This is a genomic window from Pseudomonas sp. B21-048, assembly GCF_024748615.1.
GTDB lineage: Bacteria > Pseudomonadota > Gammaproteobacteria > Pseudomonadales > Pseudomonadaceae > Aquipseudomonas.
This window is the reverse complement of record NZ_CP087168.1, coordinates 3035081-3091986: the sequence shown is the minus strand read 5'-3', so window position 1 is coordinate 3091986 and position 56906 is coordinate 3035081. Positions and strand designations below refer to the sequence as shown.

Sequence of the window (56906 nt, the reverse complement as noted above, 5' to 3'; positions counted from 1 at the left end):
TGGGCTTCCCAGGCGAAGCGAAAGTTGATAAATTGCCGCCCGTTCTTGCAGAGGCTCGGACAAATCAGAAAGAGAGTGCCGGGCACTCGCAGCAACAGATACAGGGGCGTCGCCAAGCGGTAAGGCAGCAGGTTTTGATCCTGCCATGCGTTGGTTCGAATCCAGCCGCCCCTGCCATTTTCCTTATACTCATCCAAGTATGGCTCCGCCGGCAGGTAGTGCGGGAGTCCTGGATGATTGTCTTTACAGAAAACGCCAACGCCGATCCGGCGTTTTTTTATGCCTGCAAATCCCTCTTGGTCACACTTTTAACATTCAGCCGCTTTGCGAGCGCAGCGCCGTAGCGGCGCGCTCGCCAGTCACTCAGTGGGGCGCGCGAGGGATGGTCTTGAGCAGGTCTTCAGGGCTGATGTGGCCGACGACCGGCTGCACGCTGCCCGGTTGCGGCAGGTCAAGGATGTGCCCCTTCATTTTGCCGATCACGTGCATCTCGCAAGGCTTGCAGTCGAACTTCAGCGTCAGCACCTCATCGCCATGCACCAGTTGCATCGGAGCGACCTTGGTGCGCACGCCGGTGACGCCCTTGGCCTGCTTGGGGCAGAGGTTGAAGGAGAAACGCAGGCAGTGCTTGGTGATCATCACCGGCACCTCGCCGGTCTCCTCGTGAGCCTCATAGGCCGCGTCGATCAGCTTGACGCCGTGACGGTGATAGAAGCCGCGGGCTTTCTCGTTGTAGACGTTGGCCAAAAACGACAGGTGCGACTCCGGGTACACCGGAGGGGGCTCGGTCTCGGCCTTGCGACCACCCCGTGGGTGGGCTTTGATGCGCGCCGCGGTCAGCGCTTCGATGACTTCGCGGCGCAAGGCCTTGAGCTGCGAGTTCGGGATGAAATACGCCTGCGGTGCATCCAGTTCGATAGCCGTGGCGTGGTATTGAGTGGTGCCCAGTTGGCCGAGCAGGTCGTGCAGTTGCTCCAGAGCCTGTTCCGGTTTGTTGGCGAGGCCGAATGGACCGTCCAGGGCGACACTGGCGCTGACACCTTCCTCGCTGGTGGCGGTCAGCTCCAGGCGATCCTCACGCAGGCGAGCGACCCAGGCAAGACCCACCCGGCGCTCGGCGGAGGTCTTGACCAGGGCCTGCTGCCAGTTGTGGTCGAGGTTGCGGCTCAATGGGTGATTCGGTCGCAGCTGGTGCAACCCCTTCGGCATCTCATTGGGCTCCACACGATAGCGGTAGCGCTTTTCCCCGTCCTCTTCGAACTCGCCCTTCGGCTCGGCGATGTTGGTGCGCCAGCCCACCACTTCACGCTTGACCAGCACATTGAGGCCATCGCCGTTGGACAGCGGTTCGTGGGTGACCACCAGCAGATCGCGCTTGCCGACTTTCTCCACCACGCCCACCGGCAGGCCGGTGAAGGTGGGTGTGTCGAAGGCGCCGATGTCGATCTTGCGGTCGCTGACGAAGTAATCGGTGCTGCCGCGGTGGAAGGTCTTGTCCGGGTCGGGCAGGAAGAAGTGCGCGGTGCGGCCGCTGGATGCGCGGGCCAGGTCCGGGCGGTCTTCGAGAACGTCGTCCAGGCGCTGGCGATACCAGGCGGTGATGTTCTTCACATAGCCCATGTCTTTGTAGCGACCCTCGATCTTGAACGAGCGCACGCCGGCTTCAACCAGATCGCGGATGTTGGCGCTCTGGTTGTTGTCCTTCATCGACAGCAAGTGTTTTTCGTAAGCGATCACACCGCCTTTTTCGTCCTTGAGGGTATATGGCAGGCGGCAAGCCTGGGAGCAGTCGCCACGGTTGGCGCTACGGCCGGTCTGCGCGTGGGAGATGTTGCACTGGCCGGAGAACGCCACGCACAGTGCGCCGTGGATGAAGAACTCGATCGCCGCATCGGTTTCGTCGGCGATGGCGCGGATCTCCTGGAGATTCAGCTCGCGGGCCAGTACCAATTGGGAGAAGCCGGCCTGATCGAGAAACTTCGCCCGCGCCAGGGTGCGGATGTCGGTCTGGGTGCTGGCGTGCAGCTCGATCGGCGGGATGTCCAACTCCATCACGCCCAGGTCCTGGACGATCAGCGCGTCGACGCCGGCATCGTACAACTGGTGGATCAGCTTGCGGGCCGGCTCCAGCTCGTTGTCGTGCAGGATCGTGTTGATGGTGGTGAACACCCGGGCGTGGTAGCGACGGGCGAATTCGACCAATTGGGCGATATCGCTCACCTCGTTGCAGGCGTTGTGGCGTGCGCCGAAGCTCGGGCCCCCGATGTACACGGCGTCGGCGCCATGCAGGATGGCCTCGCGGGCGATGGCCACGTCGCGGGCGGGGCTGAGCAATTCCAGGTGATGTTTGGGTAGGGACATGTTTTTTTAGTCTGGCTTGTCACGGTCAAGGTGCGCATTGTAGCGGCGAAACGTTTGACCGGCACCCGTATGCTGCCCGATAGCCTGCGAGGCCGCCGGATGAAGCTGTGTTTAGCCTCTGCCAGGCATGTCGATGTCATGTTGATGCACTCGTCGATACAGCGTTGCCCGGGAGATGCCCAAAGCCTTGGCTGCGGCGGTGGGCTTCCAGCGATGACGCACGAGGGCATCGATGAGTGCCTGGCGTTCCGGACTGGCGCAGCGTTCCACGGTGTCGGCTGAAGCCGGATCACTGAGTCGATGGCCGAGCAGTTGCTCAGGCAAGTCACTCAACAGAATCAAATGGGTCTCGCACACCGCGCAGGCGTAACGCAGCACGTGCCGCAGTTCGCGCACATTTCCCGGCCAGCGATAGCCGAGCAGGCATTCCAGTGCGGCGCTTCCCAGTTGCACCGCTATCCCACAGGCCGACGATTCTTCTTCGAGTATCCGGTTGATCAAGGCCAGTCGATCGCTGCGCTCGCGCAACGGCGGCAACTGGAATCGCGCTCCTCTGAGGCGAAAGTACAGGTCCTCGCGAAACTCGCCAGAGGTCACCCGTGCTTCCAGATCGCGGTGGCTCGCGCAGACGACCTGAATGTCTATCGCTTTGCTTCGTGACGCTCCCAGGGGCGCCACTTCGCCCTCGGCTAAAACCCGCAACAGACGGGTTTGCAGGGGCAGAGGCATATCGCCGATTTCATCGAGAAACAGGGTGCCGCCATCGGCCTGTTCCAGCAGACCTTGCATGCCTTTGCTCGAAGCGCCGGTGAAGGCGCCGGGCACATAACCGAACAGCTCGCTTTCGATCAGGTTTTCGGGAATCGCTGCGCAGTTCACCGCGATAAAAGGCCGCTCACGGCGCAGACTGGCCTGGTGCAACTGGCGGGCGAAGACTTCCTTGCCAGAACCGGTTTCGCCCTGGATCAGCACCGGTAAATTGCGGTCTTTGACGCGCACCGCAAGGCGCAGACTTTCTTCCAGTCGCGGGTCGAGTTCGGCGGATGACAGTACCCGGCGCGCAGGGTTGCGTTTTACCCGCCGTGGCGCGTTGAGTCGTCCATGCAAGGCATGGCGGGCACCCTGGCAGTGAAGCAGGCAAAGCGATTCGTCCCTGGCCCGATGTAATAACTGCTGATCGAACACTTGGCCGATGTGTTCCGGCAGCTGACCAAAGCTTTGCAACAGCCACTGCCGCGCCGCGGGGTTTAGCGCCTGCAGTCGTCCGTCATCGTCCCAGGCGAGCAGGTAATCGGGTTGGCTGTCGACGTAGCCCGGGCTGTTGTGGGCCCGCAACACCCAGTAGCCCTGGGCACTGCTCATGAAAAACGCCTGTTCTATTTCCCGCGCGCTCTGCACCACCATCTGCCGGATCAGGTGTTGCGAACGGCGGTCGTCCGGAGAGCGCACCGCAGACACATCAAGTACCCCGAGCAGTTCGCCCCGAGGGTCGAAGACTGGAGCAGCAGAGCAGGTGAGTCCGATAAAAGCGGCGCGGAAGTGATCTCGCTTATGCACCGTGACCGGTGTCCGTGCGGTCAGCACCGCGGCCACGCCACAGGTGCCTTCCTCGCCTTCTGACCAGCAGGTGCCCAGATACAGGCCGGCTTTGCGGCAGTCATTACGGATCGAGGTTTCCACGCGGTAGTCGATGGTCTGGCCCTGGGCATCGGTAAGCAACACGCAGTAGTCAGCATCGCGCACGCGACCGTGGAGGCGGGCGACTTCTTCGCTGGCAATGCGCAGGAACAGTTCGGAGCGTTCTTGACACTCCTGCAGCACGTTCTGCGAAAGGATCCGTGGCCCTTGCAGTGAGCCGGGGTCCAGGTGGTGTTGCTCCATGGAACGGCGCCAGGAGTCCAATATCAAGTCCGACACAGGCAGTTGCGGCAGGTGCGCTGCGTTCTTCAAAACACGGCTGACGCAATCCACGTGCGCCTTCGAGTGTGCGGAAAGCATTTAAGGTCTCCGGTTCAATCTTCTTTTATTTGTGCGGCTATTAAGCGCCGTTCATGGACGGTCGACAAGCATCGGTTCACTCACGGCGAAGGTGAGACGCAACGTCTCAAGGTCTCACCACAAACCCGTGCAGGCTGACATGGGACGTCTCAATCGAGCGTGATCCCAACCCTCATGGACTCAGGTAAAGACCGCTCTGGAACAGGCCTCCTGGCGCTTTTTTGCGAATCTGGCACTGGCCTTGCTCTAGCTCCTGCAACCAGTGCGACTGGCAACCCGATAATAAAAAGAGGTGCCCTATGTTCTCCTGCCGAGGCCTTTTCCTTGTTCTACCTGTGGGGGTGACATGAGTCGCTTGCCCCTGACCGTCGGCATCATTGCCAACCCGGCGTCCGGCCGGGACGTACGACGCCTGACGGCGAATGCCGGGTTGTTTTCCAGCACCGACAAGGTCTCGGTGATCCAACGGCTGCTGGCGGCTTTTGGCGCCACCGGTGTCGAGCGGGTGCTGATGCCCACCGACATGACCGGCATTGCCGCTGCGGTGTTGAAGAACAGTCATGGCCGCCAGGCGCGTGACAGCCACTGGCCAACCCTGGAGTTCCTGGACCTTACCTTGCGCCAGAGCGTGGCGGACACTCGTCAGGCTGCGCGCTGGATGGCTGAGCGCGGCGTATCGTTGATCGCCGTGCTCGGCGGTGACGGCACCCACAAGGCGGTGGCCGCTGAAGTCGGCGACATTCCACTGCTGACCCTGTCGACGGGGACCAACAATGCCTTCCCGGAACTGCGTGAAGCCACCAGCGCCGGGTTGGCCGGCGGGCTATTCGCCAGCGGGCGGATTCCACCCGAAATCGCTTTGCGCCGCAATAAACGCCTGCTGGTGCGGATTCCGAGCCGCGACCTGTGCGAAGTGGCATTGGTGGACGTGGCGGTGTCCTCGTTGCCCTTTATCGGCGCCCGTGCAATCAGCCGTGGGATCGATCTGGCGGAGGTGTTTGTGACCTTCGCCGAGCCTCAGTCCATTGGCATCTCGGCCCTCTGTGGCTTGTGGTTTCCGGTGTCGCGCCAAGCCCCCAACGGCGCCTGGATGCGCCTTGATCCGCACTCTTGCGAAGCCTTGCTGGTGCCACTGGCGCCCGGCCTGTTGCAAGGCTGCGGCGTGCTCGCCGCCGCCAGCCTTGAACCCGGCGTTGCCCATCGCCTGTGCCTGGCCAGCGGCACCCTGGCGCTGGATGGCGAGCGTGAAATCGAATTCAACGCCCATGACTTACCCACCGTGACCCTCGATGCCGGCGGTCCGCTGAGCATCGATGTCAATGCAACGCTGGCCTATGCAGCGCAAGAGCGGCTGCTGGCCATCGGCCGTGAACACCCGCAACACCCTTTGAACCTTGCACTTTGAAACTTGAGCCTCAAGACACCCTGGAGAATAAAAATGTCGACACCGCTGACCGCTGATCAATTGCTGCATGCCTATCGGGTGATGCGCACCATCCGTGTTTTTGAAGAGCGCTTGCACGTGGAGTTCGCCACCGGCGAGATTCCCGGTTTCGTCCATCTTTATGCCGGCGAAGAAGCCTCGGCCGCCGGTGTCATGGCTCACTTGGGGGATGATGATTGCATCGCATCCAACCACCGAGGCCACGGTCATTGCATCGCCAAGGGTGTTGATGTGTACGGGATGATGGCCGAGATCTACGGCAAGAAAACCGGGGTCTGTCAGGGCAAGGGCGGCTCCATGCACATCGCCGATTTCGAGAAGGGCATGCTCGGCGCCAACGGCATCGTCGGAGCCGGCGCACCGTTGGTTGTGGGCGCGGCACTGGCCGCCAGGCTCAAAGGTACGGACAGCGTCGCAGTGGTGTTCTTCGGCGACGGCGGCTCCAATGAAGGTGCGGTGTTCGAAGCGATGAACATGGCTTCGGTGTGGAACCTGCCGTGCCTGTTCATTGCCGAGAACAATGGTTATGCCGAGGCCACGGCCTCTAACTGGTCTGTGGCGTGCGATCACATTGCCGACCGCGCGGCCGGCTTCGGCATGCCTGGGGTCACCGTCGACGGCTTCGATTTTTTTGCCGTTCACGAAGCCGCCGGTGCAGCAGTGGAGCGGGCCCGCGCCGGTGAAGGTCCGTCGCTGATCGAAGTCAAGTTGACTCGCTACTACGGTCACTTCGAGGGTGACGCCCAGACCTATCGGGCACCGGACGAGGTCAAGTATTTCCGCGAGCACAACGACTGCCTGATGCAGTTTCGCGAACGCACCACCCGGACCGGCTTGATCGATGTCAGCCAGTTGGACCAGATCGATAGCGAAGTGGACCTGCTGATCGAAGATGCCGTGCGCAAGGCCAAGTCCGACCCCAAGCCGAGCGCGGCCGATCTGCTCACCGACGTCTACGTTTCCTATCCCTGAACGCCCCCTATAACAAGAATCGAGACCTTCATCATGGCGAGAAAAATCAGTTATCAGCAGGCAATCAACGAAGCCCTGGCCCAGGAAATGCGCCGCGATCCCAGCGTGTTCATCATGGGCGAAGACGTCGCCGGCGGCGCCGGTGCTCCCGGTGAAAACGACGCCTGGGGCGGGGTGCTGGGCGTGACCAAGGGCCTCTATCATCAATTCCCCGGGCGCGTACTGGACACGCCGCTGTCGGAGTTGGGCTATGTCGGTGCCGCGGTCGGCGCAGCGACCTGCGGTGTACGCCCGGTGTGTGAATTGATGTTTGTGGACTTTGCCGGTTGCTGTCTGGACCAGATCCTCAATCAGGCGGCCAAGTTTCGCTACATGTTCGGTGGCAAGGCCTCCACGCCGTTGGTGATTCGTACCATGGTCGGCGCGGGCCTGCGGGCAGCCGCCCAACACTCGCAAATGCTCACATCGCTGTGGACCCACATCCCCGGGCTGAAAGTCGTCTGCCCGTCGTCACCTTATGACGCCAAGGGCCTGTTGATCCAGGCTATCCGCGACAACGACCCGGTGATTTTCTGCGAACACAAACTGCTCTACAGCCTGCAGGGCGAGGTACCGGAAGAGCTCTATACCATCCCTTTCGGTGAAGCTAACTTCCTGCGCGATGGCAAGGACGTGACCCTGGTCTCCTATGGACGCACGGTCAACACGGCGATGGACGCCGCCCGCAGCCTGGCAGGGCGAGGCATTGACTGCGAGGTCATCGACCTGCGCACCACCAGTCCGTTGGACGAGGACAGTATTCTCGAAAGCGTGGAAAAGACCGGACGCCTGGTGGTGATCGACGAAGCCAACCCGCGCTGTTCCATGGCCACCGACATTTCGGCGCTGGTGGCGCAAAAAGCCTTCGCCTCGCTCAAAGCGCCCATCGAGATGGTGACTGCGCCGCACACGCCGGTGCCATTCTCCGACGCCCTGGAAGACCTCTATATCCCTGACGCGGCGAAAATCGAAAACGCCGTGCTCAAGTTGATCGAGTGGAGCAAGCGTTCATGAGCCAGATCCATACCCTGACCATGCCCAAATGGGGCTTGTCCATGACCGAAGGCCGGGTCGATGTCTGGCTCAAGGAGGAGGGCCAGGCGATCGCCAAGGGCGATGAGGTGCTCGATGTAGAAACCGACAAAATTTCCAGCAGCGTCGAGGCGCCGTTTTCCGGTGTGCTGCGTCGGCAGATCGCGCGCCAGGATGAAACCCTTGCGGTCGGTGCGTTGCTCGGCATCGTGGTCGACGGCGAAGCCAGTGAGGCCGAAATCGACGCGGTGGTCGAGCAGTTCCAGGCCGCATTCGTGCCAGGTGACGGAGTCGAGGAAGACAGCGGGCCGAAGCCGCAGAAGGTCGAACTGGACGGGCGGCTGATCCGTTACTTCGAGCGTGGCGAAGGCGGAGTGCCGCTGGTGCTGGTGCACGGGTTTGGCGGTGACCTGAACAATTGGATGTTCAATCATGAAGCGTTGGCCGCCGAGCGCCGAGTGATTGCTCTGGATCTGCCGGGCCATGGCGAGTCGACCAAACAGCTGCAGCACGGAAATCTGGATGAGCTGAGCGGAGTGCTATTGGCTCTGCTCGATCATCTGAATGTTCCCGTGGCGCATCTGGTGGGGCATTCCATGGGCGGGGCGGTGTCGCTGAACACCGCGCGTCTGGCACCTCATCGGGTGCGTTCCCTGAGCCTGATCGGCAGCGCCGGCCTGGGCGCGGAAATCAATGGCGATTACCTGCAAGGTTTTGTCGAGGCTGCGAGCCGCAATGCCCTCAAACCACAGCTGGTGCAGCTGTTCTCCGATCCCGAACTGGTCAATCGGCAGATGCTCGAAGACATGCTCAAGTACAAGCGCCTGGAAGGGGTGGACGCGGCCCTGCGCCAGCTGGTTTCGGGTTTGTTCAAAGAAGGACGGCAACAGTTCGATCTGCGCGGCGTGGTGCAAGAAGGCCGGCGGCCGGTGTTGCTGATCTGGGGCAGTGACGACGCGATCATTCCTGCGGCCCACAGCGTTGGCCTGCCTGCTCAGGTCGAAATCCTGCCGGGCCAGGCGCACATGGTGCAGATGGAAGCGGCCGAGCAGGTCAATCGGCTGATTCTGGACTTTGTGCAACAACACTAATGCTCCCTTGGCGACCATTTGCGGGTCGCCAAGGCCATCGACTTCAAGGAGATTCCAACATGAGCCTTCTAATTAACCCGGCCCGCAGCATGCGTGCCGCTGTCTGGCATGGCCGTCACGATATCCGTGTCGAAGACGTTCCATTGCCCGTGTCGCCACCCGCGGGCTGGGTCCAGATTCGCGTGCAATGGTGCGGTATTTGCGGCTCCGACCTGCATGAATACGTGGCCGGGCCAGTGTTCATCCCGGTGGATGCACCGCACCCGCTGACCGGAATCAAAGGGCAGTGCATTCTCGGTCATGAGTTCTGTGGCGAGATCGTCGAAATCGGCGCCGGTGTTCAGGGGTTCAGTGTTGGCGAGCCGGTGGCAGCGGATGCCTGTCAGCACTGTGGTACTTGTTATTACTGCACCCATGGGTTGTACAACATTTGTGAAAACCTGGCCTTCACCGGCCTGATGAACAATGGTGCGTTCGCCGAGTTGGTCAACGTGCCGGCCAACCTGCTTTACAAGTTGCCGGCCAACTTTCCCGCCGAAGCCGGGGCGCTGATCGAACCGCTGGCAGTGGGCATGCACGCGGTGAAAAAGGCCGGGAGTTTGCTGGGGAAAAATGTGGTGGTGGTTGGCGCGGGAACCATCGGCCTGTGCACCATCATGTGCGCCAAGGCTGCTGGCGCGGCCCAGGTCATCGCCCTGGAAATGTCAGGCGCGCGCAAGGCGAAGGCTCTGGAGGTGGGGGCGAGCCATGTGCTCGACCCCAATGAATGTGACGCTCTGGCAGAGGTGCGACGGCTGACCGGCGGGCTTGGGGCGGATGTCAGCTTCGAATGCATCGGCAACAAACACACGGCCAAGCTCGCGATCGACCTCATCCGCAAGGCCGGTACGTGTGTGCTGGTGGGTATTTTCGAGGAGCCCAGCGAGTTCAACTTCTTCGAGCTGGTCGCCACCGAAAAACAGGTGCTGGGTGCACTTGCCTACAACGGTGAGTTCGCCGATGTGATCGCCTTTATTGCCGACGGCCGACTGGACATCGCCCCGCTGGTCACCGGGCGCATTCAGCTCGAACAGATTGTCGGGCAGGGCTTTGAGGAATTGGTTAACAACAAGGAACATAACGTGAAAATCATCGTGTCACCCGCTCGAGTCTGAAGCACTTGCGGGAGAACGATGGATAAACGATCGTCATAAAAAAGGACCTCTGAATAGAGGTCCTTTTTGGGTTGCGCTGAAGCGGCCTGCTTCAGCACCACCATTCTTAGTTTTTCACCGTCTCCTCAAGAGAAAAACGTCCCAGTGGGTTTTGCTGGAAGTTTTCTACGTTCTTGCGCGAAATATTGATGTACGGGCTGTAGTACAGGTCGATCCAGTTGACGTCCTGTTTGGCGACTTTCTGTAAATCGACGTACATCTGTTCACGCTTGATCGGGTCCGCTTCGATTCGGGCAGCCGACACCAGGTTCTTGACCTTGTCGTTCTTGTAGCGGGTCATGTAGTTCATGTTGGTGTCGTGGCCCAGAACGAACGTGGTCTTCTGGTCCGGGTCGAGGATGTCGTTGGTCCAGTACATCACGGACAGGTCGTAGTCACCGTCGACCAGCATCTGCCAGCTCTGGGTCGGGTCGACCTTTTGCAGGTTCGCGGTCACACCGACCGCCGCCAGCTGCTGCTGAACCAGCACGGCAATCTGCTCATCGGCTTCGTTGCCGGCGTTGACCACGTAATTCAGCTTCATGCCCGCTGCGCCGGCATCGATCAGCATCTGCTTGGCTTTGACCGGGTCGAATGGACGCTTCAGGTTGTCCGCGTAGTGGTATAGCGAGCCCTTGGGAATGTAGGAGTAAGCCTCCTGACCCTTGCCGAAGGTGACGGTATCAACCACCGACTTCTTGTTGATAGCCATGTCCAACGCCTGACGGACTTCAGGCTTGCTCAGCAGACCGTGCTCATGGTTGATCAGCAGGTGATCTTCCCGAGTGGAAGGGTCGGAATGGATGGTCAGGTTGGGATCCTTGCGCAGCGCATCGACTCGCGAAAACGGTACGAAGATCGCTGAGTCCAGCTCGCCTGCCTGCACCTTGAGCATCCGGGTATTGTCATCGGGGATGGAAATCCACTCCACGCCATCCAGGCTGACCTTATCGGCTTGCCAGAAATTCGGGTTCTTCTCCAGTTTCACACGATCGCCGCGCAGCCACTCTTTGACAAAAAATGCCCCTGAGACGACAGGATCCTGGGCATAGGCGTCTTCACCCATGCGGGTCATGGCCTTCTGCGAGAGAACCGACACGGTCGGCGAGGCTAATTGCGAGAGGAACGGTACTGACGGGGTGGTCAGGGTGACCACCAGGGTGCGCGGATCGGCCGCTTTCGCCGTGTCGATCAGCTTGTAGGCATCGCTCCACAGCGAGGCCTTGTTATCGCGAGTGCGCAACAGGCTGAATGCCGCGTCATCGGCCGTGATCGGCGAGCCGTCGGAGAATTTCGCCGAGCGCATTTTGAAGGTGTAGGTCAGACCATCGTCGGAGACTTTCCAGCTTTCAGCCAGGCCGGGTTCCATCTTGCTGCCGGCCTTGTCGACGCGGATCAGCGTGTCGTAGACATTGGCAAACACCCAGGTATCGCGGTTTTGCGCGCTCTTGATCGGGTCGAACGTGGTGCTTTCTTCGCGGCAACCGATGGTGAGTACGCCGGCCGCTTGTGCAATGCCGCTGGCAAGGGTGCAAGCGGTCAATGTGGCTGCGGCGAGCAATTTCAAATGCCTGGATCGCATGGTCAAACTCCTTCTTGATGGGTGCAGTGTGTTTTAAAACAGTGGCTCCTCGAGCACGCAGTCGTAACGGCGAGCGTCGAGTTGACGGGTAGGGGGCGCCACCTGGCTACACGTGGTACGGACGTAGCGACAGCGCGGGTGAAAAGCGCAGCCGGATGGCAGTTGCAAAGGGCTGGGCGGTTCACCGGGCAAAGGGTCGGTGGGTAGCGCCCGGGTTGGGTCGATTTCTGGAATCGACTGGATCAGTGCGGCGGTATAAGGATGTCGCGGGGAGCGGAATACGTCCTCCACGGGGCCTTCTTCGACGATCTTGCCCAGGTACATCACCGCCACCCGATCACAGAGCCGGCGAACGATCGCCAGATCATGGGCGATGAACACAATCGCCAGGTTCATGCGCTGGCGCAGCTCCAGCAACAGGTTGATGATCTGCCCCTGGATGGACACATCCAGCGCGGCCACGCATTCATCGGCAACGATCAGGCGCGGCTCCACGGCCAGCGCGCGGGCGATCCCCACGCGCTGGCATTGGCCGCCACTCAAGGCGTGCGGTTTGCGGGCGGCCAATTCGGGGCGCAGACCCACCAGGGTCAGCAATTCATCGACTCGGGCGGCTATCAGTGGCTCTGGCACTTTGCGTTGGACCCGGAGCACTTCCGCCAGAGTCTGGCCGATGCTCAGGCGTGGGTTGAGGGCGGCGTATGGGTCCTGGAAAACCATCGCCGTTTCCTGACGCAGCCTCTGGATATCGATCTTCCCGGCGTGGGCCATGTCGACGCCCTCGAACAGCACCTGTCCAGCGTAAATCTCGTTGAGGTGCAGGATCGCCCGCCCCAAGCTGCTTTTGCCACTGCCCGACTCGCCAACCAGCCCCAGCGTTTCTCCGGCCGAGAGGGTCAGCGAAACGCCGTTGACCGCCGTCAACCATTGCCGGTTCATGCCCAGCAGACCTGTGCCCGGCGCCGCAAACCGCACCTGCAGATCCTTGACCTTGAGCAGGGTCATGAGTGGTCTCCGACGGCCAAAGGGTAATGGCAAGCAATGCGGTGCCCATGGCTGACGGGCTGCAAACTCGGCATCAGTGATGTACATGGGCTGCCGGTTTGCTGGCAGCGTGGATTGAAGCGACAACCCTGGGGCAGGGCATCGAGCAGGGGCGGTTGCCCGGCGATGGTTTTGAGCAAGGCGTGACCGTGACTGGTGGCTGGCTGACAGTCGATCAATCCGGCGGTGTAAGGGTGGCGTGGATGGGCGAGCACCTCGTGTTTGTTGCCGTGCTCACACAAGCGTCCGGCGTACATCACGGCAATCGAGTCGCAGGTCTGGGCCACGACCCCCAGGTCATGGGTGATCATGATGATCGACAGGCCACGCTGGTCGCGAAGATCCAACAGCAGGCGCAGGATCTGCGCTTGCACCGTGACGTCGAGGGCGGTGGTCGGTTCGTCGGCGATCAGCACGTTCGGGTTGCAACCCAGGGCCACGGCGATCATCGCTCGCTGGCGCATGCCGCCGGAAAATTCGTGAGGGTAACTGTCAACGCGCCGCTGCGGATCGGGAATGCCCACTTGCCGCAGTACGTCGATGGCCTGGGCGCGGGCTTCACGCTGGCTGGCGCCCTGATGCAGACGAATACCTTCGCCAATCTGCTCGCCGATGCGCATCAACGGGTCGAGATGACTGCTGGGGTTCTGGAAGATCATCCCCAATTGGCGCCCACGCATGCGACGCATGCCGGCCTCGTCCAGGTGCAACAGATTTTCCCCGGCCAGCTGCACGTTTTTGCCTTCGACTCGCAGGTTCGGCGAAGGCAGCAGCCTCATTAAACCGCGACAAGCCAGGGTTTTGCCGGAACCGCTTTCCCCCACCAGTCCGAGCACCTCACCCTCGGCCAGGTCAAAGGACAGGCGATCCACCAGGGTCACCTCGTGCTCACCTTTGCTGGCGATGACGCTGAGCGCTTCGACCTTCAGCACGGGCGTACTCATGAGCGTTCACCCAAGCGTTCGGCGACAGCGTCGGCCAGCAGGCTGAAGCCCATGGCCAGGGTGACGATCGCCAATCCCGGAAAGGTGCAGATCCACCAGGCGGAAGTGATGAAACTCTGGCCTTCGGCGACCATCGTGCCCCACTCGGCGGTCGGTGGTTGCACCCCGAGGCCGAGGTAACTGACCGCCGCGCCGTTGAGCAGTACCAGCACCGCATCAGACATGGAAAACACGATCGAGCCGAACATCGCGTTCGGCAGTAGGTGCCGAAACAGAATGCGCCCATGACCGAAGCCGAGGCTTTTGGCGGCCAGGGCAAAATCGCTTTCCTTGAGTATCAGGATCTGTGAGCGGATCAAACGTGCATAGGACACCCAACCCACCAGTGCCATGGCGATATAGAAACTCATCAGGCCGGGGCCGAGGATTGCCATGATCGCCAGCATCAACACCAGAAACGGGAAGGCCAGGATGATATCGATCAGGCGCATGCAGAACGTATCGAAACGCCCGCCGATGTAGCCGGACAAGGCCCCGACACAGGTGCCGATCAGGAACGGGAAAATCACCCCGATCACTGCCAGCTGCAAGTCGATGCGGGCTGACCAGATCACTCGAGACAAGACGTCGCGGCCGAAATTATCGGTGCCGAACGGGTGGGCCAGATGGGGCGCCAGCAGGCGAATATCAGTGTTCTGGGCGACGGGATCGAAGGGCGCGATCCAGGGCGCGAAAATCGCCAGCACCAGCCAACCGAGCAGGATGGCCAGACCCAATCCCATGGCCAATCGAGGGTTGCGCACACCCAGACGCAGGTTCAGTCGGGGGGCTGCCGTTGCCTGATTGCTCATCGGATGTTCACGCGAGGATCGATGGCTACCGTGATCACATCGGCGAGAAAGTTGACCGCCACGGTGGCGCAGGCCAGCACCATCGCCACGCCCTGGACCACCATGTAGTCACGGGTGAAGATGCCCCGGACCAATAACTGGCCGATCCCGGGAATGGCGAACAGACTTTCGATGACCACGGTGCCGCTGATCAGCCAGCCAATGTTCACCGCCAGCAGGTTGACGGCGGGTACGAGCGAGTTGGGCAGCACATGACGACGAAACACCGCGCCTTCAGACAGACCGCGAGCCCGGGCTGCCGTGACATGGTCGGCTTGCAACTCCATCAGCATGCTTGCCCGCAGATTGCGTACCAGCACCGCCGATAACGCCAGGGCAATGGTCAGGCAAGGCAGGACCATGTGGTGCAGTTTGTCCAGCCAGGTGCGGCCATAGCCGGAAACCGGGAACCAGCCCAGCTGCACGCTGAATAGCAGGATCAACATGATCCCCAGCCAGAACGCCGGCATGCCGAGCCCGGCGGTGGTGAACAGGCGGATCAGGTTGTCGCCCCAGCCGCCCTTGTTACGAGCCGCAACGGTGGCCAGCGGCACCGCGATCAACATGGCCAGCAACACGCTGCCAAGCACCAGAAACAGCGTGGGTTCGATGCGTGTGCTGATCAGCTTCAAGGCGTCGACCTTGTACAGCAATGACTGGCCGAGATCGCCCTTGAACAGGTTTTTCAGGAAGTAGAAGTACTGCATCCACAGCGGCTGATCGAGACCAAACTGAGCGCGAATCCTGATCAGCCCCTCCGGCGTACTGCGCGAGCCGAGCAGGGCGCGCGCCGGGTCACCGGGAATCGAGCGCACCAGCACAAACGTGATCAGACTGATGCCGAACAGCACCGGTAGCAGTTGCAGGGGCCGTGACAGGATGAAACGGTAACGCGACAGATTCATCGACTAACCTCGGTGCTGCCGGAGGAAATCCAGCAACACCGGAAAGTAGGCGTGAGGTTCTTCGTAGAAGGGCATATGGCTGCTGTTGGGGAACACATGCAGTGCGGCATTCTTGAGCGCCATTTTCATGCGCATGGCACAAGCCGGCGTCAGTTCGTCATGCTGGCCGGTGGTGATCAGCACCGGCATGGTGAAGTCGGCCATTTCCTTTAGACGGTTCCAGTTTTTCAGGTTGCCGACATAGAGAAACTCATTCGGCCCCTGCATGGTGGTGTAGGGCCCCATGTTCCAGTCGTCCAGAGAACGCGTGACCGGCGCCGGCCACTCATCCAGACGGCAGACATGGCGGTAGTTGAGAAGGGTGATCGCCGCTTGGTATTGCGGATGATCGAGGGTGCCCATGGCTTCATGACGTTGCATCATCGCCACGGTTTCGCTGCCCAGCGCACCACGTAGACGCTCCAGTTCCTGCGACAGGTGCGGGATATCGCCTACCGTGTTTTCCAGAATCAGGGTTTTGAGGGCGTGAGGGTGGTAAATGGCGTATTCGATCGCCAGCCAACCGCCCCAGGAGTGCCCCATCAGGTGAACTCGGCCCAGGTCGAGCGCCTGACGAACGGTTTCCACCTCGGCGACATAACGGGTGATGTCCCAGAGAGACGGGTCTTCGGGCCTGGCCGAGGCGCCAGTGCCGAGTTGGTCGAAGGCGACCACTCGCAACCCCTTTTCCTTGAGCCAGCCATGGGCGTCACGCAGATAATCGCAGGGAAGGCCCGGGCCGCCATTGAGGCACAGCAGGACTTCATCGCCCTCGCCAAAGCTGTAAACCACCAGATTATGGCCGTCGACTTCGACGTTATAGTGCTGATCCGGTTCGATTTCACGCCACATCGCACGCTCCCTTTATGATGCTGGCCGGTTCGGATGCTGAACAAATGCTCAACCTTACCGAGTAAGTCCTGCGCCCAAAAGCTAGTATTTGTTATAGGTTTTGGTCTGGCAGTCCCTCGCCGAGGCGTGGCATTCTACGTGCTGAATTTCAGGATTGAAATTAATTAGGAGTGCAATGGATGCAAAGCAAGCTATCGGACCTCAATCCCCGTCTGTTGTCGGGCAAGAGCCTGGATGAGCAGATGGACAATGCCTTGCTATTGGCCGAGGAGCTGGGCTTTGATGCGTTGGTGTACGACTACAGCCCGGTGCCGCTGGACCATGAAGGCAAATTGATCACGCCCTCGGTGCTCAAATTGCGCAACACTCCCGCCGATTGGCATACGCGTTGGTGCGCAGAAGGTTATTACCAGATCGACCCTGTCCAGCAGGTCGCACTCAATTGTGTTTCACCCTTTGTCTGGTCTTACAAACCCGGGACGGGCACCGTGCTGGAGCCGGTCATCAGTCAGTGCCATGCGCCCGTGGTGAATTATCTGGAAGACACGCAGATGACCTGTGGGGTGTCAGTCCCGATTCATCTGCCCCGAGGCGGTTTTGCCTCCCTGACCGGACTGCGTACCGGCAGCAGCCTCAGTGTCCTGCGCGATGCCCGGCGGACCCTGGCGGATTTCAGCCTGATTTCCCATGCCTTTCAGGAAGCGGCCTATCCGTTGCTTGGCAAAGAGGCTCACACGCCCCCCATCCACCTGACCAAGCGTGAACGCGAGTGTCTGAAATGGGCGGCTGAGGGCCTGACCGCCGCCGAGATTGCCAGCCAACTGAATCGGTCATTGGCCACCATCAGCCTCCATCTGACTTCGGCCATGCATAAACTCGGGGCCAAGAATCGGGTTCAGGCCGTGGTTCGGGCCACTCACTATCGATTGCTCGATAGCTGAAACAGGGCAAAAACCTATCGGTTTCTCTAGTTATCTCGAGAATCTAATCCCGCTATTGTGTGCCGTACGATTTTTCAGGAGCGGCACAAAAAATGGAATCTATCGGGATACGTGAAGGCTTCGCCCCTTTTGGTCCTTATCAGACCTGGTACCGCGTCACGGGTCACTTCGACGGTAAAAGCACGCCGCTGGTGATTCTGCACGGCGGTCCGGGCTGCACGCACGACTACGTGGACGCTTTCAAGGACATCGCCGCCAGTGGGTATCCAGTGGTTCATTACGATCAACTGGGCAACGGTCGCTCGACCCACCTACCTGAAAAAGCCCCTTCGTTCTGGAGCGTACAGCTGTTTCTCGATGAGCTGGACAACCTGCTGGATCATCTCGGCATGCGCGACAATTACGCACTCCTGGGGCAATCCTGGGGCGGTATGCTCGCCAGTGAGCACGCGGTAAGGCAACCTGCGGGGCTGCGGGCTTTGATTGTCGCCAATTCCCCTGCGGACATGCGCGTCTGGGTCGAGGAAGCCAACCGTTTACGTCAATTATTGCCTGATGGCGTACATGAAACATTGCTTGAGCACGAACGGGCCGGGAATTTTCAAGCGCCCGCCTATCAGGAGGCTTCGAGGGTTTTTTACGACAATCATGTGTGTCGCGTCCTGCCGTGGCCCGATGAGGTGGCGCGTACGTTTGCTCACGTCGACGCCGACCCCACCGTTTACCACGCCATGAGCGGGCCGACGGAGTTTCATGTGATAGGCAGCCTGAAAGACTGGACCATTGTCGACCGCTTGCGGCACATCAACGTGCCGGCACTGGTGATCTCCGGTCGCTACGATGAAGCAACACCGGCGGTGGTCAAACCCTATCTGGAACAGATCCCTAATGCGCGTTGGGCGTTGTTCGAGAACTCCAGCCATATGCCTCATGTCGAGGAGCGGGTGGGCTGTATGGGGACGGTGGTGAGCTTCCTGGATGAGTGCCTGGAGGAGAGGGCGATGGTTGCTGATCTCCAGCGTGAAGCGCTGCCGCTCTGACCCGCGTCGTTATCGCGGCCGATTTCTGCCTGAGCCCTGTTCGGCCTGCCGACCATTGCATGATCGGCACACACGCCGGATGTGAAACGGCCGAGGGTTGCGGGACGGGACCCAGTTGAAACCCTCGACAGTTGCACCGTCCTTGGGCTGCATTGCAATGGGCGCGACCCAAGGGACGGGTGTCTGATGGCAAGCCGGAACGACAGCTTTAGAACAGCAAACCCATCAAGGATGCTTTGACGGCGGCTTCGGTTTTGTTCGATGCCTGGAGTTTGCGCATGGAATTGACCACATGAAATTTCACGGTTCGCGTGTCGATATTCAAAATAATGCTGATTTCGACATACGTTTTTCCCATGGCCGTCCATTTCAAGGTTTCTTTTTCGCGTGCGGTCAATGGCTTGTATTGTTCAGGGATGGGTTTTTCGGACAAAAAGCGCGTCATGGACTCATGCACTAACTGAGTCAGCCAGATTAATTTAACCTCTTTACTCTCCAACTCTGCCGTTGAAATATATTCATCGGCGCGGGAAACAGAGAGTAAACCAGTAGTGTTGTGTTCGCGTTGCGAAGAAAGACACCAACCATGGTTGAGGTTGTAGTGTCGCGCTTCTTCCCAGAATGCCAGGCTTTGATGTTGTTGTTCTGCGCACCAGCGCAGGGGCGTGGAGCGTGTCAGCCCGTGCTCGACGGTGGGGTCCTGGGAGAAATAATCTTCGGTTACGTATTTTTTCTCCCAAGCGCTGGGGTAGTTTGAGAATAGAAAATAGTGCGGGGGCGTTAACGGTGCGTGGGTTTTTAGTCCATAGGAACAAAACTCGAATCCCAAGCTGCAAGTTATTTTAGTCAGCTCATTGAATAATTCATGTTCAGACGTACAACTAAAAACCAACTCCATGAAATCTTCGCGCCAGTCATTCACCAATATTACCTTCCATGGTCAGCGCTCTGAGTGGGAAGAGCGGCGACTGATCATACAGGATCGGAGTGCCGCCGGAAGGTTGCCCTGGTTTGCAATTTCGATAACACAGTGTCTACACCTCGCCAGGGACGGTGACGTGTCAAGCCTGCGACAAAAGGTCCGTTATGCCCTCTGTTTTTCGGGTGCGGAAGGGCTCGGTCAGGGGAGGTGATGTTATTTAACCTGCCCCTTTGGGCAGCTACTAAAACAGGCTGTGGTTTGGTGTACTGGCGAATACATACAGCACGCAGGGTTTATTTATTGTGATCTATTTAATCCGTCACGCCTCGCCCTTGGTCAATTACAAGCGCTGCGATGGCGTTGCGGCTAAAGCATTGCTGGATGAATATAACCAGACCTCAGCCATTGACGAGGGTGAAATCACAGGGTTCTTGAGTCAGTCGGACTTGTCCAAACCACTTTTAGCGTCTGAGGCCAACGTCATTTCGTCGCCGGTCAACAGGGCTTATGCAACGGCGTGCAAATTGTTCGAGGCTGCGCGTGTTCAACAGGACAGTCGATTACAAGAGTACGACCTGCGGTTAAGCGCCATTCCCCTCCTGAAAATGGGATTGAGGCAATGGTTCGCGCTGCACAGAATTTTATGGTTACTCGGGGTTTCATTGGGAGCCATCCCCCGAAAAACGGAATACCGTCGGGCTGTCGGTGTTGCCGATGAGCTCTACAAGTCCTGCTCCGAGACAGGGAAGACGACGATTGTTATCTCCCACGGGATGTTCCTCAGAACCGTCAGGAAAACACTGCAAAAGCAAGGTATGCAGGCTCGTACGGTTTATCGCTCAGGGTGCTTCACGGTCGAGTCTTTAACACGGGCCTGCGATTAACTGAGTAAAAAATGGGCCTCTGGAAGAGGTCCATTTTTTTGTTTTTTCACGGATGGTCGGAAAAGTTTCCCGGGATTCTGCTGTGGCTACTGGTAATGGTGGTGTTCATCCTCGGTGAATCAGCGACCCGCTGAGGTCAAGTTTTGCCATCATTCCTCGGCCGAAACGGGCGGCTGATGTATTGAACGCTCTGCTGAGCAAAGATGGACAGGGTACTCAGCCATGATTAATCGCAAGTGCTCGATGGCTTCAAGGTATTTACGATCAGCCTGTCGTCTTTTCTTCTGGTATTGCGTGAACATATCGACGTCCATATCGGGGTGTTCGAGAAGATCAAGGGCGGCGTGGCTCAAGTGATAGGCTTCGCTGAACAGTTGTTTGTTACGTTCAAGCGCCAGGTTTAGACAGGCTATCGCTTGATCGGAAGTCATCGTACCGTTCATTGCTGCGACCTCTTTATGGGGGGGCTCGGGCTTGGGTAATGAAGATGGACAAGACAGGGGGTAGAAATGGATATGTACTCCCAACACCAAGCCCCGGCAGTGAGTAGAGGACAGTCAGCGAGCAGTGAACACCAATTTAAATTCCTGCGGCCACCGTGGGTGCAACGCGCTATAGGCCAGCGCATAGGTCAGCGTGCCGATACCAATGCTGCAGGCCAAATGCAGATACCCCCGCAAATCCAGGTGCGAAGAAACAAACACCACAGTGGCGGCCATGATGAGCGAGGCGATCACGCTGCGATAACTGGATTCGAAAACCGCGCGCCAACCGTAACCTATTGCCGTGTTCAGCCCACGGATCTGCAAGGGCGTGATCATCACCATCCGCGCCAGCAAGGCCAGGGCTGCGGCCATGCCTGCGTAGCGATGACCCAGGCTGTAAACCAGCGCCAGCGCCAGCAGGGTGGTTGCGACTTCAGCCTTGACGGTCAGGTGGGTGCGATTGACCGCCACCAGCGCGGTCGTGGCATACATGGCAATGTTGCCGATGGCTGCCGTGCAGGCGAGCACTTGCAGCAGGGGAATGGCTTCTGCCCATTTGGCGCCGAATATCAACAGGATGATGTCCTGGGCCGTTAACGCGATGCCGATGAACAGCGGCGTGAGCAGGAAACCGCTGATGGCCGTCGAGTCGCGGATCAACCCGATCAACCGCGGGGTATCGTTGCCGCGCCGGGCAAACACCGGCAGTGCGTAACTCATCAGGCCGTTATAGATCGCCGAGCGAGGCAGATCGATGATGCGCATGGCCATATTGAACATACCGACGGCATAGGTGCCGGCCGTAATGCCGAGTAGCACATTGACGCCGCGCTGCAGCATTTGCCAACTCATCACGTTGATGGCGACAGGGGCTCCGGCGCTTAATAGTTCGCGCAAGAACGGCCCGTCAATGTAGAAGGCAATCCGGCGGCGGTTTCCGAGCATCAATACAACGATGGAAACGAATTCCATGATCAGCGCCTGAGCAATCACGGCCCAGGCGCCAAATCCCCACAGTGCAATGGCGATACCCCCGACGCCGCCGGCCACTTTGCCCAAGAGCGTGCGCGAGGCCAGCATCTTGAAGTTGCTGGTGCGGCGCATTTCCACGACATAGACCCGTGCCATCATGGTGAACAGGATCTTCAGCGAGGCGGCCGCGGTCATCCACTGCAGCATCACAGACCTCGTATACAGCATCGCAGCAAACGATATGACGACGATAGAGGCCAGGCTGATCAGCACGGCGAACCAGAAGGCTGTGCAGATGTGTTTCTCTTCGAGATGCTCCAAACGTACCAGCGGGTCTTCGAGCATTGAGGAGTAGAGAATGGCCAGTACCTCGACAACGGCAATGATCACCGTGCCCACCCCCAGCTCTGCCGGCGACATGAGCCTGGCATAAGCGATGAAGGTAATCATGGACAAGAAAATCAGGCCGATTTTTTCGGTGAAGATCCAGATCAAGGTCATCAGGCGATGATTGGCCATGGGCAGTGTCCAGGCTAAGGCGCCTTGCGCAGTGTATTCACCCGCGCATGGAGATAGCGCAAGGTCGGTTTACCCTCGAAGAAAATCAGCGCTTGCCACGAATGCTCGAACATCCGCCCGAACACGCTGATGACCGAACAGAGTAATCGCGAGGGAACATTCAACACTGGCTGTTCTCCTTGGACATCGTTTTGGCGGGTACGCCCTCGAGCGTGACGCAATCACCAGACGTGAAAGGATGTGTTGCCAAGCCGGGGCGTTTGGCGTGGTGGTGACGGAATGACAGGGCCAGAACGCAGAACACCAAAAACTCCGCCGAGCGGTAATTGGGCACTACATACGCCACATAGTTGGTGAGCATGAACGATCCGATGATGACCATCGCACTGACGTGAAACTGTGCCAACTGATCAGCCAATACGGCCCGATAGTGTTTGATCAGCGCCTCGACCTGCATGAGGATCAGCGCTATCAACTGAACGATGCCGCCGTTAAGCAAGGTTTCCATGTAACCGCTGTGGGCATTGCCGATGTAACCCCAACGGTTGATGAATACTTCGGCGCTCGGGCTGGACCAGAAGCCGCCGAAGCCGTAACCCTTGAGGAGTTCGGCGTCGATCAGTGGTGTGAGCAGGTCCCAGATCCGCGTGCGGTCGGTGAGTGACGGGTCACGACTGGTCAGCTCCAGCAGCAGCGCATAATTGCCGTATAGAAAGAAACAGATCAGCACATAGACGATCATCGTACCGAGGAACGCTGGCCATGAGCGGTTGATGTGCAAGCGGATTAGCGTGAGGAAGTACCAATAGCTCACCGTACCGGCAACGATCAGCGCTATGGCGGTGGCGGATTGGGCCAGCGCAATCGCGATCAGCGAAAACAACGAGCAGAGCATGGCCCAGGGATTGCGCTGACGGATCATCGGCAGCAGTAACAGAATAGCGATCGCGTTGATCCGTGCGCCGGCATTCTTTTCCGGGAAGATCCCTTTGAACGCTCCATCGCGAGGACCGCCGTAAATGAAGGCGATGTCAGGCCTGAAAAACGCGAATATCAAGCCTAACAACGCTGCGGCACCGATGATGCAGCCGAGCATGAAGGCGATTTTCTCGAGGCTGTAGTTGTAGGCGATGAAACCTGCAAAGAACACCAGGCTGATCAACGCCACAAAACGTTTGAAACTTAACATCGGGTCATAGGACCAACTGATCGATACGGCCAGGCCGAGTATGAATACCAGCAGGAAGGCATTGTTCCTGTAAAAACTTTTGCTGAGAAAGACCTTGTTGCGGATGAAGAAGAACAGCGGAACCAGCAGGGTGATCAGGCCGCAGATCTGGTTGATCGCGTTGCCTTCGAGGTCTTTTTCGGCGGCGCCCAGACTCGACACATCCGCCAACCCGAAAAAAAATCCAATCACCTGGATATAGAACAGCCCGCCGAACAACGTGAAGGCGTCGCGCAGGGTGGTGTACCTCACTTCCAGTTTGTTCATGACGACCTCAGTAATGCGTCGAGATAGGTATTCGCCGCGCAGGCGCTTACGAAGCGGGCAGCGGCATCAATGCGGGCCTGGCGGTTTGAATCTCGCGGCAACGTCAGTTCCATGGCGATGGCCTGTGCCAGTGCTGCTGGGTCGTCGACGACCACCAGCGGGGCGATTGCGCCATTGTCGAGAATCTCTTGCGGGCCATAGGGGCAGTGGGTCGATACCACGGGGGTGCCCGTGGACATGGCCTCGACCAGCGCGTTGGGACTGCCCTCGAAACGAGACGACAGCACAAAGCAGTCGGCCGCTGCCACTTCCGCCAATGGATCGCTGGTATAGCCCGGCAGATCGAACCGGTCGGCCACGCCCAGGGCGACTGCCTGCTCAAGCAACTCGGTTCTGAGCGCGCCTTCGCCGAAAATGATCAATCGGGCACCGGGATCGGGTAATCGGGCGAAGGCATCGATCAATACGTCAAAGCCTTTCTGCCGCGCCAGGCGACCCACGGCGACAATCACCGGGGTGGACTTTTCCAGCAGCCAGCGGTGGCTTGGGCGCCCCGGCGCCTTGTCGCGAAAATCGTTGTCGAGTACCGGGTTGTCGGCGATGGTCACGTCCTGTGGTCGCGTGATGGTGGTGTCGACCAGATCCTGGGCGACGCCGCGCGAGACGCAGATCACCGGATTGGGGATGAGTCGATACAGCAGCGGGGCCAGCAGATAGGCTGTGCGTACGGTCAACGCGGGATTGACGTATTTGTCATGGGAAAATGCGTTGCGCTCACTGACATGCAGGCGCGCCAAAGTACCTGACAACGCGGCAGCGGCGATGGCCACCACGTTGACGTGGGTGAGGGCGGCCAGTTGCGCGTCAAAGTAATTGTGGCGAAGAAAACGTGCCAGAGCCGGCACTGCCCTCGAGCTGTGCGCACTGTGCAACTCGACCTGTTTGACCCGTGGGTCGAGGCGCGCCGAGTTCACTCCTGTACCGGTGAGCATCAACAAGGTCACGTCATTGCCTGCGTCAGTCAGCGCACCGGCGAGGCGCACCATCATTTTTTCGGCTCCGCCTCCGTTCAAGTCCTGCAGAATAATCAGCAGCCTTTTCATTGATTCCATACCTGGTAGTACGCCTGTGCGGCGTATTGACTGGTGTACTGCCGGACGGCGTCAGCGGCCACTTGTGTGCTTGGCGCAGCCTGACCTTGCGCGGTCAGGCTGCGCAGCATCCCTTCGGCCAGCGCCGGTACATCATTGACCTTGACCAGGTGGCCGAGGCGGCCGTTATCAAGCAATTCCCTGGGCCCGGTTTCGCAGTCGCAGGCCAACACTGGCGTGCCCAGCGCCAGGGCCTCGATCAGGACGGTCGGCAAGCCCTCATGAAAGGAACTCAGGATCAGCAGCCGTGCATGCCTGATCAATGGGTAGGGATTACTCAGAAAACCGGTGAAATGCACACGCTCCTTGATGCCCAGGCGGCCTGCCTGTGAAGTCAGCGCGGCGAGCTGCGGGCCATCGCCGATGATCACCAGATCCGGCAGTGCAGCGCTGCGTAAGGCCATGGCATAGGCATCGAGCAGCAAATGGAAACCCTTCGGTTGCACCAACCGGCCCACCGCTAACCAGAACTCCGTCGGCATACCGATGAGCATGGGCGTTTGTGCGGCATTGAGCAGTTGTTCGGTGACCACGGCATTGGGGCAATAACGGATGCGCTGGCGACCCCAGGGCACCCGATCGGCGAGGGACTGGCGCAAGCCATTGGAAACTGTCACGACCTGACCGTTGCCACAGAGGTACAACGCATAGAGTAGACGCACAGTAGCTGGGCTGATTCTCTGTTCGCTGCAATCGAGTGCCGCGTGACGGGTATAGATGACCTTGCATGGGCTACCCAAGGTGGCAAACCAGGTGCAGAGATTGGCTTGTTCCTTGGCGGCGATGAGGTGAGTCACACGCTCACGACGAATACTCCGGCGCAGCAATACGATGGACTTGAGCAGGCCGACGACTCCATTGCCGCCGCCATTAAGCGTGGCAGCCCCTTCATCGTCCGGCGTGTCGCCGTTCATGACGAAATAACTGACACGCTGGCCATCCTTGAGAAACTGCCTGGCCAGGCGTTGCTGGACACGCTCGAGGCCACCCTCGGGCTTGAAGTCCTTGAGAATGAACAGGATATGCATGGTCGGTGCTCGGTGATCAATGCTGGGTGATCAGTACCGGGTGTTCAGGGGTGAGTGATATTGATGGTCACTTCGCGCCAAACGATCATCACCAACAGATGAACAAAATTGGTCGGATAATCGACCAGGTAACGCTTGATGGTGTGCGGTTCGCGGTACATCCGATAGAACGCGCGCAGATGCAGGCGGTTGATCAGCTCAGGGTAGTAATGATGAGTGGCCGTGGCCTCTTGGCGAATGAAACCGCCACAGGTGAATGCAGCACCGGTGAAGCCGGCACGCAAGGCATCCTGCTCGAACTGCTCTTGAAGCCCGGCGCCCAGGCCGACTATCAGGATGTTTGCTTCACTACGGCAGATGTCTGCTTGAATGCACGCGGCCTGCGGTGCATCGAAATAGCCGTTGTGGTGACCGGCGATAATCAACGCCGGGTAGCGAACCTTGATCTTATCGATGAACAGGTCCAGTTCGGCTTGCCTGGCACCGACAAAGTACACGCGCTTGCCTTGTTTCTCGGCGCAACTGAAGACAGAGTCAGCGATGGACGTGAAGTCGAAGCTGACCCGGCCGATCGCCCGGCCGGTGATGCGAGACATGAAGGCAGACATCAGCATGCCGTCGCAAAAATAGGCGACGGACGTCGGGTGCCGGTCGAACAGACTGCCGACGGACGCAAAATTAATGAAGGAAAATGCCTTGTTGGCGTCCAGCAGATTCGGGGTGTAATGCCCGATTAATTCCAGATTGATCATTGCTGACTCCTGGGGGCTGTTGACGTGGACGAACTCGCGCCTGTTCGCGTTACGCAATAACCTGCGCAGCTCCGCTGCTTGATACTGCGGTGATATGGTCAAAGTCAGGGCTAATCAGTTTCCGACACGGCTGAGAGATAATGAAAGAATTTTTTTAATTTGTCTGGCTATGGGGACTTCTATTTTTTTGTGAATGATATAAGACGCACCTATCATCAAGGCGGCGGTTCCCCATAGCAGTATGTGCGGATTCACGGCCGGATAAGCAATGTTAAAGATCATAAAGCCAATCATTTGATGTAATAGGTAAAGTGGGTAGGTTAACGCCCCTAATGTAGTCCAGTCCAATGTCCCTATGGCTGCCGTTTTGTTCGTTGCGATCAACAAAAACGTCATGAAAAACAGGATAATTATCCCGCATACGATCAGATGATTGAATTCGGTTGAATATTTGGTTTCGAGCAGCTCGGCCCATACAATTGCGGTGTAGCTGGCTAATGCCAATGCACCTGTCAACAGGAGGATTCGTGTTTTTGTGAATCCCTTGGCCCATATAATGTAGAACGTGGCACCCGCTATGAAGTATGCAGAGTAATCGGTAATTAATATCGAGCGCATCTTTTCAAAAGTGAAGGCTTCTGCTGCGGCAGAGATGAGTAGCCAGAGGATGAGGTATGTTTCTATTTTCTCTATTTTTTTGAAGCCCAACAGAATGGATATCATTAGGTAAAATTTGATTTCTACAAACAGAGACCAGTAAACACCGTCTATCGACGGGACGCCCATCAAGTCGCTAAGCAATGTCATGTTAATAATGTATTGATAAAAACTAGCCGTATATCTTGGCTGGCCGATGGCAAGCGTGATTAGGAAAGTGATGGTGCAGCACACCAGGAAAGCAGGGTAGAGGCGAACGACGCGGGATATAAAAAATACTTTGAGATTATTGCTCGAAGCGGTCATCAGAATGACGAATCCGCTGATCATAAAAAACAGTTCGACGCCTAAATAACCGTATTTAGCAGACTCAGCCAATAGCGGGTAGGGCATTGTAGACATGTCGCCCCTTGCATACCCGCGAAAAGCATAGTGAAAAATCACTACTGCGAAAGCAGCAAGGAAGCGCAGCAAGTCTAATTCTTTCACCCGGCGCTTGATCATGTCTATGCGCTCCAAACGTGTTGGCGCTGATTGAAAACAGATCCCCTGCCGATTGAAATTTGATCTGGGGCGAACGTTATAGCTCCGTGTGAAGGCTATTGAGCACGTTGCCACATCTTGACGTAGTCGACGCTGAAGGTGGAAGGCAGGTCAGCATCGTCGACCACGCCGAACCAATTCCACATGGCCTCACTGTCAAAGACGATTTGCATGGGGAAGAAGAAGTGTGTGTTCTTCGATTCCCTGACCAGCACGCCATCGACGTACCAGCGCAGGGTGTCGGGCTGCCAGTCGAAGCCGTAGACATGAAAGGCACTTGCCAGGCGCCAGGGGCTGATCCAGGTGCTGCCGTTGGCGACATGTTCGGTGCTTTGCGGCGTGGCCCACAGGTGGGCGTTCATGTTGTATAGCCGGTCGAAGGCAGCGTCTTTGGTCTTGCCGCCGATTTCGAAGATATCGATTTCGGTTGCGTTGTCAGCCATGCCCGTCCACGCGAGCCAGAATGCGCTGGAACCTGCGGAGTTCATGGGTCTGGCGTGTGTTTCGTAATATCCGTAGAAGCCGCGTTCAAGGGTACGAACCATGGCTGAGGTGTAGTCCTTGAAACCGAGCAGGACATACTTTTGCGGCAAGGTTTCCTTGCGAAAGACAATGTTCAGGTTGCCATTGCTGACGGTGGCATTGCCCGCAGTGAAAAGCGCCGGTTTGCGTCCGAGCGATTCGGTCCCTATGGCATTGTTGACGTGCCAGCGCCCGGGGTCGAGGGTTGTGCCATTGAAGTCGTCGGACAGTTTCGTGTTGAGAATCCACTGACCGGCATTGGCCTGATCGGATAGCGGCAGATTGGCGTGGGTCCGGGTCGGCAATGTGCCGAGTGGTCCGACACGGGTCCAGGTATCGGCCTGTAAGGGGATGGCTACTGACCACTTGTCTGCCAGGTACTGGAATGCACGCTGGCGCTCTGCGAGGGAGGCAAACGGACGGTCGTACACCAGCACTTCTGCGATGTCGCCGCGAAAGTTTTCGGAATTGCCGACGACATTGCGTCCGATTGCATACGGACCAATCGGCACATCGTAAAGCTCCAAGACGGAAACAGTCGGCGCATACGCGGTGGTCTGTTGCAGGCTAATGGCGAAATTCGGTAACACGTTATCGTTGTTGGCAGTTTGCGGGCGTGAGCTGAATAACCGTTGCCAGGGGTCGACCCGGGCTTGTTCGGGCAATCGACGGGACACGATCAACACCGTCACAGGGCCTTTGGCCGTGCGGATTGTTTTGCCGAGAAACGCCGAAACGCCACTGAAACGCACTACCGAATGACCGTTCAGGGCGTTTGCCATCCACTGTGGCTGCAAGGCGGCATCGTCTACTGTGGCGTCATTGGACTCGCCGGATTTGTCGCTCCAGCGTTGGAGACGGTTCTGCGCATCCAAGGTCATTGTTGAAGCATCGGCCGCGTCCAGCCACAGCACGAGCCCGGTGGTGGGTACACGGGAAGGCGCTTGTGCTGCGTTGCAAACAAGCGAAACCGACAGCAGGAGTGCCAGCAGACCTTCTTTAAGCATCTGCATCACTTCGCTTCAATCGACGCCGGAATTTCGAATGAAGTCTGATACCCCTGCGGATTACACGACTGCCACCGCCAGGTATCGATAATCATCTGTTCCAGGCCGCGTTGGGCGCTCCAACCCAGTTCACGTCCTGCCTTGCTCGGGTCGGCCCAGCATTTTGCGATGTCACCGAGGCGGCGCGGCGCGAAGCGGTAGGGAATGGTGATGCCGGTAACGTCTTCGAAACTGTGAATGATCTGCAGCACGCTGTAGCCGACGCCGGTGCCGAGGTTCCAGAAATTGATGCCGCTGCGGTGCTGCAGCACCTGCAACGCTTTGAGGTGACCGTTGGCAAGGTCGACCACATGAATGTAGTCGCGTACGCAAGTCCCATCCACGGTGGGATAGTCGCAGCCGTACACCGTGAGTTCGGGAATCTGGCCAATCGCGACCTGTGTCAGGCACGGCAACAGGTTGTTGGGTCGACCCTTGGGGGCTTCTCCGATCATCCCGCTTTCGTGAGCGCCAATCGGGTTGAAGTAGCGTAATAAGGCGATGTTCCAGCGTGGATCAGAACTGCACAGATCGGTGAGCAATTCCTCGATCATGAGCTTGGTGCGGCCGTAGGGATTAACCGGTTTGCCGGTGCCGAAGTCTTCGGCAATCGGTGTTCGCGTGGGGTCGCCATACACCGTGGCCGACGAGCTGAACACCAGGTTGAACACATCGTTTCGGGCCATCGCCCCACAGAGGCTCAGCGTACCGGCGAAGTTGTTGGCATAGTAATCCAAGGGTCTTCGCACGCTTTCCTCAACGGATTTCAAGCTTGCAAAATGCACCACCGCATCAATGTCGTAGCGATGGAAGACATCGTCGACCAAGATCGAGTCGCGAACATCTCCATTGATGAAATCGACCCGGGTATGAGTCAGTCGCTCAAGGCGAACGATCGATTCTCGATAGCTGTTGCACAGGTTGTCGAGCACCAGCACATTGTGTCCGGCGTTGATTAACGCCAAGGCGGTATGGGTGCCGATATAGCCGGCCCCGCCAGTGATCAGTGTGGTTTTGCGCATGGTGAGGTGTTCCTGATCAATGTAACCAGACGGTGTTTAGCCGTGCGGATACCGGTTCAATCAGCGAAGGTTGACGCCCTTGCCTTGCGCAATGATCTGGCGTGGGCATAGAGGTAGCGCAAGGTCGGTTTGCCGTTGGCGAAGATCAGTGCTTGCCAGGAATATTCCAGCATTCGCCGGTACACGCCGATCACCTGGGCATGCTCGCCGCATCGGGAAAATGCATTGAGAAAGTCGGTGTGGTTGCCCAGCACGAAATCGATCCGTTGCTGCTTGCTGAGCTGCGCGCCATAGCGGGCGAGGTACACTTCGATGAACCTGATCTTGTTCTGGTAGTACTTTTTCGGTTGCGCGGTCATGTTGCCGCTGTTGACCGTGCGCTCCAGCAGCACCTGTGGCACCGTGTGAATCTCCCAGTGTTCGGCGATTCGGGTCCACATGAAGCGGTCTTCGGAGTAACGCAGGCTGGCATCGAAGCCGCCGAGTTGCATGATCACGTCGCGCTTGACCAGGGCGGTGGATACGCCATTGACGACGTTGGCGTGGATGAAATCGTAGAAATGCCTGCCGCTCTTGCGCCGGTTGTCCACTTGCCGCCTACCGTCGCTGTAATTGATCTGCGTGTAGCAGTCGATCACCCCCACCGGCCGTCCTTGACGGCTGAGTTCGTCATACAGCGCCAGTTGTTGCTCCAGCTTTTGCGGACAAAATTGGTCATCGGCATCGAGAAACGCCACAAAAGTCTCTTCAGTGTGCCGCAATCCGTGGTTGCGGGCGCTGGCCTGGCCTTCGTTGGCTTGCCGCAACAGCGTCAGGCGAAACGGCGCCGCGAAGTCTTTGACCCGTTGTGGTCCGTCATCGGTGGAACCATCGTCGATGACGATGACGTGATCGGGCCGTCGGGTTTGCCCGACCAGAGACGCCAGTGTTTGCTCAATGCTGTCGGCGCCGTTGTACATCGGGATCACGACGCAGACTGAATGCGGTAAAAGGGGGGCTTGGTCTGGCACGGGTGTTTCTCCTTTTGTTACGCCTGGGGGTGTAATGCCCGATTAATTCCAGGTTGATCATTGCCTGACATCCCTAATAGATGTCCTTTGAGAACAATGTGAAAGGGGTCTTGACGAGAATCTTGACGTCCAGCCACAGCGACCATTGGTTGATGTACTTGAGGTCCTGGGCGACGCGCTGCTGCATTTTTTCCAGCGTCTGGGTTTCACCTCGATGCCCGGTGATCTGGGCCAACCCTGTAATGCCCGGCTTGAGGCGATGACGGGCCATGTAGGCGCAAACCTTGCCGGTGTAATAAATGTTGTGCGTGACCGCGTGCGGTCGCGGGCCGACCAGGGCCATTTCGCCGAAGAGCACGTTGAACAGTTGCGGCAGCTCATCGATGGAACTACGCCGCAAAAAACGCCCAAGCGGGGTGATGCGGTCATCCTCGCGGGTGGCCTGACGGACTTCGTGGTCGTCGTGCACATGCATCGAGCGGAACTTCCAGACCTTGATCACCTCGGCGTTACAGCCGTAGCGATTTTGTTTGAACAACACTGGGCCGGGCGAGGAAAGCTTGATGGCCACCGCCACGATCAGCAGCAAGGGGCTGAGCACAATAATGGCCACGGCGGCCAGGCTGCGTTCGAACAGCTCTTTGCAGAGCAGGCTGCCGGGATGCGAACTGATCAGGCTTTCATTGAGGTAGATGGCCGGCATTCGCTCTATTTCCGAGATCGACTGATTGAGCAACACCATGCTGCCGAAATCGGGGATCCAGACCACGTCGACATTCATGTCCAGAAGGTCGATGTACAGGGCTTCAATGATGGCTGCCTGGGCCATCGGCAGCACGATATAGACGCGACGTATGCGCAGGTGAGTGATGATTTCGCGAACCTCGTCGATGCGCCCCAGCAGCGGCAGAATGCTGGGTGCCGGGCCGGTATGTTCGGCGGTTGCGATAAAACCCAGAAGCGGTACGCGGTTCGGTCTGGACAGTTTCCTCGCCAGCTTGTGCGCGGTCGGGCACGTACCGATGATCACCGCGCGGCGCTCGTTGCAGAGCTTGCGTGAATGCAGTCGGGCGAGGTAGTGCAGGGGCAAAAAAACTCGCAGTCTGGATCAGATAACCCAGTACGGCCCAGACGATGATCACTTGGCGCGAGAACATCACGCTGGTCTGGGTGACGAAGGCAATGCTGATCAGCACGGCCAGCAAGATCATCCAGGCCGCCAGTAACCGAGCGAGTCCTGACAACCATTCATGACGCTTGTGGTAAACCTGCATGACGCTGTAGATCGGAACCGAACCGAGGACAGTCAGAATCATCAGAACACGGTATTCACTGGTCAGGCTGCCGACCCGCCAGTACACGAGCAACATCAGCAGCAGATTGGTCAGGCTGAGTGCGCACAGCCATTGGCCCCAGAAGGTCAGACCTCGCCGGTGTGCCATTTGAGCGGTGTAGAGCGATGTCATCGGCTCAACCTCCGGGCATGGGTTGGACTTCGGCGCCGAATACTGCACGCCCTCGTTCCCGCACGCTGGTATAGCTCGACTGGGATGAAGCAGCTTTTGGTAGATGTTGGGAAGGAGACTACGGGTGAGACAGGCGCAAGGTTCTATCTGGACATGTAGTCGTAGTTCTGGAACGTATCGGAATGGCTGTAGCCCTGTCTACGAGCGTTGCGCAGGTCAACCTGGTTGAGCACCACACCAAACACCGGCGCATGGCTCTGCTGCAGAATGGCAAGGCATTTCTGCACCAGGTTCACAGGCGTGCTCTCGGCCTTGACCACATAGATCACTGCGTCCGAATGCTTGGCCAGCAACAGCGCATCGCTGACCATTTGCGCAGGCGGGGAGTCGATGATGATGCGTTGGTACCGCGACTTCAGCGCCTCAAGCAGGGGGGCCAGGCGCGGCGAGCTGAGCAGGTCCAGCGGAGGGGGTGAAAGTTTGCCGGCCGGCAGCATGTCGAGGTTGCCGACCGTACGAATACAGTCTTCGAGCCGGGCAGTACCCGCCAGGACATTGGCCAGCCCCGGGCTGTCTGCCGGAAAGTCGAAGTTGAGCGACAGGCTGGGTTTGCGCATGTCGGCATCGATCAACAGGACACGCTCCAGCCTCGTGAGCGAGGAGGCCAGGTTGTTGGCGATGGTGCTTTTGCCCTCATCGGCCATGGTTGAGGCAACGAGTACTACCTGTGACGGCATGTCGCCGCTGTGCAACATCAACCAGGTGCGCAGATTGCGAATGGTCTCGCAAAAACGCGGATGGTCGTTGTCGTCGAACAATCGCGCCAGTTGCCGACGGCTTCTCTTGGTCACCAGCGGCACCACGCTGAGGAGGGGGAGGTCTAGCGCGCTTTCGACGGCTTCGTCGGTCTTGAAGGTTTTATTCAGGGTTTCGGACAGCAACGCCTGCGTTATGCCGATCAGCGCAGCCACGATGGCAACAATGGCCACAATCAATGTTTTACGAGGCTTGCTCGGTTCCAAAGGCACAATCGCAGGGTCGACGATGCGCGCCTTGGTGGCGTCCATGTCTGCCGTGGCCGCCGTTTCCTTCAAACGAGTGACGAAGGTCTCATACAGGGCGCGGCTGCTGTCGACTTCACGTTGGAATTCACGCAACTGGAATTCTTTACGCGAAATATCCTGTATCTGCGCCTTGTTGCTGTTGAATGATTGACGCAGTGAGTTTTCACTGGCCCTGGATAGCTGGTAATCCTGTTCGATGCTGGCGACCACCTGTCGAACCTGCAGGCGCAAACTGTCGGTAGCCATGCGCAACTCGGCGCGAGCGGCAGCCAGGGTCGGATGTTTTGGGCCGTAGCGCCCGGACAATTCTTCGACCTTGGCTTGAGCCTTGGCCTGTTGCGCCTGGAATTTCTGCACCACAGGATTACTCAAGACGGCCGGCACACTTGAGAGTTTGCTCAGGTCGCCGTTGCTCAGGGCCTGCACCTGGCGAAACCGGCTCTCGGCTTCCGCCAGGTTGCGGCGGGCATCGATCATGCGGTTGCCGGTCATTTCCAGTTCATTGGCGCTGATGGTGGTGACACCGCCGACGTCGACCAGGCCTTGTGCTTCCCGGTAAGCCTGAAGTTTGTTTTCGGCACTGCGCAGGTTATTGCGCAACTCGATCAGGCGTGAGTTCATCCAGCTGGTGCTGGTCTGCGAGGACTTCAAGCTATTGTCGAGCTGGCTATCGATGAAGCCTTGGGCAATTGCATTGGCGGCGGCGGCAGCCAGGCCAGAGTCGGGTAACTCCACCTCTATTTTAATCAGCTGACTTTTACCGACGAATTTGACGCTGGTATGTTGCATGAGGTCCTGCGTGACTTCATTGAAGATATCCGCTTCAGAGGGCATCACCGGCATGGGCGTCAAAAGGCCTGCTACTGGCAGCCACTGGCCAAGCTCAAGCGTTGCCAACCATTTTCGCGGTGTGAACCACGACTCCGGTTGTTGGCGCGGATCGGTCACCGGGTGGGTGGTGAGGCTGAGCTTTTTGACGGCGCGTTCGGCCAGATCCCGCGATTGCATAAGCGCCAGTTGCGTCTGTAAGTAATCGACGGTACCGGAGCTCGAATCCGTGACTTGCTGAAAGGCCAACAGCGGCGGCGTTTTTTCTTTGATCAGCAGGGTGGTACTGCCGATGTACTGTGGGGGAATGAACGACAGCGTGGCCATCGCCAGCGCACAGCCAAGCAGTATCAACCATGCGATTTTCCAATGGGCGCGCCAGATCACCCTCCAGTATTTGAGCAGGTCAATGGTGTCCTTTTCCTCGCTGTACTGCTGCTGAGCCAGATGTGGCTGGAGCGGACGTTCGACGTAGATGCTTGGGCTGTTGTCCATGATTAGAAAAAGCCTTGTGCAATGGAGATGGTGTCACCGGGGGCGATGGCGGTGCTGCGCGTGACCTTGTCGGTCAGTGATGGGGAGCCATCGCCGCGCACGATGGTTACCCGTTTGATCGAGGCACGCTCGGTCAGGCCACCGCCCAGGGCGATGGCTTTCTCCAGTGTCAGCCCAGGCTCGAAGGGATAGCTGCCGGGTTTTTTCACCTCTCCATTGATGTAGAACGAGCGGTAGACGATCAGGTTGACGCTGACCTTGGGGTCGACCAGGTAACCTTGCTTGAGCCCGTCGACGATGATTTTTTCCACCTGATTGGGCGTAAACCCCTTGGCGGCAATATCACCCAGAAACGGATAGGAAAACATTCCGGCATCGTTGAGACGGATTTTCTCGAAGCTCAGGTCCCGCTCACCGAATACCGTGATGCGCAACACATCGCCGGCGGCCAATTTGTACTGGGCGCCGGGGTCTGCTGCAAACGTCGCGGGCAACAGCCACGGCAAAAACAACAAGCCAAGCATTCGGGCGTTCATAGGGAAAACCTCTTAGAGACTTACGTTGAAGCTGAGCAAGAAGATGTTGCGTTCAAAACTCTGATTGTCGGCATCGGAGTCATCGTTGCGGTAGCGATAGCCCAGCGCGATATCCAGCCAGCGGCGCATTGCGTATTCCACGGCGAGGTTGTAGTCACGAAGGTCATCGGTGCGTTCCTGGCCCTCGTACTCATAGCGGGACAGCCCGACTTCGGCCACCGTGGTGATACGTTCGGTCCAGCCATGACGCCAGCCGACCAGGGCTGAGGTTGTCTTGACGGCGTCAGCACCGTCGTCGCCCTCGGCCATCGCCTGGCGGGCAACAAACGAAAAGGTCGAGTAGGTGCGCGGTTTCCATCGCACGTCTACCTGCCAGGTCGGATTACTGAGGTCATCGACGCTGTTGTCATCGAAGTTCTTGCGCTCGTAACCAATGCGGACTTTGCCGGAGGTGCGTGCGGTGAAGTCCCATTCGGCACCGGCAAGGATTGCATCGGAGGTGCTGTTGAGACGGCTGTCGGATTGCAGGTAATCAAAGACGGTATGGTCGTATTCCAGCAATCCACGTGTGTTGCTGCCGATGCGGTGGTACCAGGTGGTGGTCAGGCCGGTGGTATTGCGCTCTTTATCGTCATTGATACCGTCGGAATTGTCGTAGCGAAGTTGCGCATAACTGGCGCCCAGATCGATTTGATTGTCAGCGCTCCTGGCGCCATAGGTATAAAGGCCGTTGACGCGGTTAGTGCGAATCTTGTCATTGATGCCATCGACAGCGGTCGACGTCGTACGCTCGTATTTACGTGCTTCCGCTTCAAGTTTCAGTCGATGGCGATCGGTGAATTCCATGATGCTGTTGAGCCGCACGCGTTGTGCCGTATTCGAGGCATCCGGCTCGTCATGATAAATGTATCGGGTCGGCTGCCAGATCAGGCGGGTGGCACTGTTGCGGTCTTCAGCTTTCAGTTCGAAGGTGGGCGCAATTTTAGTCACCATGGAAGACTGGCGCCCTCGCTCCAGTTCCCGAAAGTTGTCGTCATAGCTCTCTGAAAATAACAGGGTGGGGGTGAAGTCGAATCCGTAGATATCAATCGACTGGGGATCGAGACTCCAGGCCGCTCCGGGATATAAAGAGATCATGATCAGTGCGAAAGGGCCGCGGGTCTTGAGGGTCATGTCATTGCTCCTGGGGGTGAACCCAATGACTATAGACCGGAAAAACTGCAGGTGACTAAGACCCATAACTGCTTCATGATGAGTCAGACTTTTACGTTGAAATTAGTTGCTTTAAAAAGGACGGAACATTAACTGGAAAGTTGCCAGTAACGGGGCGTGTTTCTGGAGCCGGTTCAATAGAATCGTTTTCTTTAACGTCCGTCGCAGCAGAAATGGATGGGTAAAATTTATAAATGAGTCCAAGGGCGCTCAATGTCCGTCAACGGGACGCGAACGGGTTGTTCTCTATTCAAGAAGTGCAGCAGAATCATGACGCGCTCGTCACCTAACATGGTCAGGAAGATACCTTCCAGTGTCGACAACGGCCCTCGGGTTATTTGCAACGTTTCGCCGGGCTGGAAAGGGTGGGGGGGCTGAGTTTCCGAGGGTTTAAAACACCGGCTACGCAGATGCTCAATCACATCGTCAGGCACCATCGCCGGCCCATGATTGAAGTCGACGACACGGCTGACGCCGCGTGTGGAACGCAAAGGCGCCCATTTGTCATCACGGCTGAGCTGAATGAAAAGATACCCCGGAAACAGAGGCTCCAGGGAGTGATGAGGTTTGCCATGAATCAGGCGCTGGTTGACGATTTGCGGGCAAAATATGACGTAATTCTGTCGCAATAAATTGATTTGTGCCCGTTCGTCCTGACGCGGCTTACACTGCAAAAGATACCAGTTGGAACCTTGGGTACTCGTCAGCATTCTGGCAAGCTCCACACTATTTGGTTTAAGCATGCCTGGTGGCGCATCAGGGATGCCTTGGCGCCTCCAGTGAGTTGTATCGAACTTGTGGAATCGCGAAAAGTGTTAAGTAGTTGGAGCAGGTGTATCAATAACGAAGCAGGTAATGTGCACGTAGCGGAAACTAATAACTCGAGTCAATTATCTGACGTGCATACAAGGGAGGTTCTATTCGCTGAGGCAGCGCTCAATCAGAACTCTGGATAGAAAGTGTAAACATAACTTAACGCTAAAAGTGATATCGCCACGGCATTAGAGAGATGAAGTTCCGGGTGATGAGCAAAGCTACCGCAGGGGGCCGAAGGGTCGGCCCGTTGAAAATCAAGTACTTTCGATCATGAACTTAACTGCTGGGGTGACGTATATCCAGTCATTCGACTCTGGTCTTTGTTATACGTCGACCTTGTTAGGTATCGACTACTCCAGGCGGCCTGTCAAATGTCACTAGTCAAAAATATAGCCTTCTGTCCAATAGTCCGTTAAGAGGCTTCAACCAATTGTTTTAAAAAGTGATTTTTTTTGACGCTGACAGAGATCTTATCTGGATTGGACGCCTGCGGTGTCGTCGGCAGATGTCCTCAAGGGCGCGCCAGGAGAACCGTGAAGGGTGTTTACTGAAAATACATCGCACAATACAATGAGAATCGTTACTAACAATTCATCGAGTGCGACGTCTTGAGCCATCAACACCCCCTTGCCCGCCGCAAAGTCTTCATGAAACACGCGTTGCCGACACTTTCCTGCGTCATGTTTGCCAGCCCTCTATGGGCACAACCTCTCGAATTGCCGGCCACCGATATTCAGGCAAGCCGTGTCAGCCAGGACACGGGTTACACCACTTCTCAAGCCAGCACGGCGAGCAAAAGTAATGTGCCGATCAAGGAAGAGGCGCAATCGGTCAATGTGGTCACCCAGCAAACCCTGTCCGACTATCAGGTGCGCTCGCTGGACGATGCCATGAAGTTTGTCAGCGGCATCAGCCAGGGCAATAGCTTGGGCAACTCTCGGGATTCACTGGTCAAGCGCGGCTTCGGCACCAACGATGATGGCTCGATCCTGCGCGATGGCGTGCGTTCCAATCTGGGGCACAATTTCAGCGCCACGACGGATCGCATCGAAGTCCTCAAAGGCCCGGCCTCGATGCTGTATGGCGCGTTGGAACCCGGCGGATTGATCAACGTGATCAGCAAGCAGCCTGAATATACGCAGAGCACGACGCTGAGCGGTTCGGCCTACAGCGAAGGCGGCGGCACCCTGGCCGTGGACACTACCGGGCCTCTGGGAGATACGGGCCTGGCTTATCGCCTGATTGCCGAACGTGGCCATGAGGATTACTGGCGCAACTACGGCGTGAACGAGAGCACGCTGGTCGCGCCATCGCTGAGCTGGACCGGCGACCGCGCCAGCCTGACCTTAAGTTACGAATACAACGATTATTCCAGTCCCTTCGACCGCGGCACCGTGTTCACCAATGGTCATCCAGCGGACATCAACTACGACAAGCGTCTCGACGAAAAATGGGCCAAAAGCGTCGGTATTCGTGAAGTGGCCACTGCGCGTTTCGAGTATCAGTTGAATGACGATTGGAAAACCCGCGTCACCTACGGCTGGAACAACGACCGCTACAGCCTCTCGATTGCCCAGCCCAGCTCATTGACCGGCAACACGCTGCGACGCGCTGCCAACGGCGCTCACTACGATGATGAGACCCGCTACACCAGCTGGGATTTCATCGGCCAGCAGGAACTACTCGGCCAACGCCATGACCTGCTGGTCGGCGTGGACACAGAAGCGTCCGACCAATTTCGCGGCAAAACCTACCGTAATACCGTGCAGTCGGGTTTCAACATCACGTCACCTGTTTATGGACGTCTGGCCGAGCCGAGCCTTATCAGCGCTAAAGACAGCGACCTGAGCAACCGGCTGACCTCCAGCTCCGTGTACTTCAAGGATAACTGGCACCTTGATGACCGCTGGATCCTGGTTCTAGGCGGTCGCCAGCAGCATTACGATCAGTACAGCGATCAGGGCCGCGGCGGCAGTTACAAGGTCAACCGCGACGATAACGGCGATGCCTTCGTGCCATTCGTGGGCCTGGTCTACAAAGCCACCGATACGCTGTCGCTGTATGGCAACTACAGCCGTTCGTTCAAGCCCAATACCCAAGTCGACGATGCGGGCCACACGTTCGATCCGGAGGAGGGCCGCAGCTACGAGGTCGGCGCGAAGTACGACCCGCTGCCGGGGCTGAACATCAACCTTGCGCTGTTCGATATCGTCAAGAAAAACGTCGTGACCACCCAGACAATCAATGGCGTCAGCCTTTCGGAGGCGGCGGGCAAGGTCGGTTCACAAGGCCTGGAGCTGGACATCACCGGGCGTGTGGCCGAGCGTTGGGACCTGATCGGCACCTACGCTTACACCCATACGCAAATCCTCGACGATCCGGATGACGAAGGTCACCGCCTCGCCGATGCGCCCAAGCACACCGCGAGCCTGTACCTCACCCATCACCTGAACGTCCCTACCAAGTTCGGGGCGTGGCATGCCGGCGCTGGCGCGCGTTACATCGGCGAGCGCGCGGCCAATAACGCCAACGATTTCTGGCTGAATAGCTACACCGTGGCCGATGCCTTCGTGCGTTGGGAATCGCCGCTGTTTGGGTACAAGACTTCGCTGCAGTTCAACGTCGACAACCTGTTCGACAAACAGTACTACCCGTCCTCTACCGGCAGCCAACTGGCGGTCAACGTCGGCGAATCTCGCACGGCAAGACTCAGCGCCAGTGTGACGTTCTGACCTTGTTGCATTGATGCACTGTCCCGTTCCGCTGTCAGGTGTATCGGACGTAATGGGGCGGGCCTCATGGCTTCATGAAGTGATCAGGTTTTCTGCATAGAGGCGGATATTGGCAATGTCATTGTGTTTCTGAAGGCCTGCATGATCGATGACATGGGAACTGATCGTTTTCTGAATGGCATGAGCACGCGGGAGGCTCTGGACTGAGATGAGAGGGAGGGGCGCCGGCCTCCTAAACAGCGGCGCTTGAGTCGTTACCCGGCCTGGTAATCGGCAACGAGCTTGTCCAAAAATACCAATAGCTTCTGGTTCATCTCATCGTAATCGTTAGCCCGTAGCGCGGCTGGCTGCTGAACAAAACGCCGATCAGTGAGTGTTATCAGTTCCGCCTCCGATGCCTGAATCAGCAGTTCCACGACGTCTTTGGTGAGTTCCATATGGCATTGAAAACCGTATACCAGTTGGCTGTATTCAACGATTTGACGCGGGCAGCCTTCGCTGCTGGCAATGATCTTGGCATCCTGAGTGAGCCCAGGCATGTCATTGTGCCAATGGCCGACTTCGAGGGTTTCCCCGAAGTGCGAAAACTTCGGATTAGCCAAACCCTCTTGGGTTAAATAAATCGGGAATTTGCCAATTTCCTTTTCGGGGCTGTGGTTGAAAGTGGCACCCAGTGCTTCTCCGATCAATTGCGAGCCCAGGCAAACTCCAACCACAGCCCGTCGGGCCGATATGGCTTTGCTAATGAGTTCGCGTTCGGCTGCGGCATTGAAATGTGGGCATTGCTCCAGCGTAGTCGCCGGATCTTGCGGGCCACCCAACACCACCAGAAGGTCGAACGATTCTGCGGTATCTGGCAAGACATCATGTTGGTAGACGCGGGAATAGGTGGCTTGGTAACCGCGAGCTTTTACCCAGTCCTCAAATGCACCGGGTGCTTCGAAGGACTCGTGCATCACGAAATGGACTTTCAACGTTTTACCCTCGGCTTCAGTTCTATGGTGATCGCGACTTCGCAATCACGAAAATGACAACGCTAGCTACTTACAGGACAGCGAACGCCTCATACGCTGCTTCGACCAGCGACTACGATGCCAGATCGTTCAGCAGCCCTTTCAGGAAGGTGCAACTTTGAGCATCGAGCGGTTGAAGTGGAAGGCGGGGGCCGCCGACGTCAAGGCCCTGCATCTTCAAACCTGCCTTGATAGTGGTCGGCAGACCACGACGAGTGATGTATTCCAGCATTTCGTACTGGCGATAAAACAGAGTACGGGCTTCTTCCAGCTTTCCACTCTGCACGGCATCCCACAGCGCCAGGTTCAGCTCGGGAATGAGGTTGGGCGCGGCGGTACACCAACCCGTGGCACCGGCAACCAATGCCTCCAGGGCCAACGGGTTGCAGCCGTTGTAGAAGGCTACCTTGCCATCTGTTGCCTTGAACAGGCGGTGCATGCGTTGAATATCGCCAGTACTTTCCTTGACCATGGTGACATTCTTCACTTCGCTCAGAATGCGCAGGATCAGATTGACCGACAGATCAGTGCCGCTGGTGCCTGGGTTGTTGTAGAGCATGATCGGGATGTTGATGGCTGCACCTACAGCCTTGAAATGATCGACGATTTCCGTATCAGTCAGCTTCCAGTAAGAGGCCGGAAGCACCATCACCGCAGTGGCGCCACAAGCTTCAGCCAGTTGAGCACGCTGCACAGTACGCGCGGTGGTCAGGTCAGAAACGCTGACCACAGTCGGGACTCGGTCAGCGATCTTCTCTTGGCTGAAGCGGACAACCGACTCCCATTCGCTATCGGAAAGATAAGCTCCCTCTCCGGTACTCCCCAGAGGGGCGATGGCATGCACGCCGGAAGCGATCAGCCTATCGATAGATTGCCCCAAGGCGACCAGATCCAGTGAGCCGTCGACCGCGAATGGAGTAATGGTGTAGCCGATAACGCCGCGAATTACAGAAGTAGACATGCAGGCACCTTTGCATTTTCTATTTATGAATGTAGGTACGATCAGGCCAGGCAGTCGCCATGGGTACGCAGTGCGCGCCGTGCGTAGTAGCTGAATGCTGCACCGTGACGTTTCGGGGTGGAGATCCAGTCGTGAGCTTCTTTGCCTAACAATTCGGAAATGGGGCGAATTTCCCCTGCGCTCATGGCCAGCAATTGCATCCTGGCCGCACGTTCGAACAACAGTGCCAGGACGCAGGCCTCTTCAATCGAATCACCCGCAATCAGCAAGCCATGGTGGGAGAGCAAGATGGCGCGCTTGTCCCCGATAGCCTTGGAAATAATCTCGCCTTCTTCATTGCCCACCGGGATACCTGGCCAATCCTTGAGAAAGGCGCAATCGTTGAAAAGCGGGCAGATGTCCATATGGGAAACTGCGAGCGGGACTTCCAGCATCGACAGCGTGGCGCTGTGCAGTGGGTGCGTATGGATAATGCAATTCACATCCGGGCGAGCCCGGTAGAGCCAGCTGTGAAAGCGATTGGCGGGGTTTGCCATGCCTTGGCCCTTAAGCACCTTGAGGTCTTCATCGACCACCAGCAGGTTCGACCCGCAAATCTCGTCAAAGCCCAAACCCAGGCGCTGCGTATAATAGCTGCCTGGCGTTTCGGTACGGGCGGTGATCTGCCCGGCCAGCCCTGAGTCATGACCGCCGTCAAAAAGAATTCGGCAGGTGAGTGCAAGCTTCTGTCTCGGGGTATATTCGTTATCGATCAGTGTCATCACCATTTGCTTCTCAGCGAGGGTGACGAGCTGATCCTTCGGGATCTGCATGGTCGTGGTCACGGTCAGTACCTGGTCGAAAACAGTTCAAATTGCCAAGGAGTCGCTGCAACGACTCTCAAGGACACAGAGTGATGCTAATGACACATTGTGTCATTAGCAAGCCGAGTGTCATTATTTTTCAAGGAACGGCGTTGGATGGCGGTGCAGCTGAGAATTTTGCGGAAGAAGATGGGGATAACCCTGGAGCAGCTGGCCGGGCAAACCGGATTGACCAAGAGCTATCTGTCGAAGGTGGAGCGGGGTGTGAGTTCGCCCTCCATTGCGGTGGCACTCAAACTGGCCAAGGCATTGAATGCCCAGGCTGAAGAGTTGTTCAGCACCGAGGCGGTGCCCACCGAAGGCTATAGTCTGGTTCGACGTCAGCAGCGCGAAGCCAATGACGCGGGAGTATCAGTGGCTCACGTACCGCTGGCGCGCCATATTGGCCATCGGGCGTTGCTGCCATTTCTGGTCTATCCGCCACGCTCGTTTGGCCACTCTGCCTTCAAGGAGCACCTTGGGGAGGAGTTCATCTATGTGGTTCGTGGCCGTGTCGAAGTCGATTTCGGTAACGAACGGCAGACGTTGGATGAAGGCGACGCCCTTCATTTCAATGCACAGAAATCTCATCGTCTGCGCACTGTTTCTGACGAGCAAGCAGAGTTGCTCGTAGTCGTACATAGCTCGGATTAGGCGCCAGGGTTCGCGCGGGGTAACAGTTGAGCAAGGCGCTGGCCGCCGCAAACGGGCTGATCAGATCAGAATTTCCCCAGAGGAGCAGGACTGGCATGCGCAACTCGACCAGCCGGAGCGTGAGGTCGGTGCTGTCGTCGAAAAACCAATTCGGTAGTGTCGTGGTGGCAGCAAAATCCGGGCGCCAGTCATGCGCGCCCAGAGCAGACATATTCACCCCGCCAGAGGTGACGGTCAGCGTCAGGTGCGTGATCAGTTAAGGGTGTTCAAGCGCTGTGGGCGGGGGATGCGATCACAGGTTCGGTCCTTGAAGGTGCGATTGAAAAAAGTCAGCAGAACAGGGCGCTTACCCTGGAATGCCAATGGCAGTTTGTTCTAGATCGATGGCGACTCAGACATCTCCACCAGCAGTTGCCCGAATGCATGGGCCGCAGGCGTCTTTCCTGTGACACTCCATATCAGTCTGAAATCAGCCTCCGGCAGCGGTGGCAGGCCATATTGACCATCAATCACCACCATACCGGGTTCCAGATCTCCCAGCGGTAGCGCGGTGACGGCAAGCCCCGCCAACACCGCCGCCCGCAATCCTTGTTGACTTGGAGAGGTAAAGGCGACCCGCCAATTCACGGTGGCACTCGCCAATGCCTCTACGGCCACCTGGCGGTGTACGCAGGGCGCTGGTGCAAACGCCAGCGGCAAAGGGGAATTGCCGGTAAAGTCGAAACCCTGCGCCGCGGCCCAGACAAACCGGGTTTCGCGCAGCACGGTACCGCCGACCTGACTGCCCGGCAATGCCATGATTACGGCCAGATCAAGCCCATCGGCATCGACCAGCGCGCGCAGGTCGAGGTAGGTGCCGACGGTTACATCCAGACGTACGGCGGGAAACTGTCTGGCGAACCGAGTCAGTAACGGCGGCAGGCCATCGCCGATAAAGTTTTCCGGCACACCGAAGCGCACGGCCCCGGATACCGACGACGCTTCGAAACGCCGGGAGAGGGCGTCTTGCGCTCTGAGGACGTGTTCGGCATGGCGCAGAAAATCCTCGCCATCTTCTGTCAGCGTCAAACGTCGGGTAGTGCGCACCAGTAGCGCGGTACCGGCCTGTTCTTCCAAGCGCCGGACCTGATGACTGATCGCTGACTGGCTCAAATGCAGCCGCTCTGCGGCACGAGTGAAACTGCCGGTCTCCTTGATCGCGACAAAAGCACGCAACAGCGCTGGGTCGAAGTCCATTGGGTCCACTCATGATGAATATTAATAAAACTTACGAAATTAAATCATTTCTGTCATTTTTTAATTACTTCCAGAATGCGGCCGGTCACTTGGAGTTATGTCGGGTGACGCTGGTGAGGCTATCGCGCCAACTCCCCTTGAGCGGTCTTGCCAGTGCCCATCAACTTGATCTGGAAGATCATGATGTCGTTCTCTTCTTCGCAAAAAGATATTTTCACAATAGCCGCCGTTTGCTTGGCCTCGCTGATGTTCGGCCTGGAGATCTCGAGCGTGCCGGCAATCCTGCCCACGCTTGAATCGATTCTGCACAGCGATTTCAACGATATGCAGTGGATCATGAATGCCTACACCCTCGCCTGCACCATGGTGCTGATGGCCACCGGTACCCTGGCGGATCGGTATGGGCGCAAGCGAGTGTTTGTCATTAGCCTGGTGCTTTTCGGCATTACCTCACTGGCCTGTGGATGGGCGCAAAGCGCCAGTGTGTTGATTGCAAGCCGATTCCTGCAAGGCATGTCCGGGGGGGCCATGCTGATCTGTCAGGTGGCCGTGTTGTCTCACCGATTTCAGTCGGGAGCTGCGCGCGGTAAAGCATTCAGTGCCTGGGGGATCGTGTTCGGCATCGGTCTGGGGTTCGGCCCGATTATCGGCGCAGCTATCGTGGCGCTGTCGAGTTGGGAATGGGTGTTCCTGGTGCATGCGCCCATTGCCGTGCTCGCGCTGGTGCTGGTGATCGCCGGTGTCGATGAATCACGCGATCCGCAGCGTCGCAGACTGGATGTGTTGGGCATTATCTCGTTATCGCTGGCAGTGTTGGGTCTTTCCTGGTTCATCACTCAGGGAGCGGGGGTGGGTTTCTCCAGCGGTTCGGCCATCACCAGCCTGATTGTGGCAATGGTCAGCTTTATCGTTTTTGTCGTCGCCCAGCGACGCCATGCCGATCCCATGTTCGACTTCTCGGTGTTTCGTATCCGCCGCTTCTCGGGTGCTTTGCTCGGGTCGGCAGGCATGAACTTCAGCTTCTGGCCCTTCATGATCTACCTGCCTCTGTACTTTCAAAATAGCCTGGGCTACGCCGGTATCGGCACCGGTCTGGCACTGCTGGCGTATACGCTGCCGACGCTGGTTATCCCTCCGTTAGGCGAACGGCTGGCGCTGCGCTATCGACCTGAGGTGGTGATTCCCGCGGGCTTGTTCACCATAGGCCTGGGATTTCTGCTGATGAAATGGGGCAGCAGTGTCACGCATGCCAGCTGGCTGACGATGCTTCCAGGCTGCCTGATCGCCGGCATCGGATTGGGGCTGACCAACACCCCTGTGACCAATACCACCACTGGGTCGGTGCCCAGTGAGCGTGCAGGCATGGCATCGGGCATCGATATCAGCGCTCGTATGATTAGCCTTGCAATCAATATCGCGCTAATGGGATTCATCTTGGTGGAAGGCATCCTGTCTTCCCTGCGCGACCACTTATCGGGCTCGCCCGATGAAGTGCAATTGAGGTTGCTGGCGGAGAATATTTCAGCCGGCAACTCCGCGGTGTTGGGGCAGCCTGGCCAGGGCACTACGATTGCACTCGATGTCGCCAACGCAGCTTTGGCGCATGGGTTTGGCTGGGTGATGTTATATGGCGGTATTGCTGCGTGGGTGCTTGTGGTGGCGAGCTGGGTGGTCTTTCGTTCGGGCAAGGCCGTGAATGCTCAGCAGTGAGTGTCATCCGAAGCCGCCGATTTGTACTCTCGGCGTCCTCTATTGATACGGAGTAAGGTGTGAAATCAACCCATCCTTGACGAGCGAGAAGTAAGACAGTATTTTTCAGGAATGATCATTCCTGAAAGGCTGATTCGATGCGCACCAAAGAATTTGAGCATGACGAGATTGTCGACGCAGCCATGCAGGTTTTTTGGCAACTCGGCTATTGCGCCACCTCGATACAGAATCTGGTGGACGGTACCGGATTGTCTCGAAGCAGCCTGTACAACGCCTTTGAGAACAAGCATGGATTGTACGAGCATGCGCTGCGCCGTTATCACGATCTGACTGCCACGAACGTAGCGCTGCTTCAGGAATCGGGCTCGGTCAAAGGGCTGATCCAGCAACTACTGATGAGGATCGTCAATGATGAACTCAGCGATACCGGGCAACGCGGCTGCCTTGCCGCCAATGCCACACTTGAACTGGCTAGCCAGGACGAATCCGTTGCCGAGTTGGTCTCCCGCAACTTCCTGCGTCTGGAGAAAGCTCTGGAGCGTGCACTCATCCGCGGTCAGGCAGAGGGGGAAATCCCCACCCACAAGAAACCTCGCGCGCTCGCACGCTTTATAGTGAACACGATTCAGGGCCTGCGGGTATTGAGTAAAGGCAGTGCTCACCAGAACCGTCGGCAACGCTTGCTGGATGTGGTCGACATCGCGATAGACGCGTTGTAACGCAGGACGGGGTGTTGTAATGCTTCAAGTGAAAGACTGGCAGAGACCCGTATTTATTTGTCCAGAACTGGAATGATCATTCCAGATGAATTCAAAGCAATTTTGTTCATTTTGCAAACGGCCTTCAACGATTAAAACGCACCACGGTTGCTGCCTGAATTCACCTCAGGCAGTCGATCAGGAAACAGGAAATGTATTTTTTATCAGGGATACAACGATGACCATGCACGGCGACAATGGATTGATAGCAACGGGGCTCGATGAAACGTCTTCTGCGCAAAGGCTGCCCGTGTGGAGACTGTTGGCATTTACGATGGCTGGCTTCATCACCATCATGACGGAGACTATGCCAGCCGGCCTGCTGCCTCTGATCGGGCAGGGACTGGGCGTCTCGCAGGCCTTGGCGGGTCAGTTGGTTACGCTCTATGCTTTAGGCTCGGTGCTGGCGGCGATTCCGGTCATTGCTGCTACGCGAAAATGGCGCAGGAGGCCATTGTTCCTGCTGGCGATCGGCGGGTTGCTGGTCTTTAACACCGTGACGGCATTGTCCTCCCACTATGTACTGACCCTGGTCGCGCGGTTCATCGCCGGAATGGCGGCGGGCGTGATATGGGGGCTGTTGGCCGGTTATGCTCGACGCATGGTGCCACATGATTTGCAGGGGCGGGCCCTGGCGGTGGTCGGCATTGGTCAACCCATTGCCTTGTGTCTCGGCGTGCCCCTAGGCACCTGGCTGGGTACTCTGTTTGATTGGCGTGGCGTGTTCTGGATCATGTCGGCCCTCGCGTTACTGCTATTCGTATGGGTGCGGTTTGGCGTGCCTGACTACGCGGGACAGAATGAACGTCAACGCCAGCCGATCTGCAGAATTCTTCTGACCCCAGGTCTGCGCTCGATACTGTTTGTGATCTTCGTCTGGATACTTGCGCACAACATCCTCTACACCTACATCGCGCCATTTTTGGACTCCGTCGGGCTTGGTCAGCGAATAGACCTCGTGCTGCTGGTCTTCGGTGTTGCCTCTATCGTCGGCATCGGGGTCACAGGAATGTGGGTGGATCGTGGGTTGCGTGTGCTGACGCTTCTTAGTCTGGCGGTTTTCGCGATGGCGGCGCTGGTGTTGGGAATGGCAAGCAGCTCTCCCAACATTGTGCTCCTCAGCGTTGCGATCTGGGGGCTGACGTTTGGTGGCGCTCCCACGCTGCTACAGACGGCCATTGCCGATACCGCCGGTGACGGCGCCGATGTCGCGCAGTCGATGCTGGTCACCATCTTCAATCTGGCAGTGGCCGGAGGTGGTATTGCTGGTGGCTTGTTGCTGGAGCATGCGGGGCCGAGCTCTTTCCCCCCAACACTGCTGATATTGGCGCTGCTCGGTCTGTCCGTGGTTTGGCTAGCTAGGGTCAATGGTTTCAAGCCTGGCCATCGCGCAGTCATGCAATAAGAGTGGCCAATGGGCCGCTGGATGGATGTTGAAGATCATAAAAATAGCTTGAGAGTCTGCTTTCGGCACAGAGTGTGTAAAGACGTAAGCGGCTGGTAAACGCACATGGACAACGCTCTCAATATCCATCCGCGCTCTTGAACTGGTTACGGCATCGGCTTGCTCGACTCGACGCAGCGTCATGCTAAGCCGCCAAGAGCGCTTGCCGGAGCGTCGCGACAAGCGGCTTGGGGTCATCCTTGCGCCAGATGGCATAGACCCTGACCCGTGAAGGAAACCAGGGCAGCTCGCGAAATATGACGCTATCTGCAAGAAAATCCCGAAGACTTGCCTGGACAAAGGTAATGCCCAAACCTGAGGCCACCAGCCTCAAGGCTGCCAGCAGGTCATCCGCCTCTACCTTGATGTCAGGCAAGAAACCGCAAGCGGAGCAATTCTCAAGAAAACGCTGGCGGGCCGCAGGATTTTTTGACCGGGCCAAGGCAACCCAGCGCTCCCCGTTCAAGTCTTGAGGAGCAATGCTCGCTTGCGTGGCCATCGCATGTCTTTTTCCCAGAACAAGCAGTAGCGCTTCGCTTGAAATCTCCATGGACTCTATGACTGCGCTCTCAGGCACTGAATACACCAGCCCGAAATCAAGCGCTCTACCGAGCAGGGCCTCGGATTGTTCTGAGGAACCCATGGGGCGGAGTTCGAAGGTAGCAGCCTGATGGCCTGATTGCAGACCCGCAAGGGCACGCGGTAATACATTGGAGTGCATGGCGGCTTCGACATAACCCACGGCAATATGGCCTGTCTCGCCAAGAGCGATACTGCGCGCTGATGCTTCGACTTCAGATGCATGGGCGACCAGGCTGCGCGCCTCCTGAAGGAAAAGACGTCCTTCGTCAGTCAGGCGCATACGCTGGCGCGCGCGTTCGAATAACCTCAGACCAAGCTGTGCTTCAAGCTGAATGATTTGCCGACTCAAAGGCGACTGCGAGATATGTAGACGGCTGGCGGCTTGACCGACATTTTCAGTTTCAGCAACAGCGATAAACGCAACAAGCAGTCGAAGATCTAAGGTCATGTGAATCGGGTCTCAAGTCATGTAGAACGCGTCTTGGACCAGAATAGTGTTTTTTGCAATTATCCGTGAACTGTTTAAACGACGAACGCCTTGAAGGGGATATACATATGCAGTTCATCACACTTTCGCGTCGAGTCTCAGAGCGGTTTTCCGATGCGGATTTTGCGCCTCATCTCGAAGCCGAAGCTCAGCGTGCCAGGGCTCTCTATCTGGAGGGATTTATCCGCAACATCTGGCACCGTGGTGACATGGGTGGCGCCTGCCTACTGGTTGAAGCCGAAAACGAGACAGCCGTTCGGGAAAAGCTGGCAACGCTGCCACTGGTAAATTCCGGGATGCTGGAAATCACTTCTGTTGTACCGTTGAAACCTTATGGTGGATTTGGCCCAAGAATCCAGTAACCGCTCTTCGTCCGATAATATTTAGTACAGAGCCAAGGAGGCACTCGATGCAATTCGTCAAAAGGGTATGCGCCCGGCCTCCCGTCTTGCGTCACTAAACCGGTTGCCATCTATGCGGCGGCAGCTGCGCAATATTAATTGCCCGTTGCGTCGGCGGGCGCGTGAGCACGTCCTTCAAATAGGCGTACGGATCATGCCCGTTGAGCCGCTCCGACTGGATCAAAACTCATGATCGCCGCCGCCCGTTTTCCGCTGCCAGGGAACCTGCAAAGAGCCAGTTTTTCTCGCGGACTTAACCCTCAATTTCATACAGCAACTGAATGTAACGCAGGGCCTGCTCGGCGAGCGTGCCTTTGTTGGTGGCGTGTAGTTCGAAAAACTTGCGCCGCGCATGGGCCATGCAGCCGATCTCGGTGACGCCGAGTTCGAAGCTGGCTTTGTAACCACCAAAATCATCACATACCAGCTTGCCCCTCCAGTCTTGCAGGAAGTTGCGAGCATGCTCACCGGCGCGGCTGGGGCTGAAGTCGTAGGCGACAGTTGCTGTTTTGCAGAATTGGCTGGTGGCGTAGCCCAGACATAAGGACGGTGGGTTTTCTTCGAGCCTGGCGCGAGCATCTGCACCGGTGTACCGGCACCCAATCAGGTGTGGTGCGGCGACATCACCTACATTTTGGCCCAGGGGAAATGGCATTATCTGGCTGTCGTGCTGGATCTTTGCGCGCGTTGGGTGGTGGGTTAGGCATTGTCGGAAAAGCCGGACGCCGAGTTGGTTATCAAGGCACTGGATATGGCCTACGAGCAACGTGGAAGGCCTCAGGGCCTGCTGTTTCACTCGGATCAAGGGTCGCAGTACGCGAGTCGTTTATTTCGCCAGCGGCTGTGGCGTTATCGAATGCGCCAGAGCATGAGTCGCCGGGGAAATTGCTGGGACAATGCGCCGCTGGCTCGCGTGTTCCGCAGCGTGAACACCGAATGGATACCGACTCTGGGTTACAGAACGGCCCAAGAAGCCCAATGCGATATCAGCCATTTCTTGATGCATCGGTACAACTGGATTCGACCCCATCAATTCATCGGTGGGCTGGCGCCAGCTCGGGCCGAAGAAAAACTTAACGTCGTGTCCGGGATTAGTTGACCACTACAGGTATCTCGCTGGCAAGCCAGCGGTGACGGTCTTTGACCTACCCCTCAAATCGAGGTGTAATCGAGTTGCGCATGCTTTAACGCCCACGCATCAGGACAACTTGGCTCACTCCAGCCTTGTTTCGAATAGCCGTCGCGCGCGTATAAGTAGAGGACTTGTACCATTCCTCCGCAATGTCCAAGGACGGAAATTCAATAATCGCAGCTCTATCCAAGGACGGAACGCCCTCAATTTGGCGCATATCATTTCGACTAACCGCAGATATCACGCGACCTTGATATGGCTTTAGAGACGGAAGGACTAAGGATGCGTACTCCGTATACGCATCTGGATTGTTTACCTGAATAAAGAACACCGCATATCCAGGCTTGTTGGGGCTGGCCATTTCGGGTTGCGTCTGTCCCGACGCAAGGCTAGCCGCAAGAGATGTCAAAGTGACAAACGCTAGAACTCCGCTGGCGATCTTACGATGGAGACTCGACTTAGTCATTTTCATACTGACGTTCCTTTTCTGTTCAGTTGCAATCACAGTCAGCATTGCAGAAAAAGGAGATACAATCCAAGACTGATATGGACACATTTAAGACCATATGAGCATCACATGGATTTTAAGTTACTTCGCGCCTTTGTCGTTGTTGCTGAGACCGAAAATGTTGGTCAGGCGGCTGAACGATTGCACATCTCACAGTCGCCGCTTAGTCGTCAGACTATGCAACTTGAAGCGCAACTTGGCCTCACCCTATTCGAACGATCACGCCAACGGCGTCAGACTGACGGACGAAGGTCGTTATTTCTTATTGGCGTGTTTCTGCGTCGGCAACCGCGCCAGTACGTCCTTCAAATACGCGTACAGATCATGCCCGTTGGGCTTGGTCGACTGGATCAGGCTCATCAGCGCGGCCGCCCGTTTTCCGCTGCGCAGGGAACCTGCAAAGAACCAGTCTTGCATAAGCGTCCGCCGAACACATTGCGTGGTTACGCGGATGCGCCCTCAGGGTCTGGTCAGTGCATTTTCAGTGATTATTTCAGGCACTTTTCAAAGCGAATATCCCCTTCCGGTAAGTTCGCCACGGGCTGCCAGCCGAGGTTTCGATAAAAGCCACTCGCGCGGCTTGCTTCAGCGGTTTCTAGCCATATCGTCTGGTGGTGTTGAAATAGAAAACCTTCTGCTTTACCCATCAGGCTGCGCCCTAAACCGTGCCCTTCAAATTCAGGGAGAACGAAAGCAGCAAACACGCAACCATCCTCAACATCAGCCATAGAAAAACCTACGGGCATACCATCGACCTCAGCGATCCAAACGCAAGGAGCCTCTAGGATTGCCTGCCTTATAGTTTCGGGAGTAATGCCCATTTCCGCTAACTGATCATGAGACAGGTGGTTTTCCTGAACGCTGGTTCGAATATCAAAAATGGCGCTGATATCGGTTTGATTGGCGAGTCTGATGATTTTTTCCATGACTTACTCCTTTGAATTCGATCAACGCGACGAAAAATACCCTTACATGTCTGGCGTAATCAAAGGTGGCCCCAACTATGCGGCAGCAACTGATCGATTTCGCTCGCCCGCTGGGCTTTGTGGGGGCGGGTAGATGACTTGGCCGAACGGATACCTCCTTCCGACGCAGCGGGCGAGTGAGATCGGCAAGTTGCTGCCACATCAATGGATACCTGCCTGACTTATCAAAGCATGTACCTCGTCAACCTACTGAAGATCAGTCTTATTACTGGGATATGGGTGTCACTCTCTCTCTGTATTCACGAGGCGAACACGTCATGATGCGCTTGAAAGCGTGGCTAAAAGCACTGTCGGAGTCATAGCCCAGCTTTTGTGCTATGGACGAAATGGTAGTGTGGTTTGTTTTCAACAATTTCGTAGCTAATTGCATCCGCCAGCGCAAGACATAGTCTAAGGGGGTGACACCAGATTTTTGCTTGAACCGCAAAGCGAAGGTCGAGCGAGAAACACCCGCGATTTTGGCAAGGTTCTCGACCGTCCAAGAACGCGCAGGATCGGCATGAATGGCTTGAATGGCTGCCCCGATACGTGGATCGGATATAGCAAGCAGCCAGCTCGGTGCGCTATTTCCTTCTTGGATCAAATAAATTCGTAAAACCTGCACCAGCATGATGTGGCCGAGATACTGAACCACAATCGAGTTGCCAAGAGACGGATAGGTGAGTTCATGAGCAATGCGCTGCAAGGCCCAATTCAGCACGGATGCTTGATCCGAACCACTTTTGATGACTGCGACGGGAGGCAATCCGTCAAATAGAAGGCGCGATTCCTCACCGAAGTCAAAACGTCCCCCGATCAGGAAAAACGCATCGGCTGTCCCACAACGGGCGATGCCATTGACGGCATGGCGATAAATCGCATCCGAATGGATGGCCGGAAATGCTAAGTCGCTGCGGAGTGAAAACGCCCGCTTTCGCGCCAAAAGAAAGCAATCTCCGGCCGTCAATCGGATAGGTTGCTCCACGCCTTCCACCACGAGCCAACAAGTCCCTTCAAGGATTGCATTGAACTTGATGCCGTCGGGTGGCGGAAAGTCGATGGCCCAGTCTCCACCAGCCTTCAGACCTGCAAAAAAGGAGCTATGAGTGCTCAGGAGCGAGAGAGCTTCGGACAGGGGATCCATAAGGTATATAGGACGATCTCGACAGATTATTGGACTTTGTTGCATTCACAGTCCTGAGTCTAGCCTAGACAATAGTGGGCGTGGGCTTTGCCCTGATTCAATGTCAGATGCACAAGGAAATGCCATGACCTGCAAACAGTCTCCCATCCGCTCCGGTTTCGGAACGGTAACCACCGCATCAGAGCTACTTGAAGGGTGCGATCTGTCCAACACCACTGTCATCGTCACCGGGGGGCACTCCGGCCTGGGTCTGGAGACGACAAGAGCACTGACGAAGGCAGGCGCGCGTGTCGTTGTCGCAGCGCGTGATGTAGAAGCTGCTCGCGCAAAGACTAGCGGAATCGCCAATGTGGAAATCGAGCGACTGGATCTTTCCGATCTGACCAGCGTGCGCGACTTCGCTCAGCGTTTCTTGGCAAGCGACCGACACATCGACATCCTGATCGGCAGCGCGGGAATCATGGCTTGCCCGGAAACCCGCGTAGGGGCGGGTTGGGAGGCACAGTTCGCCACCAATCATCTGGGGCACTACGCCCTCGTGAATTTGCTATGGCCTGCGCTCAAAGGGCGAGCAAGGGTGGTTGTGGTGTCATCGGCTGGGCATCATCAATCGGGTATCCGCTGGAACGATGTGCAATTCACGCAGGGCTACGACAAGTGGTTGGCATATGGGCAGTCGAAGACGGCCAATGCACTGTTTGCTGTCCACCTTGATCGGCTTGGTCAGCACGAGGGCGTCCGGGCTTTCTCCCTTCACCCAGGCAAGATTCTCACTCCGCTCCAGCGTCATCTGGCGCAGGATGAAATGATTGCCGCCGGCTGGCTAGACGTCAACGGCCACCTTGCCGATCCGACTTTCAAGACGACGCAGCAAGGCGCGGCGACTCAAGTTTGGGCCGCAACATCTGCGCAGTTGAATGGCATGGGAGGCTTATATTGTGAGGACTGTGAGATCGCTTCACTGGACGCAAGCGAACCACCATCCTTTGTCGGCGTCCGGCCTTATGCCGTCGACCCTGATCAAGCCGAACGTCTTTGGGCACTATCCGCTCAACTTACAGGGATTGACGCTTTTGAAAGGAAATGAGTGATTGGCGCGCAGCGGAGAAACTGCCCATCGAGTCGCCGCCGCTGTCGCACGGAAGAACAGGACGAAGACCCTAGGCGAACAGTTGTTCATCCGTAAGCGTCCGCCCAACACTCTTGCTTTTTTTTGTGGCATGGATCACCGTTCAGCCCCCCTTCAAACTCTGGGGTAGAAGACTTCAGCAACAATTGACGTTAGCAAACACCTAGAGAAGAAAGCATGCACGCCGCCGCCTGGCCCCCATTGATGAGCTGAAGCTCGCAGTAGACGCTGCCGCTATGCGCTGACACATACGGCTGTGACTCTGCTTCATGCTGCTCCCAAAAGGGAGTAGCGGCTCTGCTTCGTCCGTGGTTTTTCGACGCTTTGGCGCGGAGAAACGGAAGTTGGCTGTTTTTCGTTTCGGGTATTGATATGCACCTTTTCAACGCTTTGATGGCTCGTGCTGTCCCTTTTATTCCTCGTGCAATTATCCAAAAAATCTCCCGCCGCTACATTGCTGGTGCCACGCTAGGCGAAGCCCTTGCGCGAGTTCAACAGCTAAACGCACAAGGGTTTTGTGTGACTCTCGACGTATTGGGCGAGACTGTTTCGACTCCACAACAGGCTGACAATACGGCGATCGATTACATTGATTTGCTTGAAGCGATTCAAGCCAATGGATTAAAAGCCAATATTTCGATCAAGCCTTCCTCGCTTGGATTGCTCCTCGACATGCAGCAATGCGAACGCCTCGCGGAGCGCATTCTTGAAGCCGCAGAGGGCCACAAAAACTCTGTTTGCATAGATATGGAAGATGTTAACTGCACGGAAAAGGAAATCGATCTGTTCACCCGATTGAGGAGAAGCCATAACAATGTTGGGCTGGCATTGCAGGCCTATTTGAAGCGTACTTATCAGGATATTGAGGTGCTCACACGCGAAACAAGCACTCTGCGCATCTGCAAGGGTATCTATGTGGAGGAGCGATCGCATCTTGTGAGCGGCTCATGGAGTGATCGTACCGCCATCAACAAGCATTTTTTGGATCATGTCATGCGCTGCTTTAACGTCGGCAGCTTCGTTGGTGTGGCCACGCACGACGCTGCACTGATCGAGCAAGTTATTGCTCTGGCCCGAGACAACGGTATCGACAGAACCCAGTTTGAATTCCAGATGCTGCTAGGCGTTTGCGAACCCTTGCGTGACAAGGTGTTGGGAATGGGATTCAGCGTGCGCATTTACGTACCTTTTGGTATGGATTGGTACGGTTACAGCACGCGCAGGCTTAATGAGAGTCCTGGTCTCGCGGGCTATGTCGCCAAAGCGCTTATCGGTCTCTGAAGACCTAATAAAAGTACACAACATAACGGGATCGCTGCATTCAGTAAGTGAACTCCAAGGTGCGATCACTTTGATCTGAGCAGAGATTCATGTCCTGACGTAATTTGTGATGGGATGATTTCCTTCCAGTGAAAA

At 57.2% G+C, this 56906-nt stretch carries 48 protein-coding genes, 1 tRNA gene and 5 pseudogenes; 19 read left to right on the top strand and 35 right to left on the bottom strand.

The annotated features are described in order from the left end of the window. Positions 1 to 102 precede the first annotated feature (102 nt). Positions 103 to 177, top strand: a tRNA-Gln gene (locus tag LOY56_RS14590). Positions 178 to 363: 186 nt separating this feature from the next. Here the strand turns inward: LOY56_RS14590 and LOY56_RS14585 are convergent. Next, positions 364 to 2361 (bottom strand): U32 family peptidase, encoded by a 1998-nt coding sequence (locus LOY56_RS14585; protein WP_258615014.1) that lies wholly within the window; start codon positions 2359 to 2361, stop codon positions 364 to 366. A 111-nt stretch (positions 2362 to 2472) separates the two neighbouring features. Beyond that, a complete protein-coding gene (locus tag LOY56_RS14580) occupies positions 2473 to 4359 on the bottom strand; it encodes a sigma-54-dependent Fis family transcriptional regulator (protein ID WP_258615013.1) in 1887 nt (628 codons plus the stop codon). Between the two features lie 346 nt (positions 4360 to 4705). Here LOY56_RS14580 and LOY56_RS14575 point away from each other — a divergent pair, with 346 nt between their 5' ends. From LOY56_RS14575 to LOY56_RS14555, 5 genes are all read left to right on the top strand, one after another. Beyond that, positions 4706 to 5764: an ATP-NAD kinase family protein gene (locus LOY56_RS14575; protein ID WP_258615012.1), complete on the top strand. Its 1059-nt coding sequence runs from the start codon at positions 4706 to 4708 to the stop codon at positions 5762 to 5764. Positions 5765 to 5797: 33 nt separating this feature from the next. Further along, positions 5798 to 6775, top strand: coding sequence for a thiamine pyrophosphate-dependent dehydrogenase E1 component subunit alpha (locus LOY56_RS14570; protein ID WP_258615007.1), 978 nt, complete (start codon positions 5798 to 5800; stop codon positions 6773 to 6775). Positions 6776 to 6808: 33 nt separating this feature from the next. Further along, on the top strand, positions 6809 to 7828 hold the full coding sequence (locus LOY56_RS14565; protein WP_258615006.1) for an alpha-ketoacid dehydrogenase subunit beta: 1020 nt from the start codon (positions 6809 to 6811) through the stop codon (positions 7826 to 7828). Next, positions 7825 to 8937, top strand: a complete 1113-nt coding sequence (locus LOY56_RS14560) for an acetoin dehydrogenase dihydrolipoyllysine-residue acetyltransferase subunit (RefSeq protein WP_258615005.1) — start codon at positions 7825 to 7827, stop codon at positions 8935 to 8937. The genes LOY56_RS14565 and LOY56_RS14560 overlap by 4 nt, the downstream gene beginning before the upstream one ends. A gap of 89 nt (positions 8938 to 9026) precedes the next feature. Next, positions 9027 to 10091, top strand: coding sequence for a 2,3-butanediol dehydrogenase (locus tag LOY56_RS14555; RefSeq protein ID WP_258622665.1), 1065 nt, complete (start codon positions 9027 to 9029; stop codon positions 10089 to 10091). 106 nt (positions 10092 to 10197) lie between these two features. Here LOY56_RS14555 and LOY56_RS14550 read toward each other — a convergent pair whose 3' ends face one another. The 6 genes from LOY56_RS14550 to LOY56_RS14525 are packed head-to-tail and all read right to left on the bottom strand — an operon-like array spanning position 10198 to position 16386. Next, complete coding sequence (locus tag LOY56_RS14550) at positions 10198 to 11712, bottom strand: ABC transporter substrate-binding protein (RefSeq protein ID WP_258615002.1); 1515 nt, start codon at positions 11710 to 11712, stop codon at positions 10198 to 10200. Positions 11713 to 11745: 33 nt separating this feature from the next. Beyond that, a complete protein-coding gene (locus tag LOY56_RS14545; protein ID WP_258615000.1) occupies positions 11746 to 12717 on the bottom strand; it encodes an ABC transporter ATP-binding protein in 972 nt (323 codons plus the stop codon). Next, positions 12714 to 13700 carry an ABC transporter ATP-binding protein gene (locus LOY56_RS14540; RefSeq protein WP_258614999.1) on the bottom strand — a complete coding sequence of 329 codons (987 nt, stop codon included), beginning with the start codon at positions 13698 to 13700 and terminating at the stop codon, positions 12714 to 12716. The genes LOY56_RS14545 and LOY56_RS14540 overlap by 4 nt, the downstream gene beginning before the upstream one ends. Beyond that, positions 13697 to 14551: an ABC transporter permease gene (locus LOY56_RS14535; protein WP_258614997.1), complete on the bottom strand. Its 855-nt coding sequence runs from the start codon at positions 14549 to 14551 to the stop codon at positions 13697 to 13699. The genes LOY56_RS14540 and LOY56_RS14535 overlap by 4 nt, the downstream gene beginning before the upstream one ends. Next, a complete protein-coding gene (locus LOY56_RS14530) occupies positions 14548 to 15495 on the bottom strand; it encodes an ABC transporter permease (RefSeq protein ID WP_258614995.1) in 948 nt (315 codons plus the stop codon). The genes LOY56_RS14535 and LOY56_RS14530 overlap by 4 nt, the downstream gene beginning before the upstream one ends. Before the next feature lie 3 nt (positions 15496 to 15498). Continuing rightward, positions 15499 to 16386 carry a proline iminopeptidase-family hydrolase gene (locus LOY56_RS14525; RefSeq protein WP_258614994.1) on the bottom strand — a complete coding sequence of 296 codons (888 nt, stop codon included), beginning with the start codon at positions 16384 to 16386 and terminating at the stop codon, positions 15499 to 15501. Positions 16387 to 16565: 179 nt separating this feature from the next. Here LOY56_RS14525 and LOY56_RS14520 point away from each other — a divergent pair, with 179 nt between their 5' ends. Both LOY56_RS14520 and LOY56_RS14515 read left to right on the top strand, forming a co-directional pair. Continuing rightward, entirely contained in the window at positions 16566 to 17327 is a 762-nt protein-coding gene (locus tag LOY56_RS14520; protein WP_258614993.1) for a LuxR family transcriptional regulator, read from the top strand. 92 nt (positions 17328 to 17419) lie between these two features. Further along, complete coding sequence (locus tag LOY56_RS14515; RefSeq protein ID WP_258614991.1) at positions 17420 to 18367, top strand: proline iminopeptidase-family hydrolase; 948 nt, start codon at positions 17420 to 17422, stop codon at positions 18365 to 18367. A 208-nt stretch (positions 18368 to 18575) separates the two neighbouring features. Here LOY56_RS14515 and LOY56_RS14510 read toward each other — a convergent pair whose 3' ends face one another. Continuing rightward, entirely contained in the window at positions 18576 to 19289 is a 714-nt protein-coding gene (locus LOY56_RS14510; protein ID WP_258614989.1) for an autoinducer binding domain-containing protein, read from the bottom strand. A gap of 302 nt (positions 19290 to 19591) precedes the next feature. On the opposite strand from LOY56_RS14510, the gene LOY56_RS14505 reads away from it, so the two are divergent. Further along, positions 19592 to 20173, top strand: coding sequence for a phosphoglycerate mutase family protein (locus tag LOY56_RS14505; RefSeq protein WP_258614988.1), 582 nt, complete (start codon positions 19592 to 19594; stop codon positions 20171 to 20173). 149 nt (positions 20174 to 20322) lie between these two features. On the opposite strand, the gene LOY56_RS14500 is transcribed toward LOY56_RS14505, so the two are convergent. From LOY56_RS14500 to rfaH, 16 genes and pseudogenes are all read right to left on the bottom strand, one after another. After that, a complete protein-coding gene (locus LOY56_RS14500) occupies positions 20323 to 20616 on the bottom strand; it encodes a hypothetical protein (RefSeq protein ID WP_258614986.1) in 294 nt (97 codons plus the stop codon). 114 nt (positions 20617 to 20730) lie between these two features. Beyond that, the gene (locus LOY56_RS14495) at positions 20731 to 22149 is read right to left on the bottom strand and encodes an oligosaccharide flippase family protein (protein ID WP_258614985.1); all 1419 of its coding nucleotides are present in this window, start codon (positions 22147 to 22149) and stop codon (positions 20731 to 20733) included. Positions 22150 to 22163: 14 nt separating this feature from the next. After that, the gene (locus LOY56_RS14490; RefSeq protein WP_258614984.1) at positions 22164 to 22316 is read right to left on the bottom strand and encodes a hypothetical protein; all 153 of its coding nucleotides are present in this window, start codon (positions 22314 to 22316) and stop codon (positions 22164 to 22166) included. Next, positions 22310 to 23644, bottom strand: a complete 1335-nt coding sequence (locus LOY56_RS14485) for an O-antigen ligase (protein WP_258614981.1) — start codon at positions 23642 to 23644, stop codon at positions 22310 to 22312. Before LOY56_RS14485 ends, LOY56_RS14490 begins: the two co-directional genes overlap by 7 nt. Then, on the bottom strand, positions 23641 to 24747 hold the full coding sequence (locus LOY56_RS14480) for a glycosyltransferase (RefSeq protein WP_258614979.1): 1107 nt from the start codon (positions 24745 to 24747) through the stop codon (positions 23641 to 23643). The genes LOY56_RS14485 and LOY56_RS14480 overlap by 4 nt, the downstream gene beginning before the upstream one ends. Continuing rightward, positions 24744 to 25823, bottom strand: coding sequence for a glycosyltransferase (locus tag LOY56_RS14475; protein ID WP_258614973.1), 1080 nt, complete (start codon positions 25821 to 25823; stop codon positions 24744 to 24746). The genes LOY56_RS14480 and LOY56_RS14475 overlap by 4 nt, the downstream gene beginning before the upstream one ends. A gap of 44 nt (positions 25824 to 25867) precedes the next feature. Next, the gene (locus tag LOY56_RS14470) at positions 25868 to 26575 is read right to left on the bottom strand and encodes a WecB/TagA/CpsF family glycosyltransferase (RefSeq protein WP_258614971.1); all 708 of its coding nucleotides are present in this window, start codon (positions 26573 to 26575) and stop codon (positions 25868 to 25870) included. Positions 26576 to 26689: 114 nt separating this feature from the next. Beyond that, positions 26690 to 27736, bottom strand: coding sequence for an acyltransferase (locus tag LOY56_RS14465; RefSeq protein ID WP_258614968.1), 1047 nt, complete (start codon positions 27734 to 27736; stop codon positions 26690 to 26692). Between the two features lie 95 nt (positions 27737 to 27831). After that, the gene (locus LOY56_RS14460; RefSeq protein WP_258614966.1) at positions 27832 to 29310 is read right to left on the bottom strand and encodes a family 16 glycosylhydrolase; all 1479 of its coding nucleotides are present in this window, start codon (positions 29308 to 29310) and stop codon (positions 27832 to 27834) included. Next, a complete protein-coding gene (gene galE, locus LOY56_RS14455; RefSeq protein ID WP_258614965.1) occupies positions 29310 to 30365 on the bottom strand; it encodes a UDP-glucose 4-epimerase GalE in 1056 nt (351 codons plus the stop codon). Before galE ends, LOY56_RS14460 begins: the two co-directional genes overlap by 1 nt. A gap of 56 nt (positions 30366 to 30421) precedes the next feature. Then, positions 30422 to 31375: a glycosyltransferase family 2 protein gene (locus LOY56_RS14450; RefSeq protein ID WP_258614962.1), complete on the bottom strand. Its 954-nt coding sequence runs from the start codon at positions 31373 to 31375 to the stop codon at positions 30422 to 30424. Positions 31376 to 31448: 73 nt separating this feature from the next. Further along, positions 31449 to 32841: pseudogene (locus tag LOY56_RS14445) on the bottom strand (undecaprenyl-phosphate glucose phosphotransferase). 143 nt (positions 32842 to 32984) lie between these two features. Continuing rightward, positions 32985 to 35228 carry a polysaccharide biosynthesis tyrosine autokinase gene (locus LOY56_RS14440; protein WP_258614960.1) on the bottom strand — a complete coding sequence of 748 codons (2244 nt, stop codon included), beginning with the start codon at positions 35226 to 35228 and terminating at the stop codon, positions 32985 to 32987. 2 nt (positions 35229 to 35230) lie between these two features. After that, positions 35231 to 35764 carry a polysaccharide biosynthesis/export family protein gene (locus LOY56_RS14435; protein ID WP_258614958.1) on the bottom strand — a complete coding sequence of 178 codons (534 nt, stop codon included), beginning with the start codon at positions 35762 to 35764 and terminating at the stop codon, positions 35231 to 35233. A 12-nt stretch (positions 35765 to 35776) separates the two neighbouring features. Further along, positions 35777 to 36937 carry an outer membrane beta-barrel protein gene (locus LOY56_RS14430; protein WP_258614956.1) on the bottom strand — a complete coding sequence of 387 codons (1161 nt, stop codon included), beginning with the start codon at positions 36935 to 36937 and terminating at the stop codon, positions 35777 to 35779. 227 nt (positions 36938 to 37164) lie between these two features. Continuing rightward, entirely contained in the window at positions 37165 to 37686 is a 522-nt protein-coding gene (rfaH, locus tag LOY56_RS14425; protein ID WP_258614955.1) for a transcription/translation regulatory transformer protein RfaH, read from the bottom strand. A gap of 753 nt (positions 37687 to 38439) precedes the next feature. Here rfaH and LOY56_RS14420 point away from each other — a divergent pair. After that, a complete protein-coding gene (locus tag LOY56_RS14420; RefSeq protein ID WP_408980386.1) occupies positions 38440 to 40524 on the top strand; it encodes a TonB-dependent siderophore receptor in 2085 nt (694 codons plus the stop codon). A gap of 254 nt (positions 40525 to 40778) precedes the next feature. On the opposite strand, the gene LOY56_RS14415 is transcribed toward LOY56_RS14420, so the two are convergent. The 3 genes from LOY56_RS14415 to LOY56_RS14405 form a co-directional block, all read right to left on the bottom strand. Further along, positions 40779 to 41498, bottom strand: coding sequence for a type 1 glutamine amidotransferase (locus tag LOY56_RS14415; RefSeq protein ID WP_258614951.1), 720 nt, complete (start codon positions 41496 to 41498; stop codon positions 40779 to 40781). Positions 41499 to 41610: 112 nt separating this feature from the next. After that, positions 41611 to 42498: a dihydrodipicolinate synthase family protein gene (locus tag LOY56_RS14410; RefSeq protein WP_258614950.1), complete on the bottom strand. Its 888-nt coding sequence runs from the start codon at positions 42496 to 42498 to the stop codon at positions 41611 to 41613. Positions 42499 to 42539: 41 nt separating this feature from the next. Beyond that, positions 42540 to 43322, bottom strand: a complete 783-nt coding sequence (locus LOY56_RS14405; protein ID WP_258614947.1) for an aldolase — start codon at positions 43320 to 43322, stop codon at positions 42540 to 42542. 135 nt (positions 43323 to 43457) lie between these two features. On the opposite strand from LOY56_RS14405, the gene LOY56_RS14400 reads away from it, so the two are divergent. Then, a complete protein-coding gene (locus LOY56_RS14400) occupies positions 43458 to 43994 on the top strand; it encodes a helix-turn-helix domain-containing protein (RefSeq protein WP_258614945.1) in 537 nt (178 codons plus the stop codon). A 375-nt stretch (positions 43995 to 44369) separates the two neighbouring features. Here LOY56_RS14400 and LOY56_RS14395 read toward each other — a convergent pair whose 3' ends face one another. Continuing rightward, positions 44370 to 45230, bottom strand: a complete 861-nt coding sequence (locus LOY56_RS14395) for a LysR family transcriptional regulator (protein WP_258614942.1) — start codon at positions 45228 to 45230, stop codon at positions 44370 to 44372. 183 nt (positions 45231 to 45413) lie between these two features. Here LOY56_RS14395 and LOY56_RS14390 point away from each other — a divergent pair, with 183 nt between their 5' ends. The 3 genes from LOY56_RS14390 (at position 45414) to LOY56_RS14380 (ending at position 49103) form a co-directional block, all read left to right on the top strand. After that, positions 45414 to 46940, top strand: a complete 1527-nt coding sequence (locus LOY56_RS14390) for an MFS transporter (protein WP_258622664.1) — start codon at positions 45414 to 45416, stop codon at positions 46938 to 46940. Positions 46941 to 47077: 137 nt separating this feature from the next. After that, positions 47078 to 47659, top strand: a complete 582-nt coding sequence (locus LOY56_RS14385) for a TetR/AcrR family transcriptional regulator (protein ID WP_258614939.1) — start codon at positions 47078 to 47080, stop codon at positions 47657 to 47659. A gap of 223 nt (positions 47660 to 47882) precedes the next feature. After that, complete coding sequence (locus tag LOY56_RS14380; protein WP_258622658.1) at positions 47883 to 49103, top strand: MFS transporter; 1221 nt, start codon at positions 47883 to 47885, stop codon at positions 49101 to 49103. A 184-nt stretch (positions 49104 to 49287) separates the two neighbouring features. Here LOY56_RS14380 and LOY56_RS14375 read toward each other — a convergent pair whose 3' ends face one another. Then, positions 49288 to 50172 (bottom strand): LysR family transcriptional regulator, encoded by an 885-nt coding sequence (locus tag LOY56_RS14375; protein ID WP_258614938.1) that lies wholly within the window; start codon positions 50170 to 50172, stop codon positions 49288 to 49290. A 107-nt stretch (positions 50173 to 50279) separates the two neighbouring features. Here LOY56_RS14375 and LOY56_RS14370 point away from each other — a divergent pair, with 107 nt between their 5' ends. Continuing rightward, entirely contained in the window at positions 50280 to 50573 is a 294-nt protein-coding gene (locus tag LOY56_RS14370) for a muconolactone Delta-isomerase family protein (protein ID WP_258614937.1), read from the top strand. A 94-nt stretch (positions 50574 to 50667) separates the two neighbouring features. Here the strand turns inward: LOY56_RS14370 and LOY56_RS14365 are convergent. Continuing rightward, positions 50668 to 51203 (bottom strand): annotated as a pseudogene (locus LOY56_RS14365) (transposase); the annotation flags it as partial. On the opposite strand from LOY56_RS14365, the pseudogene LOY56_RS14360 reads away from it, so the two are divergent. Further along, positions 51202 to 51711, top strand: a pseudogene (locus LOY56_RS14360) (IS3 family transposase); the annotation flags it as partial. The pseudogenes LOY56_RS14365 and LOY56_RS14360 overlap by 2 nt on opposite strands. Before the next feature lie 85 nt (positions 51712 to 51796). Here LOY56_RS14360 and LOY56_RS14355 read toward each other — a convergent pair. Beyond that, positions 51797 to 52216 (bottom strand): DUF1330 domain-containing protein, encoded by a 420-nt coding sequence (locus LOY56_RS14355; protein WP_258614936.1) that lies wholly within the window; start codon positions 52214 to 52216, stop codon positions 51797 to 51799. A 105-nt stretch (positions 52217 to 52321) separates the two neighbouring features. Between LOY56_RS14355 and LOY56_RS14350 the strand changes: the two are divergent. Next, a pseudogene (locus tag LOY56_RS14350) lies at positions 52322 to 52517 on the top strand (LysR family transcriptional regulator); the annotation flags it as partial. Here the strand turns inward: LOY56_RS14350 and LOY56_RS14345 are convergent. The 3 genes and pseudogenes from LOY56_RS14345 to LOY56_RS14335 form a co-directional block, all read right to left on the bottom strand. Next, positions 52508 to 52663 (bottom strand): annotated as a pseudogene (locus LOY56_RS14345) (transposase domain-containing protein); the annotation flags it as partial. The pseudogenes LOY56_RS14350 and LOY56_RS14345 sit on opposite strands and share 10 nt — an antisense overlap. A 77-nt stretch (positions 52664 to 52740) precedes the next feature. Beyond that, positions 52741 to 53178 carry a GNAT family N-acetyltransferase gene (locus LOY56_RS14340; protein ID WP_258614935.1) on the bottom strand — a complete coding sequence of 146 codons (438 nt, stop codon included), beginning with the start codon at positions 53176 to 53178 and terminating at the stop codon, positions 52741 to 52743. A gap of 265 nt (positions 53179 to 53443) precedes the next feature. Beyond that, positions 53444 to 54361 (bottom strand): AraC family transcriptional regulator, encoded by a 918-nt coding sequence (locus tag LOY56_RS14335; protein ID WP_258614932.1) that lies wholly within the window; start codon positions 54359 to 54361, stop codon positions 53444 to 53446. A 124-nt stretch (positions 54362 to 54485) separates the two neighbouring features. Here LOY56_RS14335 and LOY56_RS14330 point away from each other — a divergent pair, with 124 nt between their 5' ends. Beyond that, the gene (locus LOY56_RS14330; RefSeq protein ID WP_258614930.1) at positions 54486 to 55448 is read left to right on the top strand and encodes an SDR family NAD(P)-dependent oxidoreductase; all 963 of its coding nucleotides are present in this window, start codon (positions 54486 to 54488) and stop codon (positions 55446 to 55448) included. A 414-nt stretch (positions 55449 to 55862) separates the two neighbouring features. After that, positions 55863 to 56771: a proline dehydrogenase family protein gene (locus tag LOY56_RS14325; protein ID WP_258614929.1), complete on the top strand. Its 909-nt coding sequence runs from the start codon at positions 55863 to 55865 to the stop codon at positions 56769 to 56771. Positions 56772 to 56906 lie beyond the last annotated feature (135 nt).

What these genes read in the sequence shown, in the direction of transcription:
- LOY56_RS14585 (WP_258615014.1), bottom strand. Translation starts at nt 2,361, where the DNA reads ATGTCCCTACCCAAACATCACCTGGAATTGCTCAGCCCCGCCCGCGAC.
- LOY56_RS14580 (WP_258615013.1), bottom strand. Translation starts at nt 4,359, where the DNA reads ATGCTTTCCGCACACTCGAAGGCGCACGTGGATTGCGTCAGCCGTGTT.
- LOY56_RS14575 (WP_258615012.1), top strand. Translation starts at nt 4,706, where the DNA reads ATGAGTCGCTTGCCCCTGACCGTCGGCATCATTGCCAACCCGGCGTCC.
- LOY56_RS14570 (WP_258615007.1), top strand. Translation starts at nt 5,798, where the DNA reads ATGTCGACACCGCTGACCGCTGATCAATTGCTGCATGCCTATCGGGTG.
- LOY56_RS14565 (WP_258615006.1), top strand. Translation starts at nt 6,809, where the DNA reads ATGGCGAGAAAAATCAGTTATCAGCAGGCAATCAACGAAGCCCTGGCC.
- LOY56_RS14560 (WP_258615005.1), top strand. Translation starts at nt 7,825, where the DNA reads ATGAGCCAGATCCATACCCTGACCATGCCCAAATGGGGCTTGTCCATG.
- LOY56_RS14555 (WP_258622665.1), top strand. Translation starts at nt 9,027, where the DNA reads ATGCGTGCCGCTGTCTGGCATGGCCGTCACGATATCCGTGTCGAAGAC.
- LOY56_RS14550 (WP_258615002.1), bottom strand. Translation starts at nt 11,712, where the DNA reads ATGCGATCCAGGCATTTGAAATTGCTCGCCGCAGCCACATTGACCGCT.
- LOY56_RS14545 (WP_258615000.1), bottom strand. Translation starts at nt 12,717, where the DNA reads ATGACCCTGCTCAAGGTCAAGGATCTGCAGGTGCGGTTTGCGGCGCCG.
- LOY56_RS14540 (WP_258614999.1), bottom strand. Translation starts at nt 13,700, where the DNA reads ATGAGTACGCCCGTGCTGAAGGTCGAAGCGCTCAGCGTCATCGCCAGC.
- LOY56_RS14535 (WP_258614997.1), bottom strand. Translation starts at nt 14,551, where the DNA reads ATGAGCAATCAGGCAACGGCAGCCCCCCGACTGAACCTGCGTCTGGGT.
- LOY56_RS14530 (WP_258614995.1), bottom strand. Translation starts at nt 15,495, where the DNA reads ATGAATCTGTCGCGTTACCGTTTCATCCTGTCACGGCCCCTGCAACTG.
- LOY56_RS14525 (WP_258614994.1), bottom strand. Translation starts at nt 16,386, where the DNA reads ATGTGGCGTGAAATCGAACCGGATCAGCACTATAACGTCGAAGTCGAC.
- LOY56_RS14520 (WP_258614993.1), top strand. Translation starts at nt 16,566, where the DNA reads ATGCAAAGCAAGCTATCGGACCTCAATCCCCGTCTGTTGTCGGGCAAG.
- LOY56_RS14515 (WP_258614991.1), top strand. Translation starts at nt 17,420, where the DNA reads ATGGAATCTATCGGGATACGTGAAGGCTTCGCCCCTTTTGGTCCTTAT.
- LOY56_RS14500 (WP_258614986.1), bottom strand. Translation starts at nt 20,616, where the DNA reads ATGAACGGTACGATGACTTCCGATCAAGCGATAGCCTGTCTAAACCTG.
- LOY56_RS14495 (WP_258614985.1), bottom strand. Translation starts at nt 22,149, where the DNA reads ATGGCCAATCATCGCCTGATGACCTTGATCTGGATCTTCACCGAAAAA.
- LOY56_RS14485 (WP_258614981.1), bottom strand. Translation starts at nt 23,644, where the DNA reads ATGAACAAACTGGAAGTGAGGTACACCACCCTGCGCGACGCCTTCACG.
- LOY56_RS14480 (WP_258614979.1), bottom strand. Translation starts at nt 24,747, where the DNA reads ATGAAAAGGCTGCTGATTATTCTGCAGGACTTGAACGGAGGCGGAGCC.
- LOY56_RS14475 (WP_258614973.1), bottom strand. Translation starts at nt 25,823, where the DNA reads ATGCATATCCTGTTCATTCTCAAGGACTTCAAGCCCGAGGGTGGCCTC.
- LOY56_RS14470 (WP_258614971.1), bottom strand. Translation starts at nt 26,575, where the DNA reads ATGATCAATCTGGAATTAATCGGGCATTACACCCCGAATCTGCTGGAC.
- LOY56_RS14465 (WP_258614968.1), bottom strand. Translation starts at nt 27,736, where the DNA reads ATGATCAAGCGCCGGGTGAAAGAATTAGACTTGCTGCGCTTCCTTGCT.
- LOY56_RS14460 (WP_258614966.1), bottom strand. Translation starts at nt 29,310, where the DNA reads ATGCAGATGCTTAAAGAAGGTCTGCTGGCACTCCTGCTGTCGGTTTCG.
- galE (WP_258614965.1), bottom strand. Translation starts at nt 30,365, where the DNA reads ATGCGCAAAACCACACTGATCACTGGCGGGGCCGGCTATATCGGCACC.
- LOY56_RS14440 (WP_258614960.1), bottom strand. Translation starts at nt 35,228, where the DNA reads ATGGACAACAGCCCAAGCATCTACGTCGAACGTCCGCTCCAGCCACAT.
- LOY56_RS14435 (WP_258614958.1), bottom strand. Translation starts at nt 35,764, where the DNA reads ATGAACGCCCGAATGCTTGGCTTGTTGTTTTTGCCGTGGCTGTTGCCC.
- LOY56_RS14430 (WP_258614956.1), bottom strand. Translation starts at nt 36,937, where the DNA reads ATGACCCTCAAGACCCGCGGCCCTTTCGCACTGATCATGATCTCTTTA.
- rfaH (WP_258614955.1), bottom strand. Translation starts at nt 37,686, where the DNA reads ATGCTGACGAGTACCCAAGGTTCCAACTGGTATCTTTTGCAGTGTAAG.
- LOY56_RS14420 (WP_408980386.1), top strand. Translation starts at nt 38,440, where the DNA reads ATGAAACACGCGTTGCCGACACTTTCCTGCGTCATGTTTGCCAGCCCT.
- LOY56_RS14410 (WP_258614950.1), bottom strand. Translation starts at nt 42,498, where the DNA reads ATGTCTACTTCTGTAATTCGCGGCGTTATCGGCTACACCATTACTCCA.
- LOY56_RS14400 (WP_258614945.1), top strand. Translation starts at nt 43,458, where the DNA reads ATGGCGGTGCAGCTGAGAATTTTGCGGAAGAAGATGGGGATAACCCTG.
- LOY56_RS14395 (WP_258614942.1), bottom strand. Translation starts at nt 45,230, where the DNA reads ATGGACTTCGACCCAGCGCTGTTGCGTGCTTTTGTCGCGATCAAGGAG.
- LOY56_RS14390 (WP_258622664.1), top strand. Translation starts at nt 45,414, where the DNA reads ATGTCGTTCTCTTCTTCGCAAAAAGATATTTTCACAATAGCCGCCGTT.
- LOY56_RS14385 (WP_258614939.1), top strand. Translation starts at nt 47,078, where the DNA reads ATGCGCACCAAAGAATTTGAGCATGACGAGATTGTCGACGCAGCCATG.
- LOY56_RS14380 (WP_258622658.1), top strand. Translation starts at nt 47,883, where the DNA reads ATGCACGGCGACAATGGATTGATAGCAACGGGGCTCGATGAAACGTCT.
- LOY56_RS14375 (WP_258614938.1), bottom strand. Translation starts at nt 50,172, where the DNA reads ATGACCTTAGATCTTCGACTGCTTGTTGCGTTTATCGCTGTTGCTGAA.
- LOY56_RS14370 (WP_258614937.1), top strand. Translation starts at nt 50,280, where the DNA reads ATGCAGTTCATCACACTTTCGCGTCGAGTCTCAGAGCGGTTTTCCGAT.
- LOY56_RS14355 (WP_258614936.1), bottom strand. Translation starts at nt 52,216, where the DNA reads ATGAAAATGACTAAGTCGAGTCTCCATCGTAAGATCGCCAGCGGAGTT.
- LOY56_RS14340 (WP_258614935.1), bottom strand. Translation starts at nt 53,178, where the DNA reads ATGGAAAAAATCATCAGACTCGCCAATCAAACCGATATCAGCGCCATT.
- LOY56_RS14335 (WP_258614932.1), bottom strand. Translation starts at nt 54,361, where the DNA reads ATGGATCCCCTGTCCGAAGCTCTCTCGCTCCTGAGCACTCATAGCTCC.
- LOY56_RS14330 (WP_258614930.1), top strand. Translation starts at nt 54,486, where the DNA reads ATGACCTGCAAACAGTCTCCCATCCGCTCCGGTTTCGGAACGGTAACC.
- LOY56_RS14325 (WP_258614929.1), top strand. Translation starts at nt 55,863, where the DNA reads ATGCACCTTTTCAACGCTTTGATGGCTCGTGCTGTCCCTTTTATTCCT.